Annotated in this window: 47 protein-coding genes, 5 tRNA genes and 1 pseudogene (1 of these 53 running past the window's edge); 26 read left to right on the plus strand and 27 right to left on the minus strand. The window is 26.7% G+C overall.

The features are described from left to right. The first annotated feature begins 388 nt into the window (after nucleotides 1-388). The 9 genes from mnmG (at nucleotide 389) to D9V66_RS00045 (ending at nucleotide 9,099) form a co-directional block, all read left to right on the plus strand. Entirely contained in the window at nucleotides 389-2,275 is a 1,887-nt protein-coding gene (gene mnmG / locus D9V66_RS00005) for a tRNA uridine-5-carboxymethylaminomethyl(34) synthesis enzyme MnmG (protein WP_158365377.1), read from the plus strand. 259 nt (nucleotides 2,276-2,534) lie between these two features. Beyond that, entirely contained in the window at nucleotides 2,535-3,359 is an 825-nt protein-coding gene (gene atpB / locus D9V66_RS00010; RefSeq protein WP_158365379.1) for a F0F1 ATP synthase subunit A, read from the plus strand. A gap of 45 nt (nucleotides 3,360-3,404) precedes the next feature. After that, entirely contained in the window at nucleotides 3,405-3,644 is a 240-nt protein-coding gene (gene atpE, locus D9V66_RS00015; RefSeq protein WP_158365381.1) for a F0F1 ATP synthase subunit C, read from the plus strand. A gap of 123 nt (nucleotides 3,645-3,767) precedes the next feature. Further along, nucleotides 3,768-4,253 carry a F0F1 ATP synthase subunit B gene (locus D9V66_RS00020; protein WP_158365383.1) on the plus strand — a complete coding sequence of 162 codons (486 nt, stop codon included), beginning with the start codon at nucleotides 3,768-3,770 and terminating at the stop codon, nucleotides 4,251-4,253. Further along, nucleotides 4,253-4,786, plus strand: coding sequence for a F0F1 ATP synthase subunit delta (locus D9V66_RS00025; protein ID WP_158365385.1), 534 nt, complete (start codon nucleotides 4,253-4,255; stop codon nucleotides 4,784-4,786). Before D9V66_RS00020 ends, D9V66_RS00025 begins: the two co-directional genes overlap by 1 nt. 14 nt (nucleotides 4,787-4,800) lie before the next feature. Beyond that, nucleotides 4,801-6,339, plus strand: coding sequence for a F0F1 ATP synthase subunit alpha (gene atpA, locus D9V66_RS00030; RefSeq protein WP_158365387.1), 1,539 nt, complete (start codon nucleotides 4,801-4,803; stop codon nucleotides 6,337-6,339). A 34-nt stretch (nucleotides 6,340-6,373) separates the two neighbouring features. Beyond that, complete coding sequence (atpG, locus tag D9V66_RS00035; RefSeq protein WP_158365389.1) at nucleotides 6,374-7,246, plus strand: F0F1 ATP synthase subunit gamma; 873 nt, start codon at nucleotides 6,374-6,376, stop codon at nucleotides 7,244-7,246. A gap of 25 nt (nucleotides 7,247-7,271) precedes the next feature. Continuing rightward, the gene (atpD, locus tag D9V66_RS00040; protein ID WP_158365391.1) at nucleotides 7,272-8,669 is read left to right on the plus strand and encodes a F0F1 ATP synthase subunit beta; all 1,398 of its coding nucleotides are present in this window, start codon (nucleotides 7,272-7,274) and stop codon (nucleotides 8,667-8,669) included. 16 nt (nucleotides 8,670-8,685) lie between these two features. Beyond that, the gene (locus D9V66_RS00045) at nucleotides 8,686-9,099 is read left to right on the plus strand and encodes a F0F1 ATP synthase subunit epsilon (protein WP_158365393.1); all 414 of its coding nucleotides are present in this window, start codon (nucleotides 8,686-8,688) and stop codon (nucleotides 9,097-9,099) included. A gap of 66 nt (nucleotides 9,100-9,165) precedes the next feature. On the opposite strand, the gene gyrB is transcribed toward D9V66_RS00045, so the two are convergent. The 3 genes from gyrB to dnaA all read right to left on the minus strand — a co-directional run bounded on the left by gyrB (nucleotide 9,166) and on the right by dnaA (nucleotide 14,133). Then, on the minus strand, nucleotides 9,166-11,571 hold the full coding sequence (gene gyrB, locus D9V66_RS00050) for a DNA topoisomerase (ATP-hydrolyzing) subunit B (RefSeq protein WP_158365395.1): 2,406 nt from the start codon (nucleotides 11,569-11,571) through the stop codon (nucleotides 9,166-9,168). A gap of 92 nt (nucleotides 11,572-11,663) precedes the next feature. Further along, complete coding sequence (gene dnaN / locus D9V66_RS00055) at nucleotides 11,664-12,764, minus strand: DNA polymerase III subunit beta (protein ID WP_158365397.1); 1,101 nt, start codon at nucleotides 12,762-12,764, stop codon at nucleotides 11,664-11,666. A 4-nt stretch (nucleotides 12,765-12,768) separates the two neighbouring features. Further along, entirely contained in the window at nucleotides 12,769-14,133 is a 1,365-nt protein-coding gene (gene dnaA / locus D9V66_RS00060) for a chromosomal replication initiator protein DnaA (RefSeq protein ID WP_158365399.1), read from the minus strand. 460 nt (nucleotides 14,134-14,593) lie between these two features. Here dnaA and rpmH point away from each other — a divergent pair, with 460 nt between their 5' ends. From rpmH to mnmE, 4 genes are all read left to right on the plus strand, one after another. Next, on the plus strand, nucleotides 14,594-14,737 hold the full coding sequence (gene rpmH / locus D9V66_RS00065) for a 50S ribosomal protein L34 (RefSeq protein ID WP_158337881.1): 144 nt from the start codon (nucleotides 14,594-14,596) through the stop codon (nucleotides 14,735-14,737). Between the two features lie 13 nt (nucleotides 14,738-14,750). After that, nucleotides 14,751-15,095, plus strand: a complete 345-nt coding sequence (rnpA, locus tag D9V66_RS00070) for a ribonuclease P protein component (protein ID WP_158365401.1) — start codon at nucleotides 14,751-14,753, stop codon at nucleotides 15,093-15,095. A 213-nt stretch (nucleotides 15,096-15,308) separates the two neighbouring features. Next, nucleotides 15,309-16,907, plus strand: a complete 1,599-nt coding sequence (yidC, locus tag D9V66_RS00075) for a membrane protein insertase YidC (RefSeq protein WP_158365403.1) — start codon at nucleotides 15,309-15,311, stop codon at nucleotides 16,905-16,907. Nucleotides 16,908-16,988: 81 nt separating this feature from the next. Further along, nucleotides 16,989-18,347, plus strand: a complete 1,359-nt coding sequence (gene mnmE / locus D9V66_RS00080) for a tRNA uridine-5-carboxymethylaminomethyl(34) synthesis GTPase MnmE (RefSeq protein ID WP_158365405.1) — start codon at nucleotides 16,989-16,991, stop codon at nucleotides 18,345-18,347. A 14-nt stretch (nucleotides 18,348-18,361) separates the two neighbouring features. On the opposite strand, the gene D9V66_RS00085 is transcribed toward mnmE, so the two are convergent. Then, a tRNA-Phe gene (locus tag D9V66_RS00085) sits at nucleotides 18,362-18,434 on the minus strand. Nucleotides 18,435-18,678: 244 nt separating this feature from the next. On the opposite strand from D9V66_RS00085, the gene D9V66_RS00090 reads away from it, so the two are divergent. Together D9V66_RS00090 and groL are read left to right on the plus strand one after the other, a co-directional pair. After that, nucleotides 18,679-18,969: a co-chaperone GroES gene (locus D9V66_RS00090; protein WP_158365407.1), complete on the plus strand. Its 291-nt coding sequence runs from the start codon at nucleotides 18,679-18,681 to the stop codon at nucleotides 18,967-18,969. Between the two features lie 71 nt (nucleotides 18,970-19,040). Then, nucleotides 19,041-20,687 (plus strand): chaperonin GroEL, encoded by a 1,647-nt coding sequence (gene groL, locus D9V66_RS00095; protein ID WP_158365409.1) that lies wholly within the window; start codon nucleotides 19,041-19,043, stop codon nucleotides 20,685-20,687. A gap of 89 nt (nucleotides 20,688-20,776) precedes the next feature. Here groL and epmB read toward each other — a convergent pair whose 3' ends face one another. Continuing rightward, nucleotides 20,777-21,784 (minus strand): EF-P beta-lysylation protein EpmB, encoded by a 1,008-nt coding sequence (epmB, locus tag D9V66_RS00100; protein ID WP_158365411.1) that lies wholly within the window; start codon nucleotides 21,782-21,784, stop codon nucleotides 20,777-20,779. Between the two features lie 31 nt (nucleotides 21,785-21,815). On the opposite strand from epmB, the gene efp reads away from it, so the two are divergent. Beyond that, entirely contained in the window at nucleotides 21,816-22,385 is a 570-nt protein-coding gene (gene efp, locus D9V66_RS00105) for an elongation factor P (RefSeq protein WP_158365413.1), read from the plus strand. Nucleotides 22,386-22,412: 27 nt separating this feature from the next. On the opposite strand, the gene dnaC is transcribed toward efp, so the two are convergent. From dnaC to rsmD, 3 genes are all read right to left on the minus strand, one after another. Next, nucleotides 22,413-23,153 (minus strand): DNA replication protein DnaC, encoded by a 741-nt coding sequence (gene dnaC, locus D9V66_RS00110; protein WP_158365415.1) that lies wholly within the window; start codon nucleotides 23,151-23,153, stop codon nucleotides 22,413-22,415. Next, nucleotides 23,153-23,647: a primosomal protein DnaT gene (dnaT, locus tag D9V66_RS00115; protein ID WP_158365417.1), complete on the minus strand. Its 495-nt coding sequence runs from the start codon at nucleotides 23,645-23,647 to the stop codon at nucleotides 23,153-23,155. Before dnaT ends, dnaC begins: the two co-directional genes overlap by 1 nt. Nucleotides 23,648-23,709: 62 nt before the next feature. Beyond that, nucleotides 23,710-24,291, minus strand: coding sequence for a 16S rRNA (guanine(966)-N(2))-methyltransferase RsmD (gene rsmD / locus D9V66_RS00120; protein ID WP_158365419.1), 582 nt, complete (start codon nucleotides 24,289-24,291; stop codon nucleotides 23,710-23,712). Between the two features lie 130 nt (nucleotides 24,292-24,421). On the opposite strand from rsmD, the gene ftsY reads away from it, so the two are divergent. Together ftsY and rpoH are read left to right on the plus strand one after the other, a co-directional pair. Then, the gene (gene ftsY, locus D9V66_RS00125; RefSeq protein WP_158365421.1) at nucleotides 24,422-25,600 is read left to right on the plus strand and encodes a signal recognition particle-docking protein FtsY; all 1,179 of its coding nucleotides are present in this window, start codon (nucleotides 24,422-24,424) and stop codon (nucleotides 25,598-25,600) included. A 118-nt stretch (nucleotides 25,601-25,718) separates the two neighbouring features. Continuing rightward, nucleotides 25,719-26,576, plus strand: coding sequence for an RNA polymerase sigma factor RpoH (gene rpoH, locus D9V66_RS00130; protein WP_158365423.1), 858 nt, complete (start codon nucleotides 25,719-25,721; stop codon nucleotides 26,574-26,576). Between the two features lie 152 nt (nucleotides 26,577-26,728). On the opposite strand, the gene glmS is transcribed toward rpoH, so the two are convergent. Both glmS and glmU read right to left on the minus strand, forming a co-directional pair. Beyond that, nucleotides 26,729-28,555 carry a glutamine--fructose-6-phosphate transaminase (isomerizing) gene (glmS, locus tag D9V66_RS00135; RefSeq protein ID WP_158365425.1) on the minus strand — a complete coding sequence of 609 codons (1,827 nt, stop codon included), beginning with the start codon at nucleotides 28,553-28,555 and terminating at the stop codon, nucleotides 26,729-26,731. A gap of 72 nt (nucleotides 28,556-28,627) precedes the next feature. Next, nucleotides 28,628-30,004 (minus strand): bifunctional UDP-N-acetylglucosamine diphosphorylase/glucosamine-1-phosphate N-acetyltransferase GlmU, encoded by a 1,377-nt coding sequence (gene glmU, locus D9V66_RS00140; RefSeq protein ID WP_158365427.1) that lies wholly within the window; start codon nucleotides 30,002-30,004, stop codon nucleotides 28,628-28,630. Between the two features lie 208 nt (nucleotides 30,005-30,212). On the opposite strand from glmU, the gene D9V66_RS00145 reads away from it, so the two are divergent. After that, nucleotides 30,213-31,028 carry a Cof-type HAD-IIB family hydrolase gene (locus tag D9V66_RS00145; RefSeq protein ID WP_158365429.1) on the plus strand — a complete coding sequence of 272 codons (816 nt, stop codon included), beginning with the start codon at nucleotides 30,213-30,215 and terminating at the stop codon, nucleotides 31,026-31,028. A gap of 47 nt (nucleotides 31,029-31,075) precedes the next feature. Here D9V66_RS00145 and metR read toward each other — a convergent pair whose 3' ends face one another. After that, nucleotides 31,076-32,005, minus strand: coding sequence for an HTH-type transcriptional regulator MetR (metR, locus tag D9V66_RS00150; RefSeq protein WP_158365431.1), 930 nt, complete (start codon nucleotides 32,003-32,005; stop codon nucleotides 31,076-31,078). A gap of 138 nt (nucleotides 32,006-32,143) precedes the next feature. Between metR and metE the strand changes: the two genes are divergently transcribed. Then, on the plus strand, nucleotides 32,144-34,420 hold the full coding sequence (metE, locus tag D9V66_RS00155; RefSeq protein ID WP_158365433.1) for a 5-methyltetrahydropteroyltriglutamate--homocysteine S-methyltransferase: 2,277 nt from the start codon (nucleotides 32,144-32,146) through the stop codon (nucleotides 34,418-34,420). A gap of 154 nt (nucleotides 34,421-34,574) precedes the next feature. Here the strand turns inward: metE and purH are convergent, their stop codons facing one another. The 15 genes from purH to murB form a co-directional block, all read right to left on the minus strand. After that, a complete protein-coding gene (gene purH, locus D9V66_RS00160; RefSeq protein ID WP_158365435.1) occupies nucleotides 34,575-36,155 on the minus strand; it encodes a bifunctional phosphoribosylaminoimidazolecarboxamide formyltransferase/IMP cyclohydrolase in 1,581 nt (526 codons plus the stop codon). Between the two features lie 165 nt (nucleotides 36,156-36,320). Then, nucleotides 36,321-36,593, minus strand: coding sequence for an HU family DNA-binding protein (locus tag D9V66_RS00165; RefSeq protein WP_158365436.1), 273 nt, complete (start codon nucleotides 36,591-36,593; stop codon nucleotides 36,321-36,323). Between the two features lie 531 nt (nucleotides 36,594-37,124). Beyond that, nucleotides 37,125-41,345, minus strand: a complete 4,221-nt coding sequence (gene rpoC / locus D9V66_RS00170; protein WP_158365438.1) for a DNA-directed RNA polymerase subunit beta' — start codon at nucleotides 41,343-41,345, stop codon at nucleotides 37,125-37,127. Nucleotides 41,346-41,423: 78 nt separating this feature from the next. Further along, entirely contained in the window at nucleotides 41,424-45,452 is a 4,029-nt protein-coding gene (rpoB, locus tag D9V66_RS00175) for a DNA-directed RNA polymerase subunit beta (RefSeq protein WP_158365440.1), read from the minus strand. 171 nt (nucleotides 45,453-45,623) lie between these two features. Then, the gene (rplL, locus tag D9V66_RS00180) at nucleotides 45,624-45,992 is read right to left on the minus strand and encodes a 50S ribosomal protein L7/L12 (protein WP_158365444.1); all 369 of its coding nucleotides are present in this window, start codon (nucleotides 45,990-45,992) and stop codon (nucleotides 45,624-45,626) included. 66 nt (nucleotides 45,993-46,058) lie between these two features. Then, on the minus strand, nucleotides 46,059-46,556 hold the full coding sequence (rplJ, locus tag D9V66_RS00185) for a 50S ribosomal protein L10 (protein WP_158365446.1): 498 nt from the start codon (nucleotides 46,554-46,556) through the stop codon (nucleotides 46,059-46,061). Between the two features lie 255 nt (nucleotides 46,557-46,811). Then, nucleotides 46,812-47,507, minus strand: a complete 696-nt coding sequence (gene rplA, locus D9V66_RS00190; RefSeq protein ID WP_158365448.1) for a 50S ribosomal protein L1 — start codon at nucleotides 47,505-47,507, stop codon at nucleotides 46,812-46,814. Further along, the gene (rplK, locus tag D9V66_RS00195) at nucleotides 47,504-47,938 is read right to left on the minus strand and encodes a 50S ribosomal protein L11 (RefSeq protein ID WP_158365450.1); all 435 of its coding nucleotides are present in this window, start codon (nucleotides 47,936-47,938) and stop codon (nucleotides 47,504-47,506) included. Before rplK ends, rplA begins: the two co-directional genes overlap by 4 nt. A gap of 42 nt (nucleotides 47,939-47,980) precedes the next feature. Next, a complete protein-coding gene (gene nusG, locus D9V66_RS00200) occupies nucleotides 47,981-48,529 on the minus strand; it encodes a transcription termination/antitermination protein NusG (protein ID WP_158365452.1) in 549 nt (182 codons plus the stop codon). Between the two features lie 2 nt (nucleotides 48,530-48,531). Further along, on the minus strand, nucleotides 48,532-48,915 hold the full coding sequence (gene secE / locus D9V66_RS00205; protein WP_158365454.1) for a preprotein translocase subunit SecE: 384 nt from the start codon (nucleotides 48,913-48,915) through the stop codon (nucleotides 48,532-48,534). 263 nt (nucleotides 48,916-49,178) lie between these two features. Then, a tRNA-Thr gene (locus tag D9V66_RS00210) sits at nucleotides 49,179-49,251 on the minus strand. A 17-nt stretch (nucleotides 49,252-49,268) separates the two neighbouring features. Further along, a tRNA-Gly gene (locus D9V66_RS00215) sits at nucleotides 49,269-49,340 on the minus strand. 21 nt (nucleotides 49,341-49,361) lie between these two features. Beyond that, nucleotides 49,362-49,443: transfer RNA gene (locus D9V66_RS00220), tRNA-Tyr, on the minus strand. A gap of 22 nt (nucleotides 49,444-49,465) precedes the next feature. Continuing rightward, nucleotides 49,466-49,538: transfer RNA gene (locus D9V66_RS00225), tRNA-Thr, on the minus strand. 82 nt (nucleotides 49,539-49,620) lie between these two features. Next, the gene (gene murB, locus D9V66_RS00230; RefSeq protein WP_158365456.1) at nucleotides 49,621-50,679 is read right to left on the minus strand and encodes a UDP-N-acetylmuramate dehydrogenase; all 1,059 of its coding nucleotides are present in this window, start codon (nucleotides 50,677-50,679) and stop codon (nucleotides 49,621-49,623) included. A gap of 132 nt (nucleotides 50,680-50,811) precedes the next feature. Here murB and metF point away from each other — a divergent pair, with 132 nt between their 5' ends. Further along, a complete protein-coding gene (gene metF / locus D9V66_RS00235) occupies nucleotides 50,812-51,690 on the plus strand; it encodes a methylenetetrahydrofolate reductase (protein ID WP_158365458.1) in 879 nt (292 codons plus the stop codon). A gap of 13 nt (nucleotides 51,691-51,703) precedes the next feature. On the opposite strand, the gene argE is transcribed toward metF, so the two are convergent. Beyond that, nucleotides 51,704-52,849: an acetylornithine deacetylase gene (gene argE, locus D9V66_RS00240; protein ID WP_158365460.1), complete on the minus strand. Its 1,146-nt coding sequence runs from the start codon at nucleotides 52,847-52,849 to the stop codon at nucleotides 51,704-51,706. A 146-nt stretch (nucleotides 52,850-52,995) separates the two neighbouring features. Here argE and argC point away from each other — a divergent pair. From argC to D9V66_RS00265, 5 genes and pseudogenes are all read left to right on the plus strand, one after another. Beyond that, a pseudogene (gene argC / locus D9V66_RS00245) lies at nucleotides 52,996-54,003 on the plus strand (N-acetyl-gamma-glutamyl-phosphate reductase). A gap of 21 nt (nucleotides 54,004-54,024) precedes the next feature. Next, a complete protein-coding gene (gene argB, locus D9V66_RS00250; protein WP_158365461.1) occupies nucleotides 54,025-54,798 on the plus strand; it encodes an acetylglutamate kinase in 774 nt (257 codons plus the stop codon). 48 nt (nucleotides 54,799-54,846) lie between these two features. Then, nucleotides 54,847-56,052: an argininosuccinate synthase gene (locus tag D9V66_RS00255; RefSeq protein ID WP_158365462.1), complete on the plus strand. Its 1,206-nt coding sequence runs from the start codon at nucleotides 54,847-54,849 to the stop codon at nucleotides 56,050-56,052. 65 nt (nucleotides 56,053-56,117) lie between these two features. Continuing rightward, the gene (gene argH / locus D9V66_RS00260; protein ID WP_158365463.1) at nucleotides 56,118-57,497 is read left to right on the plus strand and encodes an argininosuccinate lyase; all 1,380 of its coding nucleotides are present in this window, start codon (nucleotides 56,118-56,120) and stop codon (nucleotides 57,495-57,497) included. 105 nt (nucleotides 57,498-57,602) lie between these two features. After that, nucleotides 57,603-57,671, plus strand: the 5' portion of a protein-coding gene (locus tag D9V66_RS00265; RefSeq protein WP_158365464.1) for a rhodanese-like domain-containing protein. 366 nt of this gene lie beyond the right edge of the window; the window shows 69 of its 435 coding nt (coding positions 1-69); the start codon lies at nucleotides 57,603-57,605; its stop codon lies beyond the right edge, outside the window.

The raw sequence follows: 57,671 nt of genomic DNA on the forward strand, positions 1-57,671 counted from the left end.
TTTTTTTTAAACTTTTTTTGATATTTTTCTCATGAATGCAATAAGAACTGTTGTAATTAAGAAAATTCTTTTAATTTAGCTTAAAATTATAACATATAAAAAAAGTTATTCGTATGAAAATCACTAATTGTACACAGTTAATTAATTTAATAACTTCTTGTATTATCAATACTACAGACTACTTATCCACAGATTTTCTCTTTACTAATAATAATAATAATAATTATCATTATTTCTTTATATTAAAATAAAATTCTAATTAAATTCTAAAAGAATATAAAAACATCTTTTATCTTTACTGTCTTATGTTTAATATTAAAATGTGTTATCTTAAACAACATATTAATACTGTATGAAATAATTTAATTGTTTTAAAAGGTTTTTTTGCATGTTGAATTTAAAAAATTTTGATGTAATTGTTATTGGTGCAGGACATGCTGGTACTGAAGCGGCTATGGCATCCTCAAGAATGGGTTGTAAAACATTATTATTAACTCAAAAAATTACAGATTTAGGTGTTTTATCATGTAATCCAGCAATAGGTGGAATAGGCAAAAGTCATTTAGTAAAAGAGATAGATGCATTAGGCGGTATAATGGCTGAAGCTATTGATCACTCAGGTATTCAATTTAGAATTTTAAATTCTACAAAAGGTCCTGCTGTAAGATCTACTAGGGCTCAAGCCGATAGATTGCTTTACCATAAAACTATAAAACAGATGTTAAAAAAACAATCTAATTTATTGATTTTAGAAGAGGAAGTAAAAGATTTAATTTTTAAAAATTATACTGTAGTGGGTGTGTTAACAAAAAATGAAAATAAATTTTTTTCACGATCGGTTGTATTAGCAACAGGAACTTTTTTAGGTGGTAGGATACATGTAGGTTTGACTAGTTATTCTGCTGGTAGAATAGGAGACAAATCATCTATAGATTTATCTACTCGTTTAAGAGAATTATCTTTACGTGTTAATAGATTAAAAACTGGAACCCCACCTCGTATTGATATTAAAACTGTTAATTTTAAAGATTTATTTGTGCAACACAGTGATGATCCTATTCCCGTTTTTTCATTTATAGGAGATGTTTCAAATCATCCTCGTCAAATACCTTGTTATCTTACACACACGAATGAAAAAACACATACAATTATACGTAATAACTTAGATAAGAGTCCGATATATAAGGGGATTATAAAAGGTTTAGGACCTCGATATTGTCCTTCTATTGAAGATAAAGTTGTTCGATTTCCTGATAAGAAATCGCATCAAATTTTTTTAGAACCAGAAGGATTATCTAGTCTTAAAATATATCCTAATGGACTTTCAATGAGTTTTCCATTAGACGTTCAAAAACAAATATTAACTTCTATAAAAGGTTTAGAAAAATCTAAAATTATTACTCCGGGGTATGCAATTGAATATGATTTTTTTGATCCAAAAGATTTAAATCTTACTTTAGAAAGTAAGTTGATTAAAGGACTTTTTTTTGCTGGTCAAATTAATGGGACGACAGGTTATGAAGAAGCTGCTTCACAAGGATTGTTAGCTGGTTTAAATGCTGGATTACATTCAATAGATGCTGAAAGTTGGTTTCCTAGACGTGATCAAGCTTATTTAGGTGTGCTGATAGATGATCTTACTACAAAAGGTACAGAAGAACCATATCGAATGTTTACTTCGCGAGCTGAATATAGACTGATTTTAAGAGAAGATAATGCTGATTTACGTTTGACTGAGATTGGTCGAAAATTTGGTTTAGTAAATGATTTAAGATGGAATCGTTATAATGAAAAATTATCGAATATAGAAATGGAAACTGATCGTTTGGAAAATATCAAAATAAATCTTAAATCATCTGATATTGATTTTTTAAAGAAATTTTACAATATTAATTTAAACCAAAAGATTAGTATAATTGAACTATTAAAACGACCAGAAATTAGATATAAAGATTTATATTTTTTAGAGGAATTTAAAGAAGGAATTTCTGATTTACAAGCTATTGAGCAAATAGAAAATACAGTCAAATATGAAGGTTATATTAAACGACAACTCGAAGAAATTAATCGACATATAAAAAATGAAAAAACTTTTTTATCACCTAATTGTGATTATAATAAAATCAAAGGATTATCTTCTGAAGTAGTAAAAAAATTGAATGATTATAAACCTGTTTCTATCGGTCAAGCTTCAAGAATTTCTGGTATTACACCAGCCGCTATATCAATATTATTAATTTATTTAAAAAAAGAATCCTATAAAAATTTTTTGTAGTATATGATTATTCACTTTATAATTTAATTAATTTTTTATAATTTATAAAAATTAAAGTTTGATTTTAGTCAATTTAAAATACATAATATTTTTTTATGAAGAGATTTTATTATTTTTTTGATTTTTAATTTAAATTAATTAAATTTTTATAAATTATATTTTAATTTTTTTATTACTAAACGATAATGTTTGATAAAAATTTTCTAAATGGTTTTTTTGTACAGTTTTTTTTAAAATTATAAAAAAATGAGAATACGCTATGGTTTTAGAAAAAATATCTAATCCTCAAAAATATATTAGTCATCATTTAAATCATTTACAGATAGATTTATCTAGTTTTAAAATTGTTGAACCAGGAGAAATTTCGCCTCATTATTGGATTTTAAATATTGATTCAATATTTTTTTCTCTTGTTTTAGGAAGTTTTTTTTTAGGTCTTTTTTATTTAATAGGGAAAAAAATTACTATAGGTGTTCCAGGTAAGTTACAAGCTTTTATTGAATTGATTTTTGATTTTATTAGTTCTAATGTAAAGAGTATGTTTCAGGGTAATAATTCTCTTATTGCACCTTTGTCATTAACAATTTTTATTTGGGTGTTTTTAATGAATCTTATGGATTTAGTTCCAATTGATTTTTTGCCTTTTATTTCAAAAAAAGTATTTGATTTACCAGCCATGCGAATTGTACCCTCTGCTGATATAAATATTACATTATCAATGTCATTAGGTGTTTTTGTTTTAATTTTATTTTATTCTATAAAAATAAAAGGGTTTAGCGGTTTTTTGAAGGAACTAACTTTACAACCTTTTAATCATCCTGTATTTTTTATTTTTAATTTTATATTAGAATTTGTTTCTTTATTATCTAAACCGATTTCTTTGGGATTGCGGCTTTTTGGGAATATGTATGCAGGAGAAATGATTTTTATTTTGATTGCAGGTTTACTTCCATGGTGGTCACAATGTTTTTTAAACGTACCATGGGCTATTTTTCATATTTTAATAATTACATTACAGGCTTTTATTTTTATGGTATTGACTATTGTTTATTTGTCAATGGCCTCTCAATCTCATGAAAATTAAAATCTATATATTGTTTTGTTACTTTATTAAAAATTGGAGTTTATAATGGGACATGTAAATATTGAGATGCTTTATATTGCAGTAGCTATAATGGTTGGATTAGCTTCAATTGGAGCAGCCATTGGTATTGGAATTTTAGGTAGTAAATTTTTAGAAGGAGCAGCTAGACAACCTGATTTAGTACCTTTGCTAAGAACACAGTTTTTTGTTGTTATGGGTTTAGTTGATGCTATTCCAATGATTGCTGTAGGTTTGGGTCTTTATATGCTTTTTGCTATTTCATAATTTTTTTTCATTATTTAAAGAATAAACGTATTTTTGAATTATAAAATAAAATTATAAAAAATCTTTACGTTTTTTTGTTAACGTAAAGATTAATTTTGATTTTAATATATAAGGTGTATTATTGTGAATCTTAATGCGACAATTTTAGGACAGGCAATTTCATTTGTTTTTTTTGTTTGGTTTTGTATGAAATATATCTGGCCTCCTATTATTTTAGCTATTGAAACTAGACAAAAGCAAATAAAAGAATCATTAGCTCTTTCTAAAAAAGCTCAAGAAAAATTATTAATTATTGAAAATGAAATACAAAAAAAGATTGAAGATGCAAAAAATAAAGCATCGCTTATTGTAAATGACGCTAATAAACAAAAATTATTGATTTTAGAACAGGCTAGAAATGAAGCTTTAGTAGAAAGTAAAAAAGTTCTTTTAAATACTGAATCAGAAATCGAAGTTAAGATTACAAATGCACGTAAAAATTTACATAAAGAAATTGTAAATTTATCTATTTCTATGGCGGAAAAAATTATCAAAAAGAACATTCGAAAAGACAATAAAAAAAATTTATTAGATGAATTAATTATATCTTTATCAAAGGTAAAAAATTAATGTCAGTAGTAGATACTATTTCTAGACCGTATGCTAAAGCGATTTTTGAAATTGCAGTTTCCAGTAATTCAATTCAAAAATGGAAAGAAATGTTAATTTTAATTGATGGAATTGCTTCTTATCCAAAAATTAAAAAATTATTGTCTGGATCACTTTCTCCTAAATATTTATCATTAGTATTTATTGAAATTAGTGGTAATTTAATTGATGATGAGGCAAAGAATTTAATAAGATTATTATCTGAAAATCAACGCTTTAATATACTAAATAATATATTAGAACAATTTTTAGAATTAGAAGCTAATTACAAAAATATTTTAATTGTTGAATTAAAAAGTGCATATTCTTTAGAACAAAAACAAATTATTAAAATACAAAAAGCATTAGAAAATGTATGTTTGAAAAAAATTAAATTTATATATAAAGTCGATCATTTTCTATTAGATGGTATTGTTATTAAGATAAATGACACAATTTTTGATTTATCTGTTCAAAATCATCTTAAACAATTATTTAATGCTTTAAATTTTTAAGAGAACAATAATAAATGCAATTAAATTCTACAGAAATTAGTAAATTAATTAAAGAAAGAATAGCTCAATTTGAAATATTTAATCAATCATATAATGAAGGTACTATTATTTCTGTTAGTGATGGTATTATTAAGATTAATGGTCTTTCTAATATTATGTTAGGTGAAATGATTTTATTGCCGGATAATGAATATGCTATTGCATTAAATATAGAAAGAGATACGGTAGGTGCAGTAGTAATGGGACCCTATATTCATATTACTGAAGGTACTAAAGTTCGATGTACAGGAAAAATTCTAGAAGTACCAGTTGGTTTTAATTTATTAGGTCGAGTAGTTGATGCATTAGGATCTCCCATCGATGGTAAAAAATTTATAAAAAATGATGGTTTTTTACCAGTTGAAACAGATGCACCTGGAGTAATTGAACGTCAATCAATTGATCAACCTATACAAACAGGTTATAAAGTTATTGATTCAATAGTTCCTATAGGAAAAGGACAGCGTGAGTTAATTATTGGTGATAGACAAACAGGTAAAACTGCACTTGCAGTAGATACTATTATTAATCAAAAAAAATTAGGTGTAAAATGTATCTATGTTGCTATTGGTCAAAAACTTTCTACTATTATTAACGTAGTGAAAAAATTAGAAGAAAATAATGCCTTATTTAATACAATTATTGTAGTAGCATCAGCTTCAGAAGCACCTTCTTTACAATATTTAGCGCCTTATTCTGGTTGTGCAATGGCAGAATATTTTCGTAACAAAGGTAATGATGCACTAATTGTTTATGATGATCTTTCAAAACATGCAGTAGCTTATCGTCAAATCTCTCTATTATTACGTAGACCACCAGGTAGAGAAGCTTTTCCAGGAGATATATTTTATCTTCATTCTCGTCTCTTAGAAAGAGCGGCTCGTGTTTCTGTCGAATATATACAAAGAATCACGAATAATAAAATGATTGAAAAAACTGGTTCAATTACCGCTTTACCTATTATTGAAACACAATCTGGAGATGTTTCTGCGTTTGTTCCTACTAATGTTATTTCTATAACAGATGGTCAAATATTTTTAGAATCAAATTTATTTAATTCAGGGATTCGTCCTGCTGTAAATCCTGGTATATCTGTTTCTCGTGTAGGTAGTGCAGCACAAAGTAAAATTATTAAAAAATTATCTGCTGGTATTCGTACGGCATTAGCTCAATATCAAGAACTTGCAGCATTTGCACAATTCGCATCTGATTTAGACGATGTAACTCGAAAACAATTAAATTATGGTCAAAAAATTACAGAACTATTAAAACAAAAACAATATTCACCGATGTCTGTAGCTGAACAAAGTCTTATACTTTTTGTTGCAGAAAATAATTTTCTTGATGATGTTTCCGTAAATGACATTTCAAAGTTTGAAAAAGAAATATTACTTTATGCTAATAATTATTATTCTGATTTAATGGACATAATCAACAAAGAAAGTGATTTTAATTCTATTATTGAAAAAAAATTAATAAAATTAATTAGTAATTTTAAAAAAACTCGGTTTTAAATTAAAATCTTTAATGAGTTAAAAAGAGAAAATAGTGACAAGTATAAAAGAAATAAAAAATAAAATAATCAGTGTAGTTAATACAAAAAAAATAACCAAAGCTATGGAAATGGTAGCTGTATCAAAAATGAGAAAAACTGAAGAAAGAATGCATTTTGGTCGACCATATTCTGAGATTATCAGAAAAGTTATTGAACATGTAGTACAAGGAAATTTAGAGTATAAACATAGTTATTTAGAGAACAGAGAAACTAAACGTATTGGAATAATTATAGTATCTACTGATAGAGGATTATGTGGAAGTTTGAATAGTAATTTATTTAAACAAGTATTATTTAAAATTCAAAAATTTACTGAAATGAATATTCCATGTGATTTGATTTTATTCGGTTTAAAAAGTTTTTCTGTTTTTAAATTATGTGGAAGTAACATTTTATCAAAAATAGCTAATTTAGGAGAAAAACCTAATTTACTAACGTTAATTAATTCTGTAAATATTATTGTAGAAGAATATCAATTTAGACGAATTGACAAAATTTTTATTGCTTATAATGAATTTCGTAATAAAATGTCGCAATGTCCTAAATTTAACCAATTACTTCCACTTCCTAAAAAAACAGTTCAAATTATTAACACTAAAAAATGGGATTATTTATATGAACCAGAATCTAAGTTAATTTTAGACGTATTATTTAAAAGATATGTTGAATCTGAAGTGTATCAAAGTATATTAGAAAATATAGCAAGTGAACAAGCTGCTCGTATGATGGCCATGAAAACAGCAACTGATAATAGCAGTAATCGTATTAAAGAATTACAGTTATTGTATAATAAAGTCCGTCAAGCCAACATTACTCAAGAATTAAATGAAATTGTTGCAGGTGCATCAGCAGTTTCAACTAATTAAAATTAGTTAGAGGTCTAAATATATAATGGCTATAGGAAAAATTATCCAAATTATTGGTGCTGTAGTTGACGTAGAATTTAATCAAGATTCAGTACCTAAAATATATAATGCCTTAGAAGTAAAAAATAAACAGTCTAGATTGATTTTAGAAGTACAACAGCAATTAGGCTCAGGTGTTGTTAGAACTATTGCTATGGGTTCTTCTGATGGTTTAAAAAGAGGTTTAATTGTTAATGATTTGGGTCATTATATAAAAGTACCAGTAGGAGAAGTTACATTAGGTCGTATACTAAATGTATTAGGTGAAACAATAGATAATAAAGGTATATTGAAAAGTAAAGATAATAGTAATATTGAATATTGGGAAATTCATCGTTCTCCTCCAAATTATATAGACCAATCTAGTTCTCAAGAGATATTAGAAACTGGCATAAAAGTTATTGATTTGATTTGTCCTTTTTCTAAAGGCGGCAAAGTTGGTTTATTCGGAGGTGCAGGTGTAGGTAAAACTGTAAATATGATGGAACTAATTCGTAATATTGCAACAGAACATTCTGGATATTCAGTTTTTACTGGAGTAGGAGAACGAACTCGTGAAGGAAATGACTTTTATCATGAAATGAATGATTCTAAAGTTTTAGATAAAGTTTCTCTTGTTTATGGACAAATGAATGAACCACCAGGAAATAGATTACGAGTTGCATTTACAGGTCTTACTATTGCAGAAAAATTTCGTGATGAAGGGAAAGATGTTTTACTTTTCATTGATAATATATATCGTTATACATTAGCAGGTACTGAGGTTTCTGCGTTATTAGGACGTATGCCTTCTGCAGTGGGTTATCAACCAACTTTAGCTGAAGAAATGGGTTTATTGCAAGAAAGGATTACCTCAACAAAAAAAGGTTCAATTACTTCAGTTCAAGCTGTATATGTTCCTGCTGATGATTTAACAGACCCTTCACCTGCAACAACATTTGCTCATTTAGATTCTACAGTCACATTAAGTCGTCAAATAGCATCATTAGGAATTTATCCTGCAGTTGATCCTTTGAATTCAACTAGTCGTCAACTAGATCCTTATATAGTAGGTGAAGAACATTATCAAACTGCATTAGGTGTTCAATCAATATTACAAAGATATCAGGAATTAAAAGATATTATTGCCATTTTAGGTATGGATGAACTTTCAGAAAAAGATAAATTGTTAGTTTCAAGAGCTCGTAAAATTCAAAGATTTTTATCTCAACCTTTTTTTGTAGCTGAGGTTTTTACTGGAGTTCCTGGCAAATATGTTTCATTAAAAGACAATATTCGAGCTTTTAAAGGTATCATAGAAGGTGAATTTGATTCTTTTCCAGAGCAAGCATTTTATATGGTAGGTTCTATTGAAGAAGTCATAGAAAAAACGAAAATGTTATAATATTTAGGATGTATTTATGAGTTTTTATTTGGATGTAGTAAGTGTTAAAAAACGTATATTTTCTGGAGAAGTAAAAAAAATACGAGTATCCGGAAGTGAAGGAGAACTAGGTATTTATCCAGGACACGTTCAATTATTAAGTATTATTAAACCTGGTATGATATATATTTTTCATAAAGATAAACAAGAAGAATGTATTTATATATCTGGGGGCATATTAGAAGTTCAACCTCACACTGTATCTGTTTTAGCAGATATTGCAATTCGTGCTATTGATTTAAATCGAAAAAATATTTTAAAAGCAAAAAGAAAAGCTCAAGAAGATATTAAAAACGAAAATATAAAAACAAAAAAAAATGATATTTTATTAGAAATTTCTAAAGAAATTGCAAAATTACGTGTTCTTGAAATGATGGATAAATTTAAATGAAAAATAATTTAAGCGGCTGGTTTTTCCCCTGCCGCAAATATTGTTAAAGGTTTTTATTTATTTTTTTTAAACATCAATGTTTTCGGCTTTTAAAGCATTTTTTTGTATAAATTGTCTTCTAGGTTCTACTGCATCTCCCATAAGGGTATTAAATAAATTATTTGCAGAAATAGCATCTTTAATCGTTACTTGTAACATATTTCTAGTTTCAGGGTTCATTGTTGTATTCCATAATTGTTCTGGATTCATTTCTCCTAATCCTTTATATCTTTGTATAAATAAACCACGTTTAGATTGTTTAATTAGCCATTCTAGTGTGTTTTTAATATTATCTATTTCGTAAATACAACCTGATTTTTCTATAAATACTTTATTTGAAAAAAGTTTTTTAAATTGTTCACCTAAATCAGTAATTAAAAAATACTCTTTGCTTTTTAGGAATTCTTCTGTCAAGTCATATTTTATATGGTATGAATATTTAGATATTTTTATACTTGGTTCAAAAATGTTTTTTTTTGTGTTTTCTCTAATTTCTTTTGAATAATAATTATTATTATTTTTTTTATTTAGTTTTTCGACTAATGTTTTTGCCCATATTTCGACTGTTTTTATATTCTTTAAATCGTATAGACGTGGATGATAAATCAATTCATTAAATATTTTTTTAGGAAAATAATGTTTATTGTTTTTTATTTTTTTTTGAAGAAAATTATATTGAGAGATAATTTTTTTAAATTTTGTAATATTTTCATCTATATTGATATTATTTTTTTTTAAAATAATATCTTTTAGAGCAATTTTAATTTGATATTGATTCATTTCATCATCGTTTTTAATATATTTTTCTTTTTTTCCTTTTTTGACTTTATATAAAGGAGGTTGTGCAATGTAAACGTATCCTTTTTCAATTAATTCAGGTAGTTGACGATAAAAAAAAGTCAAAAGAAGTGTGCGAATATGTGCACCGTCTACGTCTGCATCAGTCATTATTATAATATAATTATATCTTAGTTTCTCTAAATTATATTCATTTATACCAATACCGCATCCTAATGCTGTAATAAGAGAAGAAATTTCTTGTGATAAAATCATTTTATCAAATTTTGATTTTTCTACATTTAATATTTTCCCCTTTAATGGAAGAATAGCTTGATATTTTCGATTTCTTCCTTGTTTAGCTGATCCTCCTGCTGAATCACCTTCTACTAGATAAATTTCTGAAAGTTTAGGATCATTTTCTTGGCAATCAGATAATTTTCCTGGTAAAGCTCCTAAATCTAACATTCCCTTTTTTTTATTTATTTCTCTAGCTCGTCTAGCAGCCTCTCTTATTTTTGTAGCATTAATTATTTTTTGAATGATAGATTTTGCGTCGTTAGGGTTTTCTAAAAGAAATTCAATAAGATTTTCATTAATTAAAGACTCTATCGTTGATCTGACCTCAGAAGATACTAATTTATCTTTTGTTTGAGATGAAAACTTTGGATCAGCTATTTTTACTGATATTATAGCTGTTAATCCTTCTCTTACGTCTTCTCCTGTAATAGAAATTTTATTTTTTTTATTGTATCCTTCTCTTTCTATATGTAAATTTAATGTTCGTGTCATACCAGAACGAAAACCAGATAAATGTGTTCCTCCATCTTTTTGTGGTATATTATTAGTAAAACATAATATATTTTCTTGATGTGAATCACTCCATTGCATAGCAATTTCTAATTCTATTTCCTCTTTTATAGACTGAAAATAAAATATATGTGAATGAATTGGTGTTTTTTTTGTGTTTAAAAATTTAATAAATGCTTTTATACCACCTTTATAATGATAGTGATTTTTTATATTAGTTCTATTATCATATAAATAAATTGCGATATTAGAATTTAGAAAAGATAGTTCACGTAACCGTTTAGATAGTATTTCGTATTGGAATGTTGTATTGTTTTTAAACGTTTTATAACTGGGCCAGAATCTTATATAAGTACCTGTCATATTACTCTTTCCAATAATAGAAAGAGGGTTTTGTGGTTTTCCATTTTTATATATTTGTTGATATTTTTTTTTATCTTTGTAAATTTTTAGTTCTAATTTTTCTGATAACGCATTAACAACAGAAATTCCTACTCCATGCAATCCTCCTGATATTTTATAAGAAGAATTATCAAATTTACCTCCTGCATGTAATACGGTCATAATCACTTCTGCGGCTGAGATATTTTCTTCTGGATGAATATCAGTAGGAATACCTCTTCCATTATCTTTTACAGAAACTGAATTATCTGAATGTATTGTTACTATGATTTCCTTACAATATCCTGATAGTGCTTCGTCAATAGAATTATCTACAATTTCAAAAACCATATGATGTAATCCACTGCCATCATCTGTGTCTCCAATATACATACCTGGTCTCTTGCGAACAGCATCTAATCCTCTTAAAATTTTAATATTAGAAGAATTGTATATATTTTTCATATTTTCCCTTTTTAATTTTATAATATTAAAAAAATAATTATTAATTTCAAGTGTCTATTTTTTAGTTAAAAAGAGATAATATTTTTCAAATTTTAACGTCGTAAAAGCATGATTACATATAAAGATGTATTTTCGTTTTCTGCTTCAATTTGTATGGCATTGTTAGATTCATTTAAAAACAAAAAAATATTTTCACTATTGATAGTATTTAGTACATCTAATATATAATATACATTAATTGAAATTTCTATTTCGTCACCACAATAATTAATTTTAAATGAATCTTCTGCTTTTTCTTCTTCTTGATTATCTGATAATACTTTAAATTCATTTTTCTTGATATGCATTTCTATTCCACAAAAATTTTTATCTGCTAAAATAGAAACACGTAATAGTGACTGTTTTAATAATTTGTGATTTAAAATAATAGGATAATTTTTCTTTTTTAATAAAATACTTTTATAATCAGGATATTGACCTTCAATTAATTGAGCAGTAAAAATTAACTCTTCTATATGTATTCTAATATTATTTTTTCCGATTAAAACATGTATTAATTGGGGTTTAATATTCAACAATTTGTATAATTCAATAATTCCCTTTCTTGGAATAATTACTGAAAATGGAATAATATTTCCTCGTAGAAAATCTTTTGCAATTCCTAAACGATAGCCATCTGTTGCAACAGTATAAAGCGATGTACTATTTTTTTCTAATAACATTCCATTAAGATAATATCGTACGTCTTGTTTTCCCATAGCAAATTGAGTTTTTTCTATCATTTTTTTAAGAATATTTGAAGATATAAAAAATTCTGACACATGTTGAAAATTATTATGATTTGGAAAATCATCAGAAGGTAAAATAGTTAATACATAATTGCTATTATTAGAAATAATATGCATCTTATTTGCATCTATTTTTATTTTAATTTCTGATGATTCTGATGTATTACGGCAAATATCTAATAGCTTTCGACCTGAAACTGTAACAGAACCCGGTTTATGTTCTGTTAATATTTTTATATTACAAATTAATTCTATTTCTATGTTAGTTGCTGTTAAAGATAATATTCCTTCTTTAATTACAATTAAAATATTTTCTAAGATAGGAAGAGAAGTATTTTTAACAATTAAGCGATTTATTTTTTGTAAATGTTTAGTTAAAATGTTATTTTTAATATTAAATTTCATATAGTCACACTGATAGAGTTCTGATTAAATTTAAAAAATCTTCTTTAATATCCCGACTTTCTTCTCGTAATTGTTTAATTTTACGACATGCATGTAATACTGTTGTATGATCTCTTCCACTAAAAGCATCTCCAATTTCAGGAAGACTATGATTAGTAAGTTTTTTAGCCATCGCCATCGCCATTTGTCTTGGACGAGCTACTGATCGTGAACGTCTTTTAGATAATAAGTCAGAAACTTTAATTTTATAATATTCTGCTACTGTTTTTTGAATATTATCAATCGTAATAATTTTTTCTTGTAAAGCAAGTACATCTCTAAGAGCCTCTCTAACAAAGTCTACTGTAATAGTACGATGAGTGAAATGAGCATTAACAATAACTCTATTAAGCGCACCTTCTAGTTCACGAACATTAGAACGTAAACGTTTAGCGATAAAAAAAGCCACTTCATCAGATAATATAATATTACTTTCATCAGCTTTTTTTATAAGAATAGCAACTCTAGTTTCTAATTCTGGTGGATCTATCGCAACAGTAAGACCCCAACCAAATCTTGATTTAAGACGATCTTCTACTCCATTTATTTCTTTAGGATATCGATCAGAAGTCAAAATAATTTGTTGATTTCCTTCTATTAAAGCATTAAATGTATGAAAAAATTCCTCTTGCGAACGTTCTTTATGTGCAAAAAATTGAATATCATCTATTAATAATGCATCGACGGAACGATAATATAGTTTGAATTTTTCAATAGCATTATTTTGTAAAGCTTTAACCATATCTTGAACAAAACGTTCAGAGTGCATATAAATTATTTTAATATCATATTTATATGCTAAAATTCCATTTCCTATAGCATGAAGTAAATGAGTTTTACCTAATCCTGTAGCTCCATATAAAAACAATGGATTATAAGAATTTCCAGGATTTTTTGCTGCCTGAGATGCTGCAGATCGAGCGAGTTGATTAGATTTTCCTTCTATAAAATTTTCAAAATTATATTTTTTGTTAATATTAGAACGATAAGATGTTTTTTTAAGTACCGGAATTTGATTCCAGATTTGTTTTTTATTTATATTATAATTATTATTTAAAATATTTTTTTTTGTATTTTTTTCTTTAGGTTTTTTATATATTTCAAATTTTATTAATGGAGAATCAGAACCGCAAAAATCTTGCAGTATTATTTTAAAATGAATTAAGTATTTATCTTTAACCCAATCCAAAACAAATTTATTTGGAGCATATATTTTTAAGATATTATTTTTTAGTTTCGCCTTCAGAGAGCGTATCCACATACTAAATTCTGTACTTGGTAGCTCATTCTGTAACCGGTCGAGGCACTGTTTCCAAAGACAAAGTGACACGGTAGACTCCAATCGAACAAAATTAATAAAAAATAAAATTTGAAAATTGTTGTTTTTTTATTACATTTATTTTGATATATATAATTTTATGTGAAAAATTTATATAAAATTATATTTTTTTATATTAAAAGTTATACAATCTAAGATTGGTGAGTATAACGAAAAGGATGTAATATATTGTTGAGATATTTTATTTATCTAAAGAAGTGATTTTTAGATGTACTATTATTTTCAACTTATAAATGAAAACATAGTTATCATACCAGAATAAAACATTAAAAATATTTTTTTTAGATAAGTTAATTTAGAAAGTTTTTTCGTTTGTAATTTTTTACAAATCACTTCTATAATTAACAATGTAAATAAAGTTAATTGACTATATTATTTAGAATAATTATTTTTAATCAAAAATAAATTTTATAAATTATATTTAATAATAAATTCTCAGGTAAATATTAAAATGAAACGAACTTTCCAACCGTCAATATTAAAACGTAATCGTTCACATGGATTTAGAATTCGTATGTCAACAAAAAATGGTCGTTATATTTTATCACGCAGACGTGCTAAATTAAGAACACGTTTAACTGTTTCTAGCAAATAGCAGGTTATATACTGTGCTTAATTATTTTTTTGAAAAACAATTACGATTGTCAAATTCTATAAGTTTTCAAAATGTTTTTAAAAAATCTTATAAAAAAACTACTGGAGAAATCATCATTTTAGGACGTTTTAATTTATTAGAATATCCTAGATTAGGTTTGAGTATCTCCCGTAAAAACATTAAATATTCTCATGATAGAAATTTAATTAAGCGACTAATTAGAGAAACTTTTCGTTTATTACAACATCAGTTAGTTTTAATGGATTACATAGTTATAACAAAAAAAAATGTTCTTTATTTAACTAACAAAAAAATAATAGATATGTTAAAGATTTTATGGTTGAGTTATCGTCGATAATTTTTCAAAATTGATTAAACTTATTTTAAAATAAGTAAAGTTAAAGTGTTTTTAAATTAGTCTAATTTACATATATCATTTTAATATTGTGTTATTTTAGCGTAATTAAAAATATTATTTTAACAACTGTATTTTAATTGCGGTAATATTCTTTAAAAAAATAGATATAATTATTTACCTTTAAATATTAAATATAAAAGTGAATACTATATTATGGAAGTACAACGTAATTTTTTTATTTTTGCTTTTTTATTTGTTTCTTTTTTACTTTGGCAGGCGTGGCAAAATCAATCATTTTTAAGTAATAAGACAAATGAAAAAACAGATTCACTATTGAATTTTATTAGACCACAGAAACATAAAAACCAAATTTTTATAAAAAATGACGTAATTAGTTTAGTGGTAAATATGTATGGAGGAGATATAGAAGAAGCTAATTTACTTGTATATAAAGATCGACTAAATTCATCTAAACCTTTAAAATTACTTGAAACTACATCTGATTTTATTTATCAAGCTCAAAGTGGATTAATCGGAAAAGATGGACCAGATAGTTCAAATAATATTAGGCCACTATATACTTCAAAAAAAAATTTTTTTGAATTAGAAGATAACAAAAAGGAATTACGTGTACCAATAAAATGGATTGATAAAAATGGCGTAATTTATACAAAAATTTTCATTCTTAAACCTAAAAGATATGATATTGAAATAGAATATGATATTTATAATACCACTAAAAACGCATTAGAAATGAATATGTTTGGACAGATAAAACAAACAATAAATTTACCTGAAAAACGTAATCTTTATAGTAAAAATTTTGCTCTTCAAACTTTTCGTGGTGCTGCTTATTCAAGTGTTGATAATAAATATGAAAAATATGAATTTAATTCTATTTCTCATAATAAAAATTTACATATTCTTACTAAGAATGGATGGATTGCAATGTTACAACAGTACTTTGCTGTTGCATGGATTCCTAGTGATACTACTATAGGCGATAATACAATATATACATCTAATTTAGATAATAACATTGCTGCAATTGGTTATAAATCTCCTCCAATTAATGTTTTACCTCATTCAAGATATGTCTTGAAATCAAAATTATGGATTGGTCCTGAAATACAAAAAGAAATGAAATTGGTAGCACCAAATTTAGATTTAACAGTAGATTACGGTTGGCTTTGGTTTTTATCACAACCATTGTTTCAATTGTTAACTATCTTGCATAAAATTATAGGAAATTGGGGATTTTCTGTTGTTGTAATTACTTTCATCATGAAAGCGATAACTTATCCTTTAACAAAAGCACAATATGTATCTATGATAAAAATGCGTGCTTTACAACCTAGAATTAAAGAAATAAAAGAAAAATTTAAAAATGATAAAAAACGTATTAGTCAAGAAATAATATTTTTATATAAAAAAGAAAAAATAAATCCATTAAGTGGTTTTTTACCTATTTTTATTCAGATGCCAATTTTTTTATCTCTTTATTATATGCTTATTAGTTCAGTAGAATTACGTCATGCTCCGTTTTTTTTATGGATTAATGATTTGTCTAGTCAAGATCCATATTATATATTGCCTATAATAATGGGTTTGACAATGTTTATTATGCAACAGATATCATCTAATAATAATATTACCGATCCTATTCAAAAGAAGATTATGAATTTTATGCCTGTTATTTTTACAGTCTTTTTTTTATGGTTTCCTGCAGGATTAGTTTTATATTACATTGTTAGTAATACAGTTACAATTATACAACAAAAATTTATTTTTTCTAAGTTAAATCAAATATGAAATGGTATGTGAAGACATTTTTAAACGTTATAAAAGATGTGAGTTTTTAGTTTTTTAATATTTACATTAAGAAAATACTGTATGATTCATAATGAAACTATTGTCGCACAAGTGACTTGTCCCGGAAAGAGTGCTGTTGGAATATTAAGAGTATCTGGTTTTCAAGCGAAAACAATTGCTATAGAAATTTTAGGTAAAATTCCTCGAGCAAGATTTGCTACTTATTCAAACTTTTTAGATGAAAATAATCAAATACTAGATAAAGGCATTTCTTTATGGTTTCCTGCTCCTTATTCACTAACAGGTGAAGATGTATTAGAATTACAAGGACATGGTAGCCCATTAATCATGGATTTATTAATTAAGAGAATCATTTCTGTTAAATACACTAGAATGGCTAAACCAGGAGAATTTTCTGAACGTGCGTTTCTAAATGGGAAAATAGATTTAATTCAAGCGGAGGCTATAGATGATTTAATTAATTCAGAAACGGAATTATCTGCTCGCGCATCATTAAATTCATTGGAAGGAGGTTTTTCTCTTTCTATTGAAAAATTAATAAAAGTACTTATTGAATTTCGTGTGAGTTTAGAATCTAGTATAGATTTTTCAGAAGATGAAATTAATATTAATCTTGAAATATTAATTAATAAGAAATTTAGAGAATTAAATAATAAATTTAAAAAAATTAAAAAAACTATCTCAGAAGGAAATTTATTAAGAGAAGGAAAAAAAATAGCAATTGTTGGTTTACCAAATGCAGGAAAATCTAGTTTATTGAATATTTTATCATGCCGTGATAGAGCTATAGTAACTAATATTCCTGGTACTACACGAGATCTTCTTTATGAATATGTAAATATTAATGGTGTTTCATGTAAATTAATTGATACTGCTGGTTTACGCGAAACAAATAACAAAATAGAACGCATTGGAATTACACGGGCGTGGGATGTGATTAAAAAATCTGATCATATTCTTTTTGTTATTGATAAAACCATGAGTAAATTAAAACAAAAAAAAATATGCAACGATTTTATTAAAAAAATTTCTGATAATATAATAGTGACTTTTGTTTTAAATAAAAACGATTTAGTGAAAGATAACTTTGGAATTGAAGAAATAGATGGTTTATCTTGTATTAGTGTTTCTGCATATACAGGTCAAGGTATCGATACATTACGTAATTATATTGTAAAAGTTGAAAAAAATAGCAGTAAGGAAGGTGTTTTTATTGCTCGTAGACGTCATATTAATCAGATTGATTTGGCATATAATGAATTTTTAGTTGCTAAAAAAAATTGGTTATTATTCAATAATATTGAGTTTTTGGCTGAATCGCTTAGTTTAATAAATAGATTTTTAGGGGAGATTACAGGTAAGTTCAGTTCTGATGATTTATTGAATCATATTTTTTCTAGTTTTTGTATCGGAAAATAATTTTGGTTATAATATGCCCGGAGGCGGAATTGAACCACCGACACGGGGATTTTCAGTCCCCTGCTCTACCGACTGAGCTATCCGGGCTTATCTGTAAAATTACATTAAATCATCAAATATGAAACATTGTCAATGTTTTTTTATTTGTCTAATAATTATTTATTGTTTTTAAAAATTAAAAAAATTTTTAATAAAAATATAAAAAAATAATGTTGACCCTTGAAAGTTTTAATAAAGATCCATATATTTAAAATAAGAAAACATTTTTAATTATTTCAAGATAATAAATTATAAAATAATTAAGCAAGATTATTCACAGGAGTGTTCTTATATGAAAATTCGTCCGTTGCATGATCGTGTGCTTGTTAAACGTAAAGAAGTTGAATCTAAATCTGCTGGTGGTATTGTTCTTACGGGTTCTGCTGCAGGAAAATCTACTAGAGGAACGGTGACAGCTGTTGGTAAAGGTCGTGTTTTAGATAATGGAGAAATCAAGCCATTAGATGTAAAAGTAGGTGATGTTGTTATTTTTAATGAAGGCTATGGTGCAAAAACAGAAAAAATTGATAACGAAGAATTATTAATTTTAACTGAAAGTGACATTTTAGCAATTGTTGAATAGTAAACTAAGTAAAGTAAACTAAGTAAACTATACGCTATATCCATTAAAAAATTATTTAAGGGAATGTAAAAATGGCTGCTAAAGATGTAAAATTTGGTAACGAAGCCCGAATTAAAATGCTTCGTGGAGTTAATGTTTTAGCTGATGCAGTTAAAGTGACTTTAGGACCAAAAGGTAGAAATGTTGTTCTAGATAAATCTTTTGGAGCACCTAGTATCACTAAAGATGGTGTATCAGTAGCCCGTGAAATCGAATTAGAAGATAAATTTGAGAACATGGGAGCTCAAATGGTAAAAGAAGTTGCATCAAAAGCGAACGATGCAGCAGGAGATGGAACAACAACAGCAACATTATTAGCACAATCTATAGTAAACGAAGGTCTAAAAGCAGTAGCAGCTGGAATGAATCCCATGGATCTTAAACGTGGAATTGATAAAGCTGTTATTAGTGCAGTAGAAGAATTAAAAAATTTATCTGTACCATGTTCTGATTCTAAAGCTATTACACAAGTTGGAACTATTTCTGCAAATGCAGACGAGAAAGTTGGAGCATTAATTGCAGAAGCAATGGAAAAAGTTGGTAATGATGGAGTGATTACAGTAGAAGAAGGTACAGGTCTACAAAACGAATTAGAAGTTGTTAAAGGTATGCAATTTGATCGAGGTTATTTATCTCCTTACTTTATCAATAAACCAGAAACAGGTGTTGTTGAATTAGAAAATCCTTATATTTTAATGGCAGATAAAAAAATTTCTAATGTTCGTGAGATGTTACCGATACTAGAATCTGTTGCAAAATCAGGAAAACCATTATTAATTATTTCAGAAGACTTAGAAGGTGAAGCCTTAGCTACATTAGTAGTTAATTCTATGAGAGGAATTGTAAAAGTAGCTGCAGTAAAAGCTCCTGGATTTGGAGATCGTCGTAAAGCAATGCTACAAGATATTTCTATTCTTACTGGTGGTTCTGTTATTTCCGAAGAATTAGCAATGGAACTAGAAAAATCTACTTTAGAAGATTTGGGTCAAGCAAAGCGTGTTGTTATTAGTAAAGATACGACAACTATAATTGGCGGCATTGGAGAAAAACACGCAATTCAAAGTCGTATTAGTCAAATTCGTCAAGAAATTCAAGAAGCTACTTCTGATTATGATAAAGAAAAATTAAATGAGCGTTTAGCCAAATTATCAGGAGGAGTTGCAGTACTTAAAGTAGGTGCAGCGACAGAAGTGGAAATGAAAGAGAAAAAAGCTCGTGTTGAAGACGCATTACATGCAACTCGTGCAGCAGTAGAAGAAGGTGTAGTTGCTGGTGGTGGTGTCGCATTAGTTCGAGTAGCAGGAAAAATATCTAATTTACGTGGTCAAAATGAAGATCAAAATGTAGGTATTCGAGTTGCTTTACGTGCAATGGAAGCTCCATTACGTCAAATTGTGTCAAATTCAGGTGAAGAACCTTCAGTAGTTACTAACAATGTAAAAGACGGGAAAGGTAATTACGGTTATAATGCAGCCACTGATGAATATGGTGATATGATAGATTTTGGTATATTAGATCCTACTAAAGTTACACGTTCTGCCTTACAATATGCAGCCTCAGTAGCTGGTTTAATGATAACAACCGAATGTATGGTTACTGATCTACCAAAAGAAGATAAATCTTCTGATTCTAGCCCTTCTCCTGCAGGTGGAATGGGTGGAATGGGTGGAATGATGTAAGTTTATTCGTTTTATCTTATTAAGATTATTTGAATTATTTCTTTCCTCAGATTTAATGATTCTGAGGAAAGTTTTTTTTATCATCGTATTTAAACAATAATTAATTTATTATGTTTTGAACCAGTATCACAAACTAATTTAGGTACTAGATAACCAGATATCATTTTCATTAGATTTTTCATAATAGATTTTGCTTGTCTAATTGAAACTGAAAAATGCATTGTACCATTAACTTTATCTAAAATATGTAAGTAATATGGAAGAATATTATTTTCAAATAAGAGAGCACTTAATTTTGCTAAAATAATAGGATTATCATTAATATTTTTTAATAAAACACTTTGGTTTAGTAAAGTTACACCCGAGTTTTTTAATTTTAAAAATCTTTCACTTAATTCTTTATTTATTTCTTGTGGATGATTGATATGAGTTACTAAAACAATTTTTTTTAGTGATTTGCAAAATATTTGACAAAGATTAGAAGTAATGCGATTAGGTATAACAATAGGCAATCTAGTATGTATTCTTAATCTTTTTATATGATTGATTTTAGATAATGATTTAATAAGCCATGATAATTCATGATCTTTAGCCATTAATGGATCTCCACCTGATAAAATAACTTCATTTAGTTTTTTATTATTTTTTATATATTCAAGTGCTTGAATCCAATTGTCTTTTTTTCCTTGATTTTTTTCGTACGGAAAATATTTTCTAAAACAATATCTACAATTAATAGCACAGTTTGTTTTTACAATCAATAAAACTCGATCATTGTATTTATGTAGTAATCCAGGTAAAATGATGTGATTTATTTCTTTTATAGGATCCTTGATATATCCTGAAAAATTTAAAAATTCTTGATTATTAGTCATTACTTGCAAAAAAAGTGGATCGTTTGGATCACCTTTTTTCATTCTTAAAACAAAAGAATATGGTACGCGAAATGGAAATATTTTATTTTTTTTTAATTCAGAATATTGAATATAACTTTCTAAATTAAGAATTTTTAATAATTCTCTCGGTTGGGTAATAGAATTAAATAGTTCATGTAACCAGTTGTCTTTTTTTCTGATTACATTTTTTGTTGTTTTCATTTTTATATATTTTACAACAATAGAGGTTTATATGAGAGTATATCATAGCAATAATTTTCGTTCAGGTTGTAAAATTATATTTGAAAACGAACCTTATTTAATAGAATCTAGTGAGTTTGTTAAACCTGGAAAAGGACAGGCTTTTGTTCGTGTCAAATTAAGAAAATTTTCAACAAAGCAACTTATAGAAAAAACTTTTAAGTCCACAGACTCTTTAGCAATAGCTGATATTGTAGAATATAAAATTCATTATTTATATAATGATAGTCGTTTTTGGTATTTTATAAATAAAAATACCTTTGAAGAATTATCAGTTGAAAAAAAAATTGTTGGTTCTAATAAAAAATGGTTATTAGAACAAGATCCATGTATTGTTATTTTATGGAATAATCAGCCAATTTCAATTACACCTAAAAATTTTGTAGAACTTAAAGTGACGAATACAGAATCCACTTTAAAAGGTGATACTATTAATACTAATGTTACTAAATTAGCTACTTTAAGTACAGGGGCTATTGTAAAAGTACCATTATTTATTCAAATTGGTTCATTAGTAAAAGTAGATACTCGATCTGGTCAATATGTTTGTAGAGTTAAATAGAAATTTTTTAGAATTATATTAAATTTATTAATATTCATTTCCTTTGACATATTGTCTATAACTATCCCATTCAAAAGTTAACCATAAACTATTACCTAAGCGCATCCTATCAATTACTCTTTCACCTAATAAATTTTTCATTCCATTATGATCTAAATTCGACAACATTCCAGTCGATCGTTTAGACGATGATCTTCTATCAACTATTTGATTAATAATTACCTTTTCATAACGAGATTCAGTTTGCATACCAATTTCGTCAATCATTAGTAAATCAACGCTACTAAGATTATTTAATAAACTTTCTTCAGTAACATTACTAGCACCACTAAATGTACCTTTCATATTTGACATTAAATCAGCTACAGTAACGAGTAAAATACTTTTTCCATGTAAAATTAAATAATTTCCTATAGCTGATGCCAAATGATTTTTTCCCGTTCCTGGTTTTCCTGAAAAAATAAAACTAGCTATGTTTTGATTAAATTCTTCTGCATATCTTTTTGATGCTTTTAATACCCTTTTTTGACCATCATGTTGAATTTTATAATTATCAAATGAACAATTCATATATAATTCTCGGATACCTGATCTTCCTAAGACACGTTGCATTCTCATGGCTTTATTTTCGCGTAATATAGATTCAGAAGATAATCTACCTTGTTCTTGATTCCAGGCTAATAAATCTTCATCATTATCAAATTTTGGTTTAATATTATTTGGCATGAGACGTTTAAGACGTTTAAAGAATTCAGTATGAAATGTCATTATTTACCTCTAAATCCATTTGGTATAGTTTGATCTGGTGTTGGTATATAGGTAACATCTCTTTTTTTTTGTTGAAAATTATTAATTGATCTACTTTTTTGTAAGCTTCTAGCTAATTTTTGTTGCCATTGTATATGATGAAAAAAACAACCTTCTACTTCCCAATATGAAATAAAAGCAGCCAGTTCAGATTTTGATACTTCTTTATTTAACATGATACCCCATAATGCAGCTTGATGAATAAAATCTTTATCAGGTATCCATTGAGAATGCATAGAAAATTTTTTATTTATATTTTGTTTTTTCACATTTTTATATACAGAGTCATATTCGAGATCAAATATTTTTTTTAAAAAAAAAGGAGTTACTGCATAAAAAATAGGAGTATTGTTTTTTAAAATTGTTACAGCACCGTTATTAGATGTTTCTAAAATTTGAATAGGATTTTTACAAAATAAATCAAGTGTTGTATTTTGACAAATTAAAATTTTCATAAATATTTTACCTTTTTAAATTGATTTAAATTAATATGTATTATTAAATATTTTGATATATATTATAAATTTGATATGTTAAAAAAATAAAGATAGCATTCAATATGGTTTGTAATTTTTTTTTTATGCAAAATCCAATTTTGGGGTATTATAAGAGGTTTTTGTTTTTCTTTTTCGATATAAATAAGAGAGTTGTTTTTAATCCATTTATTATTTTCTAATAAATTAAGAGTTGATTCAATCAATCCTTGATAATAAGGTGGATCAATAAATATTATATCATATGGTTTACCGTTTTTTTTAAGCCAACTTAAAGTATTTGTATGTATAATTTCTACATTATGTATATTTAATTTTTTAATATTTTTTTTAAGATCAATTATTGTTTTTTTTTTTATTTCTAGAAAAGTTGAAAATGCAGCATAACGAGATATAGCTTCAATTCCTAGCGCACCACTACCTGCAAAACAATCAAGACATCGAGAATTTTTTATGTATTTAGATAACCATTCAAATAGCGTCTCTCTTATTTGATTAGTAGTAGGACGTAAATTGACAGTACTATTAAAAGATATTTTTCTTCCTTTAAATTTTCCAGAAATAATGTAGATTTTTCCGTTTTTTTTTAAAAAATAATTATGCATTTTATTATATTATTTATCTTAGTGGTATAATTTATTTTAATATTAATAATAATGTAAATAAATATTTTTTTAAAAGATATTACATGTTTTATAAAAATAGTTTTTATTTGTAAAGTAAAAGAGGAACAATATGAAAGATGAAAAAAAAAATGGTTTTTTTTCTTGGTTTAGTTCCACAATAAGAAGAAAAAAAACCGTAGAAAATAAAGAAGAAACAGAAAACAAAAACAACGATTTATTAAATAAAACAATACTTGATAAAGAAAATAAAACACTAGAAATTAATCAAAGTTTATATAACTTAAAAACTTCATTAATTCAAAAAAATGATATTAAAGGCGAAAAAATAGAAATATTAAATAATAACAATTCAAAAATTATTAAAAATACGAAAATAAATTTTTTTGCGCGTTTAAAGAAAAGTTTAAATAAAACAAAAAAAATTCTTGGTGATGGTATTAATCATATTTTTTTATCAACAACTGTTGATAAAATTCTTTTTGAAGAATTAGAAGAAAAAATGTTACTTGCTGATATTGGAGTTAATACTACAGATCAAATTATTAATAATTTAATTAAGGAAATTAATTATAAAGATTCATGTATTCCTGAAAAAGTATATTTTTTATTAAAAAAAAATATGTACAATATTTTACAAAAAGTAGAAAAACCTTTAAAAATATCTAATCGTGTACCTTTTGTCATTTTAGTAGTAGGCGTTAACGGTACAGGAAAAACTACAACTGTCGTTAAATTAGCACAAAAATATAAATTAGAAGGTAAATCTGTAATTTTAGCAGCTGGAGACACATTTAGAGCTGCAGGTATAGAACAATTACAAATATTAGGAAAATTAAATAAAATACCGGTAATTGCTCAAAGTTTTAATTCAGATCCAGCAGCAGTAGTATTCGATGCAATAAAATCCGCAAAAGCAAAAAAAGTAGATGTTTTAATTATTGATACAGCAGGTAGATTACATAATAAATTACATTTAATAGAAGAGCTAAAAAAGATTGTTAGAGTAATAAAAAAAATAGATGCATCTGCACCACATGAAACAGTGCTAACTGTTGATGCTTGTAATGGACAAAATACAATATCACAAACAGAAATATTTCATAAAGCCTTAAATTTAACTGGTATTATAATTACTAAATTAGATGGAACAGCTAAAGGAGGAGTTGTTTTTTCATTAGCAAATCAATTTAAAATCCCTATTCGTTACGTTGGAATTGGTGAAAAAACACAAGATTTAGGTGTGTTTAATGGTAAAGAATTTATTAATGCTATCTTTAGTAAAGAATAAAAATATTTTTTTGTATTATCAAGATAAATCTTTGATTTATATTTTTAATTAAAGTATCATACTAATGTCCCACATATTCATATTTTAGTTTGTATAATTCGTTGATGCGGGAATAAAAATGATTAATAAATTACAGATTTTATCTGTGACACCACCAAGTAATTTAGATGCTTATATTAGAATCGCTAATTTATGGCCAATGCTATCACTTAAAGAAGAAAAATTACTCACTAAACGTTTGCGTTATAATGGTGATTTAGAAGCAGCAAAAACTTTAATTTTATCTCATCTTCGTTTTGTAATTCATATTTCACGTACTTATTCAGGATATGGTTTGCTTCAAGCTGATCTTATACAAGAAGGAAATATTGGCTTAATGAAAGCAGTACGTAGATTTAATCCTGAAATAGGAGTTCGTTTAGTTTCTTTTGCTGTTCACTGGATCAAATCAGAAATTCATGAGTATGTTTTACGAAATTGGCGTATCGTCAAAGTGGCTACTACTAAATCTCAAAGAAAATTATTTTTCAATTTGAGAAAAACAAAAAAAAGATTAGGTTGGTTTAATGAAGAAGAAATAAAGATAGTCGCAAAAGAATTAGGAGTTAGTAGTAAAGACGTAAGAGAAATGGAATCACGAATGTCAGTTCAGGATGTTACTTTTAATCCTTTCCCAGAAGATGACTATATAGATGGAAAAAATAGTAATACTATACAATATTTACAAGACAAAACGTCTAATTTTGCTAATGGTGTAGAAGCAGATAACTGGGAAGAACATGCTGCAAATAAACTTAATAATGCGTTATTAGGATTAGATGAACGTAGTCGTAATATTATTCAAGCACGTTGGTTAGATAAAGATAAAAAAAATACTTTACAAAAATTAGCAAGGAATTATGGTATTTCTGCAGAACGCGTTCGACAATTAGAAAAAAATGCAATGAAAAAATTAAAAATAGCTATAGAATCCTAATTTAGGAAATAAATCTTATAGTATAGATATGGACAATTTATAACAATTTTTTCATACAGAGTATGAGAACAACTTTATTTGAAATTAAAAACTCATACTCTTTTTTATTTCAAAAAATATTCTTTTATTTACAATAAAACTATTTTATATTGTTATTCTACTGTAACTGATTTAGCAAGATGTCTTGGTTGATCAATATTTTTCTTTTTACTTAAGGCAATATAATAAGCAAGTAACTGCAGAGGAATGGTATAAAAAATAGGTGCTATTAATTCTTCTATATATGGAAGCTTAATACAATTTACATTTTTTTCATAATCAAATTCTTGATCTGAAAAAACGTAAATCAACCCGCCTCTTAAAGATATTTCTTTAATATTTTTTTTAATTTTTTCTAATAATGAATTTTTTGGAGCGATAATAATTACTGGTATATTTTTATCAATTAGAGCAAGAGGTCCATGTTTTAGTTCTCCAGCAGGATAAGCTTCAGCATGAATATAAGAAATTTCTTTTAATTTTAAAGCTCCTTCCATTGCAATAGGATAGTACTCACCTCTTCCAATGAATAATATGTTTTTTTTGTTAGATAATTGATTTGCCATATTTTTAATTAATGGATTTTTTTTTAAAATTTCTTGAATTCTGGTAGGTAAAACATTTAAACTTTGTACGATTTTTTTTTCAATATTTCTTTTTTTTTGTAAATTTGCAAGTTTAGCAACTAACATAAGTAAAACAGTCAATTGTGTTGTAAAAGATTTTGTGGAAGCAACACCTATTTCTATTCCAGCTTTAGTTGATAAGTAATAATCTGATTCTTTAACTAAAGATGATCCTTCCATATTACATATAGTTAAATTACCTAAATATTTAAGTTTTTTAGAATATCTTAATGCTGATAATGTATCGGCAGTTTCACCTGATTGTGATAAAGTAATTAAAAAACTATTTTTTCTTACTGCTAGTTTTCTTGAAAAAAATTCAGAAGCTATTTCAACATCACAAGGTATGTTAGTAAGAGATTCAAACCAGTATCTAGAAACCATTGCTGCATTATATGAAGTTCCACATGCAACTATTTGAATGTGTTCAATTTTACAAAATAAAATATCTTCTTTTTTCCCTAATTCTAAAAAATTAATTGTATTGTTTTTTTTTAGACGATTTTGTAAAGTTTTTTCAATAGATCTAGGTTGTTCATATATTTCTTTTTCCATATAATGACGATATTTCCCTTTATTTACTGTTTCATATTTTATATTAGATACTATTTCTTGTCTATTAATGATACAGTTGTATTTATTAAAAATATCAATTTCTTTTTTTTTAATAATAGCAATATCACCTTCTTCTAAATATATAAAACGTTTTGTAATATGTAATAATGCTATCTGATCAGAAGCTATGAAATTTTCTTCAGAACCTAATCCTATAACTAACGGACTTCTAGATCGAACTGCTATCAATTCTAATGGATTATTTTTATCTATTATAACCATACTGTAATTACCATGTAATTTTTTCATGGTTTTTTGTATAACATTTTTAATAGAATTTTTTGTTTTATTTTGTTCCCAATGTAATAAATGTGCAATTACTTCTGTATCAGTATCAGAATAGAATATATATCCCCGTGTTTTTAAAAAATTACGTAATATAGAATTGTTTTCAATAATTCCGTTATGCACAACAATAATATTTGAAGAAATATGTGGATGAGTGTTTTCTTTAGACACTCTTCCGTGTGTAGCCCAGCGTGTATGAGCAATTCCAATATTTCCAAATATTTTTTTTTTATTTACCTTTGTTATCAATTTATTGACTTTTCCCACACAACGAATTCTAATAATATTATTCTCATGATTTACTATAGCTAATCCTGAAGAATCATATCCTCTGTATTCTAGTTTTTTAATACCTTTTATAAGGAAATTGATAATATTACGTTGTGTTACTGCACCAACAATACCACACATATTTATATCCTTTTTAGATTTAATTAAAATAATTTTTTTTACAATAAATTTTTCAATTAAAAATGATAGTTTTTATTTTTGATGGAGTTTATTAGGACGTATCCAATTTTCTTTGTATTTTTGTTCTTTTTTGTTATAAACTAAACAAGGTTTATTAACATCTTTTGTTAAAGTAGTACCTGCTGCAATAGTTGTATTTTTTATAATTTTAATAGGTGCAATTAATTCTGTATTAGAACCTACTAAAACATTATCACCAATAATAGTTTTTAATTTATTATTACCATCATAATTACATGTAATACTACCTGCTCCAATATTAACTTTGGTTCCAATTTCAGAATTTCCAATATAACTTAAGTGTTTAATCTTAGATTTTTGTTTTATAATACTATCTTTTATTTCAACAAAATTACCTATTTGAGTTTTTTTATCTAATATAGTATTTGTTCGTAAGTGTGCAAAAGGACCTATAATACAATTTTTACCTATTTTAGCATTTTCTATAATTGTATATGCTTGAATATTAGTTTTGCTCTCAATAATACTATTTTTAATAATACATCCAACTCCGATTTTTACATCATCGCCAAGAACAACATTATCTTCAAAAACAACACCTGTATCTATTTCAATATTTTTTCCATGTTTTAATTTTCCTCTTAAAATAAAATGAGATGGATCTTTTAGTATCAGACCGTCAATTAGTAATTTATTAATTTGTTCTTTTTGAAGAATTTTCTCTAAAATAGATAATTCTAATTTGTTATTTATCCCTAATATTTCTTGATACTTTAAAGGTTGTGTTGTTTGAATAAATTTCCCTTCAAAACAAGCTAAAGCAATAATATCAGTCGCATAAAATTCTTTTTTTTTATTTTTATTACTAATTTTTCCTAACCATCTTTTTAAATCTTGACTAGTAGCTATAAAAACACCAGAGTATATTTCTTTGATATTTTTTTGTTTTTGAGTTGCATCTAGTTCTTCTATTATTCCTATAACTTTTCCTCTTTTTCGTAAAATACGTCCATATCCATCAGGATTTTTTACTTTCATAGTTAAAAGATTGATTTTTGAGTTTTTTTTAGAGTTTTGTAATTTTTTTATTGATTCTGTAGAAATAAAAGGTACATCTCCATATAAGACCAATACATTCTCATCATCTGGTATATTTTTTACAGCTAATTTTATAGCGTGTCCTGTTCCTTTTGGTTTTTTTTGCATTACCCATTCGAGAGAATTATTGTAGATTTTAGATGATATAAGTTTCTTTTCATGACTATGTACTAATATAATTTTTTTTGGTTTTATAGATTGTGCAGTTTGAATAACATGTTCTAAAATTGTTTTTCCACCTAAAAAATGTAATACTTTAGGATAATTAGATTTCATCCTAGTTCCTTTTCCAGCTGCAAGTATTATTATGTTTGTTTTTTTTTGCATCATAAAAAACCTTTTTATAAATTTTATTAATGCATTTATATTAAATAAAAGATTTTTAATTGAATAGTTTTAATTAATTATATTTTTAATATATTAATTAAATAGTTTAATATTTTTTAATTAATTGATTTTTAACTACAAATTTACAATATAAAATATTTGTATAAAATATTATTTATTATAAAATATATTATATTTTTAAGGTTGTTTTATGTGTCGAATTATTACAGTAGATTTAGATGGTACTTTACTTTCTTCAAAAAATAAAATTACAGAATATACTAAAAAAATTATAAATTTATTAACAAAAAAAAATTTTTTTATTATTGCTTCAGGTCGTCATTATTTAGATGTTATAAAAATTAGAGATATTTTAAATATTCAATCTTTTATGATTACTTCCAATGGCGCTAGAATTTATGATTTAGATAATAAATTAATTTTTAGTGATGATTTAGATAAAGATATTGCTTTAAAACTTTGTAAAATAGTATATGAAGATAAAGATATTATTACGCAAATATATCGAAATAATAAATGGTATATAAATAATAATAAAATAGATAATAATTTTTGTCCTTCTCTTACATCATTAGAATATAAAAATTTTAATCTTGAAAATTTTCGATTTAATAAAATTAATAAAATTTTTTTCACTAGTAAAAATTTCCATAAATTATATAATCTTGAAAAAAAAATTATTCAATCATGGAATAATAAAGTTAATATTAGTTTTTCTGTTCCTGGTTGTTTAGAAGTAGTTTCAGGAAAATCTTCAAAGGGTTATGGATTAAAATTAATATCTCGTTTATTAAACATTCCTTTAAAAAATTGTTTTTCTTTTGGTGATGGAATGAATGATCATGATATGCTTGTTGTTTCTGGAAAATCTTATATTATGAAAAACGCTGATTTACGTTTAAAAAATGCATTACCAAATGTAAAAATCATTGAAAGTAATGATAATGATGGTGTTGCAAAATGTTTATATGAAATTTTTATAAAAAATAAAAAAAATATATTATAAAGTCAATATAAACTATTTTTAATATTAATTATTTTATTGATTTTAAATTAAAATATTTTAAAAATTTGCGGTTGTAATACACCGCGAATAAATTTTAAATGAGTACAAGCATGTAAGTGTATAGAATGAACAAAGTTTTTTATAACTAACTCTTTTTGTTCGCCATTACGTATAGCTACATATAATCGTCTCCATATGCCATTACCTATTTTTCTCGTTACAATTAAACCCTGACGTTCAAAGTTATCTACTACCCAATGTGGTAACGCTGTAATTCCCATTTGCGCAGATACCATTTGTATTAAAAGCAAGGTATTATTTACATTTTTTAAAATAGGTACAATACCTGCAGGTTTTAAAAAATTTTTCCATATATCTAGTTTATTTCTTTGAATAGGATAAGTCATTAATGTTTCAAATTGAAGGTCTTTTGCTGTAATTTTATTTTTTTTTAAAACAAGAGGATGATTAGGAGACAAAATTAAACGTACTTCAAAATCAAACATTGGTACATAAAACAAATTACTTCTTGGTAGTACTTCAGAAGTGAGTACAATATCTAATTTTCCTTTCTGTAGAAATGGTTGCGGGCCAAACGTCATATCAGAATAAAAATCTATTTTTACCTTTGGTAGTTTTTTTTGAAAGATTTTTAATGCTGGTGTTAACCATTGAATACAACTATGACATTCTATAGCTAATCGAATAACTGTATGATAAGAATCTGTGCATTTTTGTATTGTTTTTTCTATTTTAGGTAGTATTTCTTCAGATAATTGAAGTAAAATTTCACCTTGAATTGTAAATTTTATAGGATGACTTTTCCGAATAAACAATTTAAATCCTAATTTTTTTTCTAATTTTTTACATTGATGAGATATTGCTGATTGTGTTTGATGAAGTTGAATTGCCGCTGCACTTAATGATCCACTATTTTTTAGTGCTTGTAGTGTTCGAAGGTGTTTTATTTCAATCATGAGATTTCTTCATATTAAGAATTAACTATTTACGCTTGATAATTTTTCGTAATGCTAGAATTATAGATTATGTATTTTGAATAAAGCAATTATAAATTGATGAAAATAATAATTTAAACAAATAATAGGATATATAATATGGTAATTTTAAATCATACTCTTGGATTTCCAAGAATAGGTTGGAATCGTGAATTAAAAAGAGCTCAAGAAAAATATTGGTCTGGTGATATTTCACTTGAAAATTTATTATCTATTGGATATGAAATAAGAAAAAAAAACTGGCAAAGACAAAAAGAATTTGGAATTGATTATATACCAGTTGGAGATTTTGCTTGGTATGATCATGTCTTAACTACTAGTATGATGCTTGGAAATATACCAGAAAGACATAATTCTTTTAATAGTTCTATTGATTTAAATTGTTTATTTCGAATTGCGCGAGGTTGTTCTCCAGATATTTCTGCTTCAGAAATGACTAAATGGTTTAATACTAATTATCATTATATTGTACCTGAATTTTATAAAGACAAGATTTTAAAATTTTCTTGGAAACAAATTTTAGATGAAGTTGATGAAGCTTTATTATTAGGACATAAAGTTAAGCCTATACTTTTAGGTCCTATTACATATCTTTGGTTGGGAAAAGTAAAAGAAAAGCATTTTGATCGTTTAGATATGTTAGAAAATATAATTATAATATACAAACAAGTTTTACAAGAATTATCTGATCGTAATATTGATTTTGTTCAAGTTGATGAACCAGCTTTAGTTTTAGAATTGCCAAAAAAATGGCAAGATGCTTATTCTTATGCTTATAAAAAACTTTATGGAATAAGAAAAATATTACTTACTACATATTTTGATGATATTAACCATAATATAGAATTTATTCGCAATTTACCTATTCAAGGTATTCATATTGATTTAATTTCTGGAAAATATGATTTACTTGATTTTAATCTGAAAATACCGGCAGAATGGATTTTATCTTTAGGTGTAATTAATGGTCGAAATGTTTGGCGTTCTGATCTTGTAAAATGGTTTAAATTTATTTCTAAAATTTTAAATAATCGTAAAAAAATATTAATTGGTTCATCATGTTCTTTATTACATACACCAATTGATTTAAAAGAGGAAAAAAATTTAGATAAAGAAGTAAAAGAATGGTTTTCTTTTGCTGTACAAAAATGTAATGAAATATCATTATTATCAGATGCATTGAATAAAAATGATGTTTCTTCAATTAAAAAATGGTGTTTACCTATCTATAAACGCATTACTTCAAAAAGAGTGCATAAAATTGAAGTAGAAAAACGTTTGTCTAATATTACAATTAATCAATATCAACGTATTAGTTCTTATGAAATTCGTTCTAAAGAGCAAAATAAAAAATTTGATTTACCTATTTTACCTACAACTACTATCGGATCTTTTCCTCAAACTATTGATATTAGAAAATTACGTCGTGATTTTAAAAACGAATTAATTAATCAAAATGAATATTCACAAGGTATTAAAAAACATATTAAAAAAGTAATAAAAACACAAGAAGAATTAGATATAGACGTTTTAGTACATGGTGAAGCTGAAAGAAATGACATGGTGGAATATTTTGGTGAACATTTAGACGGATTTGTATTTACGGATAACGGATGGGTGCAGAGTTATGGATCTCGTTGTGTAAAACCTCCTATTATTATTGGTGATATTAGTCGTCCAAAACCAATCACTATAGCATGGTCTAAATATGCTCAATCTTTAACGAAAAAACCAATTAAAGGAATGTTAACAGGACCAGTTACTATTTTACTTTGGTCTTTTCCTAGAGAAGATGTTTCATTAAAAAAAATTGCTACACAAATTGCTTTGGCATTACGTGATGAAGTCTTGGATTTAGAACAAGAAAAAATAGAAATTATTCAAATTGATGAACCTGCTTTACGAGAAGGATTACCACTAAGAAAAAGTTCTTGGTCTAAATATTTATCTTGGTCTGTTGATGCATTTCTTTTAAGCTCTTCTGGTGTAAAAAATACTACACAAATTCATACACATATGTGCTATTGTGAATTTAATGACATAATGAATTCCATTGCTTTATTAGATGCTGATGTAATTACAATAGAAACAGCACGTTCAGATATGGAATTGTTAGAATCATTTAAAGAGTTTCAATATCCAAACGAAGTTGGTCCTGGAGTCTATGACATACATTCATCAAATATACCAAGTATAGACTCAATTATTATGTTATTACAAAAAGCTATGAAATACGTTTCCTTTAAACGTATTTGGGTGAATCCAGATTGTGGTTTAAAAACACGAAACTGGACTGAAACAGTATTAGCTTTAAAAAACATGGTTCAAGCAACAAAAATATTGAGAGAAAAAATTAAAAATAGTAAATTAGTTTAAAATTAGTTTTTTTAAAATTCTTTATGTTGTTTTAATGTTAAATCATCTTTTAGATTATTTTATAGACACCTAAATGATGATTTAGCACATCATGAACTTTTTTAATGAAAAATGTATGTTATATACGAGATAAAAAAATATAATTTAAACTGTATTAATGTTTAAAATGACGTTTATTTGTAAAAATCATTGTCATATTGTTTTCATTTGCCGCCTGTATAATTTCTTTATCACGTATAGACCCACCTGGTTGAATAATACAGTTAATACCAATTGAAGCTGCGCTATCAATTCCATCCCTGAAAGGGAAAAAAGCATCAGAAGCCATAGTTGCGCCAATAATTTTTTGTTTTTGATCTTTTACTTTAATATTAGCTAATTTAGTAGAATAAATTCTACTCATTTGACCTGCACCTATACTGATAGTTGTTTGATTACGACCGTATACAATTGCGTTTGATTTAACAAATTTAGCTACTTTCCAACAAAATATAGAATCTTCTAATTCTTTTTTCGTTGGGATACGTTTCGTAACGAAATTCCATGTTTTTATATCTATATTTTGAGAGTCATATTCTTGTACAAGTAATCCATTAGTAATTCTTTTAAAATCTATTCTTATTTTATTTTTCTTGATTTTTCCAGTCACGAGTATTCTTATATTTAATTTTTGCTTGAGTATTTTTAATGCTAAAATATCTATTTCCGGTGCAATAATAACTTCAATAAATTGTTTGGTATTAATAATGTTTTCAGCAGTTTTTTTGTCTAATTTAACATTAAAAGCGACTATACCTCCAAAAGCTGAAACAGGATCAGCATAATATGCTGATAAATATGATTCTGAAAGAGTATTACTTACTGCAACACCACAAGGATTTTCATGTTTTACAATAACACAAGCTGGTTTATTAAATTCTTTTACGCATTCTAATGCTGTATTAGCATCAGATACATTATTGTATGATAAAGTTTTTCCTTGAATTTGCTGCGCAGAACTTATTGTACCTGATTCTATAATATTTTTGTCTATATAAAAAGATGCTTTTTGATGTTGATTTTCTCCATATCTCAAATCTTGTTTCTTGATAAAAGAAAAATTTATTTCTTGAGGAAATAAATTTTCGCAATAAATTTTGTTTAACATGTTTTTTTTTATAAAATATTGTGAAATAATTTTTTCATAATATGCTGTGTATTCAAATGCTTTAGTTGCTAAATAAAATCTTTTTTCTATATTCATAGTATTATTATTAATAGAATCTATAGTACTTTGAAAATCGTAAAAATCCACTATAACTATAACGTTTTTATAGTTTTTTGCCGAAGCACGTACAAGAGTTGGTCCACCTATATCAATATTATTTATAATGTTATCAATATTGTTGTTTTTGATGTTTTGTACTTTTTCAAAGGGATAGAAATTCACAATAACTATATCTATACAAGAGATTTGATATAGTTTCATAATTTCATTGTCTTCGTCTTCTCTTCTTAAAATACCAGCCATAATTTTTGGATGTAATGTTTTAACACGACCATCCATTATTTCTGGAAATTTTGTATATTCTGATATTTCCATAACAGGTATATTGTTTTCTTTTAAAATTTTTGCTGTTCCTCCTGTTGAAAACAAATTAATTTTATTTTTTATTAATATTTTTGATATGTTTAAAACATGTGTTTTATCTGAGACACTAATTAAAGCATTTTTTATAACATTAATTGATGGCATGATATATTTTCTTTTTTTAATAAAATTTTGAATATTTTTTCTACATTAATGTTATCTTTTAATGTAAAATTAGTTTTAAAAAAGATAATTTTTTTTAATATAAAAAGTTTTTATTAGGGGCTTTATAAGCCCCTTTAAATATTTTTAAAATATAATATATTTGCATTATTTGATTGCATTTTTCAATGTTTTTCCAGATATAAAGCTAGGAACTTTAGTCGCCGGAATTTGTATTTCTTTTCCTGTTTGAGGATTTCGTCCTGTACGAGAGGATCTTAAATTAACTTTAAAAGTACCAAATCCAACTATTTGTACCGACTCTCCTTTTTTTAAGGATTGAATGATAGTTGATAAAGTGTTTTCTAAAATAGATTTTGCTTGTATTTTTGATAAATTAGACTTTTTAGAAACAATGTCGATTAGTTGAGTTTTATTCATTACTTTTCCTTTGTATTTAAATTTAAAAATTAATAATTTATTTAGCTGTTATTTTTATAAAACTATATTTAATATATTATATTAAAAACATTTTTATTTATGACATCATATAATTTTTTTATTAATTCAAATTAAATAACTTTATATTTATAAAAAATAAATATAAAAAAAGAAGAATCTATTTGAAAAATTTTTAATTTAAGACAAATTATAATATATATAAAAATAATCAAAAAGATACTATATAAATTATATTTTTATTTTTAATAACAATTCTAAAATGTTTAATTTTATTGAAAATTATATTTGGGATATCTGTAAAAAATAGTAGTTGTAATTTTATTTTATAAAAATTATTTTTTTATTTTATAATAGTATGAGATGTATCATTAATTTATAATTTAATATTTTTTATCATACTGATTCATATACTCTTTAATTAATATAAATTATTAACTTTTTAGTGTGGCTGCTTTTAAGAGCAGCCATAATTTAGATATATTTAACAAATATTAAAGATAATCATTTTTATTATGTAAGAGTGGAATTTAATAATTCTGAAAGACTAGCAGAAGCTTCTTCAACACTAATTGAAGAGCTATTAACTGTTGTAGAATTATTATGTTTTTTTTGACGACGATTCAAACGTTCTTTATGATATGCATATCCTGTACCTGCAGGAATTAAACGTCCAACAATTACGTTTTCTTTTAATCCTCGTAATTCGTCTTTTTTTCCTGCAACTGCAGATTCAGTTAATACTCTTGTTGTCTCTTGAAAAGATGCTGCTGATATGAAAGATTCTGTTGCAAGTGATGCTTTAGTAATACCTAATAAATCTCTTGAAAAAGAAGCTAATTTTTTATTTTTTTGGTTTAAAATACGATTTGAAATCTTTATACGAGAAAATTCAACTTGTTCACCATCTAAAAAATTAGAATCTCCTGATTTAATTATAGTGGCTTTACGAAGCATTTGTCTTATAATTACTTCAATATGTTTATCATTAATTTTTACACCTTGTAAACGATATACTTCTTGTACTTCATTTACAATATATCTAGTTACAGCTTGAACCCCTCTTAATCTAAGAATATCATGTGGAGATTCTGGTCCGTCAGACACAACGTCACCTCTTTCTACTCTTTCTCCTTCAAATACATTTAATTGTCTCCATTTTGGAATCATTTCTTCATAAGTATCATTACCGTCTACTGGTGTAATTACTAATCTTCTTTTCCCTTTTGTTTCTTTTCCAAAAGATATAATACCACTAATTTCAGCTAAAATTGCTAATTCTTTTGGACGTCTAGCTTCAAATAAATCCGCCACTCTTGGAAGTCCACCAGTTATATCTTTAGTTCCACCTGATTCTTGGGGTACTCGTGCTAATGTATCGCCTGAACTAATTTCTACTCCATCATCAAGTTGAACAATAGCTTTTCCAGGTAAAAAGTATTGTGCAGGCATATCTGTACCTGAAATAAGAACATCTTTTCCATTACGATCGATTATCTTTAATGCTGGTCTTAAATCTTTACCGATTGACATTCTTTCTGCAGTATCTAATACTACTATAGAAGATAATCCTGTTAATTCATCTGCTTGTCGTGTAATACTTTGACCATCAATCATATCTATAAATCGAACTAAACCATTAACTTCTGTAATAACTGGCATAGTATGTGGATCCCATTTTGCTACAGTCTCTCCAGATTTAACTTTTTCACCATCACCTTTAGCCATAATTGCACCATAAGGTACCTTATAGCTTTCTTTTGTTCTGCCAAAATTATCAATTATATTAAGTTCTACATTTCTTGAAGTAATAACTATTTTACCTGAAGAATTAGTAACAAATTTTGCATTATTAAGACTAATAATTCCTTTATTTTTGATTTGTATACTGGATTCTGCTGCTGCTCTTGATGCTGCACCACCAATATGAAAGGTTCTCATAGTAAGTTGTGTACCAGGTTCTCCTATAGATTGAGCTGCAATAACACCGATGGCTTCACCTTTATTAACTAGATTACCCCTAGCTAAATCTCGACCATAACAATAAGCACAAACACCAAAATCAGTATCACAATTTACTACTGATCTTACTTTTACGTTATCTATAGAACTATTTTCTAAAAGATCACACCATTGTTCATTAAGCAATGTATTTCTTTTAATTAATACTTTGTTAGTGTATGGAATAATAATGTCTTCTGCAGTAACACGACCTAAAACACGTTCTCTTAACGGTTCTTTTACATCTCCACCTTCAATTAGAGGAGTCATTAAAATACCTTCATGTGTTTGACAATCATCTTGTGTTACAACTAAATCTTGAGCGACGTCTACTAAACGACGTGTTAAGTATCCAGAATTAGCAGTTTTTAATGCTGTATCAGCTAATCCTTTACGTGCTCCATGAGTAGAAATGAAATATTGTAATACATTTAAACCTTCTCTAAAATTAGCTGTAATTGGAGTTTCAATGATAGAACCATCAGGTTTTGCCATTAAACCACGCATTCCTGCTAATTGACGAATTTGTGCTGCAGAGCCACGAGCTCCTGAATCAGCCATCATAAATATACTATTAAAAGAAATTTGTTTCTTTTTTTCACCTTTTTTATTTTTAACAGATTCTGTAGATAAATTTTCCATCATAGCTTTAGCTACTCTTTCATTAGCTGCAGCCCAAATATCAATAACTTTATTATATCTTTCACCAGCTGTAACTAGTCCTGATTGAAATTGTTCTTGTATTTCAGCAACTTCGATTTCTGCTTCATTGATAATATTTGCTTTTTTTTCTGGTATAACCATATCATCAATACCAACTGAAGCTCCTGATCTTGCTGCATAAGCAAAACCAGTATACATAATTTGATCAGCAAAAAAAACAGTAGGTTTAAGTCCTAAAATACGGTAACAAGTATTAAGCATTTTAGAAATATCTTTTTTACCTAATGTTTGATTAACTATGCTAAAAGGAAGTCCTTTAGGTACGATCATCCATAAAATCGCTCTTCCTATAGTAGTGTTGATAATTTTTTTGATTGGTGTAAAGCTTTTATCTTCATTTTTTTTATATTCTATTATACGAACTTTAACTAAAGAATGTAATTCGGCAATACCTAAGTGATATACTTTTTCTGCTTCGTTAGCGCCATTTAGCAACATTCCCTCGCCTTTTCCATTAATTTTTTCACGAGTCATATAATACAATCCTAAAACAACATCTTGAGAAGGTACAATAATCGGCTCTCCGTTAGCTGGAGATAGAATGTTATTAGTTGACATCATTAAGGCTCTGGCTTCTAATTGAGATTCTAGAGTTAATGGAACATGTACAGCCATTTGATCTCCATCAAAATCAGCATTATAAGCTGCACATACTAATGGATGAAGTTGAATTGCCTTTCCTTCTATAAGAACTGGTTCAAATGCTTGTATGCCTAATCTATGTAAAGTAGGTGCTCGATTCAATAGAACTGGATGCTCACGAATGACTTCATCTAAGATATCCCATACTACAGCTTCTTCTCTTTCCACCATTTTTTTTGCTGCTTTTATAGTAGTTGCTAAACCACGAACTTCTAATTTACCATATATAAAAGGTTTAAAAAGTTCTAATGCCATTTTTTTAGGCAATCCACATTGATGTAAATGAAGATAAGGGCCTACAGTAATTACTGAACGACCAGAGTAATCAACGCGTTTTCCGAGAAGATTTTGTCGAAAGCGTCCTTGTTTTCCTTTAATCATATCAGCTAAGGATTTAAGAGGTCTTTTATTTGATCCTGTAATAGCTCTTCCTCTTCGACCATTATCTAATAGAGCATCTACTGCTTCTTGTAACATCCTTTTTTCATTTCTTACAATAATATCTGGAGCTGCTAAATCTAATAAACGTTTAAGACGATTATTTCTATTAATTACTCGACGATATAAATCATTTAAATCAGATGTGGCAAATCTTCCTCCATCTAATGGTACTAATGGTCTAAGATCAGGTGGTAATACTGGTAATACAGTTAAAATCATCCATTCGGGTTTATTATGAGATTGAATAAACGCTTCTAGTAGTTTAATTCTTTTTGTTAATTTTTTTCTTTTTGTTTCAGAATTAGTATCGTTTAACTCGATTCTTAATGTGTTACATTCTTGTGTTAAATTAATGTCTTTTAATAAAAATTGAATTGCTTCTGCTCCCATTGTTGCATTAAATTCATCACCAAATTCTTCTAATGCATCTAAGTATTGTTCTTCAGTTAAAATTTGACGTTTTTCAAGATTAGTCATTCCTGATTCTATAACGACATAGGATTCAAAATATAATACTCTTTCAATATCTCTTAAAGGCATATCCAATAATAAACCTATTCGTGATGGTAGAGATTTTAAAAACCAAATATGTGCTGTTGGTGAAGATAATTCTATATGACCCATTCTTTCTCTTCTAACTTTGCTTTGTGTAACTTCAACACCGCATTTTTCACAAATTACACCTCGGTGTTTTAATCTTTTATATTTACCACATAAGCATTCATAATCTTTTACTGGACCAAAAATACGAGCACAAAATAATCCATCTCGTTCAGGTTTAAATGTACGATAATTAATAGTTTCTGGTTTTTTAACTTCACCAAATGACCAAGATCTAATCATGTCTGGTGAAGCTAATGAAATTTTAATAGCATCAAAATCTTCATTTTTTGTTTGGGATTTTAAAAATTTTAGTAAATCTTTCACGCATCAGCTCCTGTCGGAGTAAATCTTTTTAAGTTGATAAATCTATGAATATTATTTATTATTTTAAGAGTAGCTTAATTACTCGCTTTCTAATTCAATATTAATACCTAATGATCGAATTTCTTTAAGAAGTACGTTAAAAGATTCTGGCATACCAGGTTCCATTTGATGATTTCCATCTACAATATTTTTATACATTTTAGTTCTTCCATTAACGTCATCAGATTTTACAGTTAACATTTCTTGCAATGTATAAGATGCCCCATATGCTTCTAGTGCCCAAACTTCCATTTCACCGAAACGTTGTCCACCAAATTGAGCTTTTCCACCTAGTGGTTGTTGTGTGACTAAACTATAAGAACCAGTAGAACGAGCATGCATTTTATCATCTACTAAATGATTTAATTTCAACATATACATATAACCAACTGTAACTGGTCTTTCAAATTTTTCTCCTGTTCTTCCATCAAAAAGTGTAATTTGTCCTGAAGTAGGTAAATCAGCAAATTCTAGAAGTTTTTTTATTTCGTTTTCTTGCGCTCCATCAAAAACAGGAGTAGCAATAGGGATTCCATTTTTTAAATTTTTTGCCAAACATAATATTTCTTCGTTTGAAAATGTATCTAAATTTATTTTTTGACGTAAATTATCTCCAAGATCAAATGCTTTTTGTATAAATTTTCTTAATTTAGAAATTTTTTCTTGATTTTTAAGCATATGATTAATTTTGTCACCAATGCCTTTAGCCGCCATGCCTAAATGTGTTTCTAATATTTGTCCTATATTCATTCGAGAAGGAACACCTAATGGATTTAAAACAATATCCACTGGTATACCATTTTCGTCATAAGGCATATCTTCAATAGGATTAATTTTTGAAATAACTCCTTTATTTCCATGTCTTCCTGCCATTTTATCACCAGGTTGGATTTGACGTTTTACTGCTAAATACACTTTTACAATTTTTAGAACACCTGGAGCAAGATCATCACCTTGTGTTATTTTACGTCTTTTCATTTCAATTTTTTTATTAAATTCCTCTTTTAACTCATTATGTTGTTTTGCAAGTTTTTCTATTTCTTTTCTTTTATCTTTTTGTTTTATTTCGATTGAAAACCATTTTTCATAATTTAATTTATTAAGTTTTTCTACTTTAATATCAAAAGATATAAGAGTTTTTTTAATGTGAGTTAACAAACTTGATTCAAATATTTTAAATTCTTCAGTAAGGTCTTTTTTTGCTTTTTTTAATTGCATTTCTTCAATTTCTATAGCTCTTTTATCTTTTTTTACACCATCTCTAGTAAATATTTGTACATCTATAACTGTTCCTGATACTCCATTAGGTACTCTTAATGAAGAATCTTTTACATCTGATGCTTTTTCTCCAAAAATAGCACGTAATAATTTTTCTTCTGGTGTGAGTTGTGTTTCTCCCTTTGGTGTTACTTTACCTACTAATATATCGCCTCCAGTAACTTCGGCTCCAATATAAACAATTCCTGATTCATCTAATTTAGATAATGCAGCTTCTCCTACGTTAGGTATATCTGAGCTAATTTCTTCTGGTCCTAATTTTGTATCTCTTGATATACACGATAGTTCTTGTATATGAATGGTAGTAAAACGATCTTCTTGTACAACTCTTTCTGATACTAAAATAGAATCTTCAAAATTATATCCATTCCAAGGCATAAAAGCCACTCGCATATTTTGTCCTAATGCCAGTTCTCCTAAATCGGTAGAAGGACCATCAGCTAATACATCTCCTTTTTTTATTATTTCACTTAAATTTACACAAGGTTGTTGGTTGATACATGTATTTTGATTTGATCGAGTATATTTTGTTAAATTATAAATATCTATTCCTGCTTCTTCTGAATGTGTTTCTTTTTCGTTTACTTTAACTACAATGCGAGAAGCATCGACATATTGAATAAAACCACTCCTTTTGGCTACCACTGTAACGCCTGAATCTACTGCTACTGCTCGTTCCATTCCAGTTCCAATAAGAGGTTTATCTGCTTTTAAAGTAGGTACTGCTTGACGTTGCATATTTGCACCCATTAAAGCTCTATTTGCATCATCATGTTCAAGAAAAGGAATTAAAGATGCACCAACAGATACAATTTGTTGAGTTGAAACATCCATATAATTAACTTGATTACGATTAAATAAACTAGATTCACCTTTGTGTCGACAAGTTACTAAGTCATCAGTAAAAAAATTATTTTTATCAATATTTGTATTTGCTTGTGCAATAATGTAATTACCTTCCTCTATGGCAGACAAATAATTAATTTCTTTAGTAACTAAACCATTTCGTACCTTTCGGTAAGGTGTTTCTAAAAAACCATAGGTATTTGTTCGAGCATATACAGATAAAGAATTTATTAATCCAATATTTGGACCTTCTGGAGTTTCTATAGGACAAACACGTCCATAATGAGTAGGATGTACATCTCGAACTTCAAATCCAGCTCTTTCTCTAGTTAAACCACCTAGTCCTAATGCTGAAATTCGTCTTTTATGTGTAATTTCTGATAGAGGATTGTTTTGATCCATAAATTGAGATAATTGACTGGAACCAAAAAATTCTTTGACAGCTGCAGATATTGGTTTAGCATTAATCATATCTTGTGGCATAATGGTATCTAAATCGCCAATAGATAATCTCTCTTTAACTGTTCTTTCTACTCTTACTAAACCAATTCTAAATTGATTTTCCGCCATTTCACCAACTGATCTAATACGTCTGTTGCCTAAGTGATCAATATCATCTACTTCTCCCTTTCCATTACGAATATCAATTATTTTTTTTATAACGTCAATTATATCTTTTTTATCTAAAGTACCTGATCCTTCAATTTCCTGACGAAGAAGAGATCTATTAAATTTCATTCTACCAACTGAAGAAAGATCATATCTATCTTCAGAAAAAAATAAATTTTCAAAGAGATTTTCTGTTGCTTCTTTAGTAGGAGGTTCACCAGGTCTCATAACTCGATAAATTTCTATTAGTGCACTTGTACGATCATTAGTAGAGTCTATTCTGAGTGTTTCTGATATATATGGACCGTGGTCTAAATCATTGGTAAAAAGTGTTTCAATAATATCAAAACCAGATTTTTTTAATTTTTCTAATATTTCTAAGGATAGTTCTGTATTAGCAAAAATAATAGTTTCACCGGTTTTTTTATCTAAATAGTTTTTAGATACAATTCTTCCTAAAATGTATTCAATAGGAACTTTAATAGATTTTATTTGATCATTTTTTAATTCTTGAATATGTCGTGCAGTAATACGACGACCTTTTTCTACATATATTTTACCTCTTTTTTCAATATTAAATGATGCAGTTTCACCTCTTAGTCTTTCTGGGACTAGTGTTAATTCAATATTGTTTTTGTCTATTTTAAAAATATTTTTTTCAAAAAATAGATTCAATATTTCTTCCGTATTATAATTTAGAGCTCGTAAAATGACTGTTACTGGAAGTTTGCGACGTCGATCAATTCTAACAAATAAATTATCTTTTGGATCAAATTCAAAATCTAACCAAGATCCTCGGTAGGGAATAATACGTGCATTATAAAGTACCTTTCCTGAAGAATGGGTTTTTCCTTTGTCACTGTCAAAAAAAACCCCAGGACTACGATGTAATTGAGAAACAACAACTCTTTCTGTTCCATTAATTATAAATGTTCCATTATTAGTCATTAACGGAATTTCACCCATATAAACTTCTTGTTCTTTAATATCTTTTACAGTAGCTTCTAATATATCACGTTCATAAATAACAAGACGTAGTCTCACTCTTAGTGCTGCTGAATAAGTAGCACCTCTTATTTGACATTCTTTTACATCAAAAATTGCTTCACCTAGACGATAACTGACGTATTGAAGTTCAGCATTTCCATTATAACTACGAATTGGAAATACAGAACGAAATGCTGCTTCTAAACCTTGTTGAGCTTCTATGTCTAGTTGAATAAATTTTTTAAAAGAATCTAGTTGAATAGAAAGAAGATATGGTATATCCAAAACTTGTGGACGTTTGCCAAAATCTTTACGAATACGTTTTTTTTCGGTATAAGAGTAAACCATAGAGTTCCTAAATTTTCTGACAGATAAGTTAAAAATATAATTTAACTTTTGTCTTAAGGGAGAGACATTTTTAATTTTTTAGAAAAAATTTGAATGTTTTAATCAAAAAGGCTGGTGAGTTAAAATCACCAGCCATTCTTGAAAGTTAATTAAATTATACAATTTAATTTTTTATTTAATTTCGATTTCGGCGCCAACATCTTCCAATGTTTTTTTAAGTGATTCTGCATCTTCTTTGCTAATGTTTTCTTTTAAAACAGTTGGTGCTGATTCTACTAAATCTTTTGCTTCTTTTAGTCCCAATCCTGTTGCACTACGTACAGTTTTAATAACTGATACTTTATTAGGTCCAATAACTTTTAAAAAAATATCAAATTCTGTTTTTTCTTCATGTATATCTTTTTCAAGATTATTGTTAGAACTTATAGACATATTAGCTGATACTCCAAATTTTTCTTCCATCGCAGCTATAAGTTCTACAACATTCATCACTGACATTTCTGATACAGCTTGTAAGATTTGTTCTTTAGTAATAGACATAACAATAATTCCTAATAAGAATTAGAATTATTTTAGATGTTATCAAAGCATCTAAAATAATAACCTTTAAGAGGTTTCTTTTTTCTTTTTTATGGCAGATAATGTATAAATAAGTTTTCCAGCAACTGATATTTTTAATACAAATAAAAGTTTTATGATTGCTTCTTTGTAAGTAGGCATATCTGCTAGTTGAGTGATTTCTGGAATAGACAGTAATTTTCCTTCAAATGCTGCTCCTGTAATTTTAAATTGTGCATTTTTTTTTGAAAATTCTTTAAATAGTCTAGCCCCACTACCTGGATGTTCCATAGAATAGGCAATAAAAGTAGAACCTTTTATTTTTTTTTTTAAACATTCAAAAAGAGTATTTTTAATTCCTAAAGATAATAGAGTATTTTGAACAATACTCATTTTTACTCCTATATTACGTCCGGACTTTCTTAGTTCATTTATTTCGTTTACAGAAATACCTTGAGAATCTGCAATAACAGCCGATAGTGCTATATTAGATATTTTATTAATTTTAGAAACGATTATTTTCTTTTTATCAAGAGTTAAGGGCATTTTTATTCAATTCTCCTTATTTCAACAGAGAGAAATAATTTTTAATTAATTTTATGATAAAAAAAATAAAAAGAGACAATCTTTTCTGAAAAAAATTTGCAATTGCATATTTATTGGTTTTTCATAATTATTTTTATCAGTATTAGAAATGGATTATTTTTAAGATGCATGTAATAAATAATAACTTTTAATTTGATTAAAAATGGGGTTATTATAGATAATTTTTTTTCTAGCGTAAAGATGAAAATTATTTTACTAAATATATAAATTAGATGGATCTAGTGTTAATCCTACACCCATAGTTGTTGATAAAACTATCTTTTTGATATATGTACCCTTTGATTGTGGAGGTTTGGCTTTTTTTATAGATTCTAAAAATAGGTTAAAATTTTCTTTTATACAATGTTTTTCAAAATTAATTCGACCAATTGTAGCATGAATTATACCATTTTTGTCATTACGGTACCGCACTTGTCCTGTTTTAGCATTTTTAACTGCCTGAGAAATATTTGTTGTCACTGTTCCTAATTTTAGGTTAGGCATAAGACCACGTGGTCCTAATGTTTGTCCTAACTGTGTTACTATTTTCATTGCATCTGGTGAAGCAATAGCACAATCAAAATTGATACCTTCTTTTTTTATTTTTTCAACTAAATCTTCCATTCCTATTAGTTCTGCACCTGCTTTTTTAGCTATTTGAACATTTTCACCTTGAGTAAATACTGCTACTCTAATAAAACGTCCAATGCCATTTGGTAATATTACTGAACCACGAATATTCTGGTCAGATTTTTTTGAATTTATTCCTAAATTAATTGCAATATCAATACTTTCATTAAATTTTACTTTCGATAATTTTTTTAATAAAGTTATTGATTCGTCAAAAGGATATAATTTTTCTAAATCAATGTTTTTTTTGATGTTTTTTATTCGTTTAGAAACTTTTTTCATTTTGATTCCTCGATAATTAAACCCATAGATTTAGCAGTTCCTTCAATTGAACGCATCATATTTTCAATGTTAGAACCTGTCATATCGTTGTTTTTAATTGTCGCTATTTCTTTTATTTGTGCATAACTAATTTTTCCAACATTTTCCAATTTTGGTTTACTTGATCCTGATTTAATTCCAGATAATTTTTTTAATAAAACAGATGCTGGAGGTGTTTTTGTAATAAATGTAAATGAGCGATCAGAATAAACTGTAATAATTACTGGTATAGGCAGACCTTTTTCTATGTTTTCTGTTTGTTTATTAAATATTTTACAAAACTCCATAATATTAACACCTTTTTGACCTAAAGCAGGTCCTATTGGTGGACTGGGATTAGCCATTCCTGCTGATATTTGAAGTTTAATATAAGATTGTATTTTTTTAGCCATTTTTTTATCTCTAAATATAAAAATATTTTTATTTAAATAAATTTAGTTTTTTTCGACTTGTCTAAAATCTAATTCTACAGGAGTTGATCTTCCAAAAATTGATACAGAAACTTTAAGTCTGCTTTTTTCATAGTCAACTTCTTCTACAACACCATTAAAATCTGCAAAAGGACCATCGTTTACACGAATCATTTCACCTGGTTCAAATAAAGTTTTAGGTCTTGGTTTATTACCAATTTGTCGTAGTCTGTTAATAATTATTTCTACTTCTTTATCGCTGATTGGTGAAGGTTTATCTGATTTTCCTCCAATAAAACCTAAAACTCTAGGTATGTTTCTTATCAAATGCCATGTTGAATCAGTCATTATCATTTGAATTAAAACATATCCAGGAAAAAATTTATATTCACTTTTTCTACGTTGTCCAGATCGCATTTCAATAACTTCTTGAGCTGGAACCATTACTTCTCCAAATAAATTCTCCATGGCATTTAATTTGACATGTTCTTTTATTGATTGTGCTACACGACTCTCGAATCCAGAAAACGCTTGTAATACATACCATCTTTTTTTTCTTTGAATTTCATGCATCTTTAAAACCTTAAACTAATAATAAATGCTATTAAACGAAATATAATATTATCTAAAATCCATAAAATAAAAGATATAAAAATTGTTATAGTAATTACGATTAACGTAGTATATAAAGTCTCTTTGTATTCAGGCCATATTATTTTTTTTATTTCTTTTTTTAAAACTCTTATATACGATATAATATGTTTTCCTTTTACTGTCCATAATAAAGTTCTAATTGCACATATAATCAGAAAAAACATGATAACTAGACGGATATATAATTCCATTTTATAAAAATAGTAATAAGTCAAAAATGACAAAATAAATAATATAGATATAGATAACCATTTTATTTTCTCTAAAACTTGAGATTCTTTTTGGTTTTGATTATTTTTATTCATAGTTTCTCCTAAAATTATTGAATAATATAGAAAAAATATGTTATCAATACTAAATATTTATTTTTTTATTTTTTAAAACACTCTTGAGATGTCTTTAAAAAAATCAAAAATAAAATTTTTTGAATAGATTCAGTTTTTTTTGAAGAAATTTAGATAAATTAAAAATTTATAATAATTTAAGATAAAATATAAAAATATTAGGGTGAGAGTGATGATAGATTTTTTTGATAATTTTTTTAAAAAAACGGGCGTTTTTTAAAATATGCTGATACCCAGAATTGAACTGGGGACCTCACCCTTACCAAGGGTGTGCTCTACCTACTGAGCCATATCAGCAAATTTATTAAAATTTTAGCGGGCAGCGGGAATTGAACCCGCATCTTCAGCTTGGAAGGCTAAAGTAATAGCCATTATACGATGCCCGCATTTCATAATTTTTATACGTTTGGTGGGAGAAGGATTCGAACCTTCGAAGTCTACGACGGCAGATTTACAGTCTGCTCCCTTTGGCCGCTCGGGAATCCCACCTAGAAATAGGCATTTTTATATTTGCCGGCTACCGGAATTGAACTGGTGACCTACTGATTACAAGTCAGTTGCTCTGCCTGCTGAGCTAAGCCGGCTTTTTTAAAAAAATTTTTAATAAGTAATATTATATAATTTTTCATCTTTATTGCAAGTATTTTATAAAAATAATTCATTATATTATGTTTCTATTTTATTAAGAACATTTAATGGATTAATTTTTCCTATGGGTCCAATAAAGTCTATTTCTGGCTCTAAAAATACATTGAATTTTTTTAAAATGCATGTTTGTATTATTTTTGCTAATTTTATAACTTCTTTAGAAGTTGCATTCTTTTTATTTATTAATATTAGTTTTTGTGTTTTATGAATAGCTGCATCTCCAATTTGTATGTTTTTAAATTTACAATTTTGAATTAACGCACCACCCGATATTTTTATTAAGCCATTTTTTTGAGGGTAGTAGGGAATATTATACAAAGATATAAGTTTATCTGCTTGTTTTTTTATTATGATAGGATTTTTAAAAAAACTACCTGCATTACCAATTTTTTTAGGGTTTGGTAATTTTTTAATTCGTATTTTACATATGATATTAAAAATTTTATGTGCTGTTGTGTCTTTTAGATTTATGTAATTTTTTAATACAGAGAATATAGTTGGATTCCATATTTTTGACAACTTTATACCAACTGCAATAATAGCATAATCATAATTGTATCGATTTTTAAAAATACTACTTCGATAAGAAAATTTGCAAGAATTTTTATTAATTCTTTGAATCTTATGATCTTTTAAAGATAATACATCAACATATGAACATACATCTTTAAATTCTAATCCATACGCCCCAATATTTTGAATTGCGGCCGATCCTATACGGCCAGGAATTAATGCTAGATTTTCTAATCCAAAAATATTTAGATTTAAAGTATATTTGACTAGATTATGCCATTTTTCTCCTGAAAAAACGTGTAAAATCCAAAATTTATTTTTTTCTGTTATTTTTATTCCTTTAATTCTATTAATAAGAACTACTCCCTTATAGTTTTCCAAAAAGAGTACATTACTTCCTTCTCCTAAAATTAAATAAGGAATTTGAAATAATTTACAATTTTTCACTGTTTTTATTAATGCGTGAATCGTTTTTATAAAAATAATTTTTTTTGCTGTTACATCTATTGCAAATGTGTTTAAATCTTTTAAGGATGAATTGAATAAATATTTTTTGTTATACATAGAATTCTTGAATGATCTTATTTAAGTTTTTTTATATTGATGATAATTATATTCTTTATAAGAATACTTATTATAGTAACCTTTATAAGTTTCAAAAATTTTATATTAAATTATTTTAATGGAGTTTTAAATATGCATATTTTTTCTGAATATTATCAAGATATAGTAAAACAAAAAAGAGAAAACATTCGTAATTTTGCAAAATGTTCTTTTGAATTTTTTCCTCCAAAAAACTCTATTTTAGAGAAAAATCTTTTTTCTTCAGTTGAAAAACTTAGTACATTAAAACCAAGATTTTTTTCTGTAACTTATGGAGCAAATAGTGGTGAACGTGAAAAAACATATAAATATGTAAAAAAAATATACAGAAAAACAGGTATTACTACTGCTGCTCATCTAACTTGTGTCGATTCTACTCCTGATGAATTAAAAAAGATAGCAGAAAACTATTGGGAAAATGGTATTAAAAGCATTGTTGCATTAAGAGGAGATACACTAACACAAAACTTGAAACATAAAATGTACGCTTCTGACTTAGTCATTTTATTAAAAAAAATAGCAAATTTTGATATTTCTGTAGCAGCTTATCCTGAATTACATCCAGAATCAAAAAATTCTGAATTTGATATTGTTAGTTTAAAGAGAAAAGTTGATGCGGGCGCAAGTAGAGCAATTACACAATTTTTTTTCAATGTTGAAAAATATTTATATTTTAGAGATAATTGTTTAAAACATAATATTAATATTGAAATTATACCTGGTATATTACCTATTTATAATTTTAAGCAACTACAACGTTTTTCTAGTATGACTAATGTTAAAATTCCTAATTGGATGTTTGAAATATTTAATGGATTAGATGATGATTTGATTACACAAAAAAATATAGGTTCTAGTATCGCAATTGATATGGTAAAAACATTATCTCGCGAAGGAGTGAAAAATTTCCATTTTTATACTTTAAATCAATCTGATACGGTTTATACCGTATGTCATGTGTTAGGTTTATAAAAATTTATTATATCTAATAACAAAATTTATATATTAATTTATTAATAATTTTTTTAGTAGGTTTAATAAAAGATAAATCTAGATATTCATCTGGTTGATGTGCTTGTTTAATAGATCCAGGGCCTAATATTAACGTTGGTGCTATCTTTTCTAAAAAAGGAGCTTCTGTACAGTAATTCACTGTTTTACTATTTAAATTGCATAGTTCTTCTATTATTTTTATATTATTTTTTTTATGTGAACATTGATAAGGGGGAACACTAGAAAAAAGTTTTTTGATAATGATACGATTAGACCATTTTTTTATGATTGATTTTAACTTTTCTTGAATTAAAATTTCTATTTGTGTTAGAGTAAGTCCTGGTATTGGTCGTATTTCAAATTTTAATGTACATAAAGAACAAATACGGTTAATTGTATCACCTCCATGTATAGAAGATAAGTTCATAGTTGAATATGGAATAGAAAAATTTTTATGATTGTATTTTTTTAAGTCATTTTTCAAAAAAATTAAGTGTTTAATAATATTATTCATAATTTCAATACTATTAATGCCGCTATCTGGATTGCTAGAGTGTCCGGTTTTACCAGTTACTTGAATTAAGTAAGAGATATGTCCTTTATGAGAGCTTATTAGTTGTAAAGAGGTGGGTTCTCCAACTATTATGCAATCTGGTTTAATAATTGCAGATTTTATAAAATATTTAGCTCCAGACATGTCCGTTTCTTCATTGGCAGTGGCAAGAACATAAATTGGTTTATTTATTTTTTTTATATTTATAGAAGATATTACCTCTAATACAAAAGCAAAAAAACCTTTCATATCTACTGTTCCTAATCCGTAAAATCTATTATCGACTTCAGTCAACATAAAAGGGTCTTTTGTCCATGTTTTTTCATCAAAATTAACAGTGTCTGAATGTCCAGATAAAAGCAATCCTCCATGTCCTGAACCAATAGAAGCTAACATGTTAAATTTATTGTTAGTACATGGTACTTGATTAATTTGTATTGAAAACTTCAAATCAGAAAAATAATTCGATAACAGATCAATAAAGCCTTTATTGCTTTGATCTATGTGTTTATTATCACTGCTAATTGTAGGAATTTGGATTAATGAGCGATATATTTCTGTAAAAGAAGGTATTTTTTTTATCATAGTGTAAACTTTTATAAATATTTATTTTTAATATGTAAAATATTTTATTCATAACAAGATAATTTATCAATACATTAATAATTTCAAAATTTAATATATCATTTTATTTTCAAATAATAATTTTTTATTTAAGGTTTATTAATTTTATGTTAAATGTGTTAATTGTTGGTGCTAGTGGATATGCTGGTGCAGAATTAGTTAATTATCTGAATTGTCATAGGTTTGTTAATATAAAAAAAATACTTGTTTCAGAAAATAGTTTAGATGTAGGTAAATTATTTTCTGATATACATAAACAATTTATAAATGTTGTAGATTTAAGATTTGAAGCTATAAGTAATTTAAAGTTGATTAATAAAGATTTTGACGCAGTTTTTTTGGCAACAGATCATGAAATTAGTCACTCTCTTGTTCCTTTTTTTATATCTTGTAATTGTGTAGTGTTTGATCTTTCTGCTGCTTATAGATTAAAAAAAAGTAGTTTTTATTTAGAATATTATAATTTTTTTCATCAGTATCAACAATTATTAAAAAAATCTGTATATGGATTAGCAGAATGGAATGAACGTGATATTATCACATCACAATTAATTGCGGTACCAGGATGTTATGCAACTTGTGTTCAATTAGCATTAAAACCTCTTATAGAAGAAGATATTCTTTGTTAAACTTATACACCTGTTGTTAATGCTGTTAGTGGAGTTAGTGGTGCAGGTAGAAAAGCTAATTTTAATAATAGTTTTTGTGAGGTAAGTTTACAACCATATAATATTTTTACTCATCGCCACACTCCTGAAATTATAGAAAATTTAGGAATTCCAATAATTTTTATTCCAATTTTAGGTTCTTTTTCTCGGGGTATTATTGCTACTATTACATGTAAATTAAAGTCTAATATTAGATCAATTGATGTTCGTAGCATATTTTACAAGTTTTATAAAAATAAACCATTAATTCGTTTATATGATACATCTTTACCTAGTATTAAAACAGTTGAAAAATTACCATTTTGTGATATTGGTTTTATGGTTAAAAATAATTTCATAGTTATTGTAACCGCTGAAGATAATTTATTAAAAGGAGCAGCTTCTCAAGCAATACAATGTTTTAATATTCGTTTTGGTTTTTCTGAAATTGAATCAATAATCACTTAATTGATGATGAGGTATTTTATAATGAATCCATTAGTTATTAAATTAGGGGGAGTTCTTTTAGAAAGTGATAATGCTATGACGCGTTTATTTGAAGCGTTAGTTGATTATCGAAAATCCTATAAACGTTATGTGTTGATAATTCATGGAGGAGGTCGTTTAATTGATGATCTAATGAAAAAACTTAATTTACCAGTTAAGAAGAAAAATGGTTTACGTGTTACTTTATCTGAACATATTAATGTTATTACAGGTGCATTATCTGGAACTGCTAATAAAACTCTTCTTGCACGAGCATTAAAACACAATATAAACGCTGTGGGATTATGTTTAGCTGATGGAAAAAGTGTTGATGTAGAAAAATTAGATAAAGATTTAGGACATGTAGGAAAAGCCATACCAGGATCACCTTTATTTTTAAACAAACTGTGTAAAGAAGGTATTTTACCTATTATTAGTTCTATAGGAATTACTAATGATGGTTTGTTGATGAATGTTAATGCCGATTTAGCAGCAGCTGCTTTAGCAACTACTTTACATGCTAATTTGATTTTATTATCTGATATTAGTTCAATTTTAGATGGAAAAGGTCAAAGAATAGAAGAAATTAATAGTATTCAAGCTAAAAAATTAATTACACAAGGAATTATTACTAATGGTATGATTGTTAAAGTAAATGCAGCATTAGAAGCTGCAAATATTTTAAATCGTGCTGTAGATATAGCAAGTTGGCAAAACGCTGAAGAATTAGAATTGTTATTTAACGGTGTAAACATTGGTACTAGAGTCTCAGTTTAATTTTGTTTATATGTTATAAAATTTTTAAAAATAGGTTGAAAAAGAATTATGAAAAAAATGAATAAAGTTGTTTTAGCATATTCTGGTGGTTTAGATACTTCAGCAATTATTCCATGGCTTAAAGAAAATTATAATGTTGAAGTTATTGCGTTTGTAGCTGATATAGGACAATCTAAAAAAGATTTAAATGGAATTGAAAAAAAAGCATTAGAATCAGGAGCGTCTAGTTGTCACGTATTTGATTTGAAAGAAGAGTTTATAAAAAATTATGTTTATCCAGTTTTAAAAACTGGTGCTTTATATGAAGGTAACTACTTATTAGGAACAGCGTTAGCTAGACCTCTCATAGCAAAAAAACAAGTAGAACTAGCATTAAATATTGGTGCAGATTCATTATGCCATGGTGCCACTGGAAAAGGAAATGATCAAGTTCGCTTTGAAATGGCTTATGCATCATTAGCTCCAAATTTGCATGTAATAGCACCATGGCGTGAATGGAATCTTCATTCAAGAGAATCTTTATTGAGATATTTACATGAAAGAAATATTCCAATAACAGCAACATTAGAAAAAATCTATAGTAAGGATGAAAATTCTTGGCATATTTCTACAGAAGGAGGATTACTTGAAGATCCTTGGAATGAATCTAATGAAGACTGTTGGAATTGGACAGTAAAACCTGAAGATGCTCTAGAAAAACCTGAATATATTTTATTAGAATTGACAGAAGGTTGTGTAGTATCTGTTAATAAACTGAAATTAAATCCATTAAAATGTGTAGAAACATTAAATAAAATTGGTTCTAAACATGCTATTGGTAGAATGGATATGATTGAAAATAGATTAATTGGAATTAAGTCTCGAGGTTGCTATGAAACACCTGGAGGTACTATTATTACAACAGCTATAAAAGCTATTGAACAATTGGTTTTAGATCGAGAAAGTTTTCAATGGAGAGCAAAAATTGGTTTAGAAATGTCTTCAGTTGTTTATGATGGTCGTTGGTTTTCTCCAATACGAAAATCTTTGCAGGCTGCTGCTAATGAATTAGCATCTGAAATTAATGGAGAAGTAATATTAAAATTATATAAAGGTAGCGTTATAGCCGTGCAAAAAAGATCTCCTAATTCATTATATTCTGTAGAATATGCCACTTTTGGTGAAGATGAAGTATATAATCAATGTGATGCAAATGGTTTTATTCGTCTTTTTTCACTTTCTTCAAGAATACGTGCAAAAAATAAATGTAAATAGCTTTAAAAAACAAAAAACATAGTTATTAACTATAAATTATTCTTATTTTTTTATAGAGAAAATATATGACACTTTGGGGTGGAAGATTCGTTAATGAATCAGATGAATTGTTTAAAAAATTTAATAGATCTTTGTCTTTTGATTATATTTTAGTAAAAGAAGACATAACTGCTTCAATTGCTTGGTCTAAAGCTCTTATGAAGAGCAATATTATTAGTGGAGAAGAACAAAAAAAAATAGAATTAGCACTGCTTGTTTTATTAAAAGAAATAAAAAATAACACTCAAAATATTCTTAAAAGTGATTATGAAGATATTCATAGTTGGGTAGAAGCTAATCTTATTAAAAAAATAGGAAAATTAGGAAAAAAACTACATACAGGTCGTAGTAGAAATGATCAAATTACAACTGATTTAAAATTATGGTGTAGAAAAAAAATCTATGTTTTATTAGATAATATTATTGAATTACAAAAAAATTTTATTTTAAATGCTGAATCTAATCATAATGTTATTATGCCAGGTTATACTCATTTACAACGTGCTCAACCTATTACTTTTTCTTATTGGTGTTTAGCTTATGTTGAAATGTTGAAACGAGATTTTAGTCGTTTAAAAGATGTTTTAAAACGATTAAATCAAAGTCCTTTAGGTTCTGGCGCTTTATCTGGAACGGGATGGAAAATAAATCGTCAAGAACTTGCTTTATCTATGGGATTTGATTCAGCAACTAATAATGCGCTTGATAGTGTTTCTGATCGAGATTATGTTGTGGAGCTTTTGTCATCGGCTTCAATTAGTATGATGCATCTATCACGATTTTCTGAAGATCTAATATTTTTTAATTCGGGTGAAGCTGATTTTATTGAATTATCTGATTCGATTACATCAGGTTCATCTTTAATGCCTCAAAAGAAGAATCCAGATGCATTGGAATTGATTCGTTCTAAGTGTGGTCGTGTTTACGGTTCTTTAACTGCCATCTTAACAGTGTTAAAATCGCTTCCATTATCTTACAATAAAGATATGCAAGAAGATAAAGAATATTTATTTGATTCTATAGAAACATGGAACGATTGCTTATGTATAGCAATTTTAATTTTAAAAAACGTAAAAATAAAATACAAGTCATGTCGTAAAGCGGCAGAAGAGGGATATTCTAATGCAACAGAAATTGCAGATTATTTAGTTAAAAAAGGTGTTACTTTTCGTGAAGCACATAATATATCTGGTCAATTAGTACTTCAAGCAATTAGAGAAAAAAAATCTTTAAATAACTTAAAATTATCTACATTTAAAATGTATAGTAGTCTTATTGAAGATGATATATATAAAAATATTACTTTAGAAGCGTGTCTTAAAAAAAGATTGTCTCAAGGTGGTGTATCACCATGTCAAGTTTATCGAGAAATTGAAAAAGCAAAAAAAAGATTACATATGTCTTAAAAATTTTTTCAACTATTAACTTGCATTTAAAACTATTTAAATGTCAAGTTAATAATTGTATTTAAATGAAAGTTTTTAACTTAAAAAATATAGGATGTATAATTCATGCAAGATGTAGTATTTTTTTTTAGTGAACACCTTATACTGAGTGCTTTTTGGTTTTTTTTTCTTATT

Origin of the sequence: Buchnera aphidicola (Brevicoryne brassicae), assembly GCF_005082825.1 — a bacterium.
Taxonomy (GTDB): domain Bacteria; phylum Pseudomonadota; class Gammaproteobacteria; order Enterobacterales; family Enterobacteriaceae; genus Buchnera; species Buchnera aphidicola_AK.

Excerpts from the sequence above, each read along its gene's own strand:
- mnmG (WP_158365377.1), top strand. The coding sequence starts at position 389 with ATGTTGAATTTAAAAAATTTTGATGTAATTGTTATTGGTGCAGGACAT.
- atpB (WP_158365379.1), top strand. The coding sequence starts at position 2,535 with ATGGTTTTAGAAAAAATATCTAATCCTCAAAAATATATTAGTCATCAT.
- atpE (WP_158365381.1), top strand. The coding sequence starts at position 3,405 with ATGGGACATGTAAATATTGAGATGCTTTATATTGCAGTAGCTATAATG.
- D9V66_RS00025 (WP_158365385.1), top strand. The coding sequence starts at position 4,253 with ATGTCAGTAGTAGATACTATTTCTAGACCGTATGCTAAAGCGATTTTT.
- atpA (WP_158365387.1), top strand. The coding sequence starts at position 4,801 with ATGCAATTAAATTCTACAGAAATTAGTAAATTAATTAAAGAAAGAATA.
- atpD (WP_158365391.1), top strand. The coding sequence starts at position 7,272 with ATGGCTATAGGAAAAATTATCCAAATTATTGGTGCTGTAGTTGACGTA.
- D9V66_RS00045 (WP_158365393.1), top strand. The coding sequence starts at position 8,686 with ATGAGTTTTTATTTGGATGTAGTAAGTGTTAAAAAACGTATATTTTCT.
- gyrB (WP_158365395.1), bottom strand. The coding sequence starts at position 11,571 with ATGAAAAATATATACAATTCTTCTAATATTAAAATTTTAAGAGGATTA.
- dnaN (WP_158365397.1), bottom strand. The coding sequence starts at position 12,764 with ATGAAATTTAATATTAAAAATAACATTTTAACTAAACATTTACAAAAA.
- rpmH (WP_158337881.1), top strand. The coding sequence starts at position 14,594 with ATGAAACGAACTTTCCAACCGTCAATATTAAAACGTAATCGTTCACAT.
- yidC (WP_158365403.1), top strand. The coding sequence starts at position 15,309 with ATGGAAGTACAACGTAATTTTTTTATTTTTGCTTTTTTATTTGTTTCT.
- mnmE (WP_158365405.1), top strand. The coding sequence starts at position 16,989 with ATGATTCATAATGAAACTATTGTCGCACAAGTGACTTGTCCCGGAAAG.
- D9V66_RS00090 (WP_158365407.1), top strand. The coding sequence starts at position 18,679 with ATGAAAATTCGTCCGTTGCATGATCGTGTGCTTGTTAAACGTAAAGAA.
- groL (WP_158365409.1), top strand. The coding sequence starts at position 19,041 with ATGGCTGCTAAAGATGTAAAATTTGGTAACGAAGCCCGAATTAAAATG.
- epmB (WP_158365411.1), bottom strand. The coding sequence starts at position 21,784 with ATGAAAACAACAAAAAATGTAATCAGAAAAAAAGACAACTGGTTACAT.
- efp (WP_158365413.1), top strand. The coding sequence starts at position 21,816 with ATGAGAGTATATCATAGCAATAATTTTCGTTCAGGTTGTAAAATTATA.
- dnaC (WP_158365415.1), bottom strand. The coding sequence starts at position 23,153 with ATGACATTTCATACTGAATTCTTTAAACGTCTTAAACGTCTCATGCCA.
- dnaT (WP_158365417.1), bottom strand. The coding sequence starts at position 23,647 with ATGAAAATTTTAATTTGTCAAAATACAACACTTGATTTATTTTGTAAA.
- rsmD (WP_158365419.1), bottom strand. The coding sequence starts at position 24,291 with ATGCATAATTATTTTTTAAAAAAAAACGGAAAAATCTACATTATTTCT.
- ftsY (WP_158365421.1), top strand. The coding sequence starts at position 24,422 with ATGAAAGATGAAAAAAAAAATGGTTTTTTTTCTTGGTTTAGTTCCACA.
- rpoH (WP_158365423.1), top strand. The coding sequence starts at position 25,719 with ATGATTAATAAATTACAGATTTTATCTGTGACACCACCAAGTAATTTA.
- glmS (WP_158365425.1), bottom strand. The coding sequence starts at position 28,555 with ATGTGTGGTATTGTTGGTGCAGTAACACAACGTAATATTATCAATTTC.
- glmU (WP_158365427.1), bottom strand. The coding sequence starts at position 30,004 with ATGATGCAAAAAAAAACAAACATAATAATACTTGCAGCTGGAAAAGGA.
- D9V66_RS00145 (WP_158365429.1), top strand. The coding sequence starts at position 30,213 with ATGTGTCGAATTATTACAGTAGATTTAGATGGTACTTTACTTTCTTCA.
- metR (WP_158365431.1), bottom strand. The coding sequence starts at position 32,005 with ATGATTGAAATAAAACACCTTCGAACACTACAAGCACTAAAAAATAGT.
- metE (WP_158365433.1), top strand. The coding sequence starts at position 32,144 with ATGGTAATTTTAAATCATACTCTTGGATTTCCAAGAATAGGTTGGAAT.
- purH (WP_158365435.1), bottom strand. The coding sequence starts at position 36,155 with ATGCCATCAATTAATGTTATAAAAAATGCTTTAATTAGTGTCTCAGAT.
- D9V66_RS00165 (WP_158365436.1), bottom strand. The coding sequence starts at position 36,593 with ATGAATAAAACTCAACTAATCGACATTGTTTCTAAAAAGTCTAATTTA.
- rpoB (WP_158365440.1), bottom strand. The coding sequence starts at position 45,452 with ATGGTTTACTCTTATACCGAAAAAAAACGTATTCGTAAAGATTTTGGC.
- rplL (WP_158365444.1), bottom strand. The coding sequence starts at position 45,992 with ATGTCTATTACTAAAGAACAAATCTTACAAGCTGTATCAGAAATGTCA.
- rplJ (WP_158365446.1), bottom strand. The coding sequence starts at position 46,556 with ATGCCCTTAACTCTTGATAAAAAGAAAATAATCGTTTCTAAAATTAAT.
- rplA (WP_158365448.1), bottom strand. The coding sequence starts at position 47,507 with ATGAAAAAAGTTTCTAAACGAATAAAAAACATCAAAAAAAACATTGAT.
- rplK (WP_158365450.1), bottom strand. The coding sequence starts at position 47,938 with ATGGCTAAAAAAATACAATCTTATATTAAACTTCAAATATCAGCAGGA.
- nusG (WP_158365452.1), bottom strand. The coding sequence starts at position 48,529 with ATGCATGAAATTCAAAGAAAAAAAAGATGGTATGTATTACAAGCGTTT.
- secE (WP_158365454.1), bottom strand. The coding sequence starts at position 48,915 with ATGAATAAAAATAATCAAAACCAAAAAGAATCTCAAGTTTTAGAGAAA.
- murB (WP_158365456.1), bottom strand. The coding sequence starts at position 50,679 with ATGTATAACAAAAAATATTTATTCAATTCATCCTTAAAAGATTTAAAC.
- metF (WP_158365458.1), top strand. The coding sequence starts at position 50,812 with ATGCATATTTTTTCTGAATATTATCAAGATATAGTAAAACAAAAAAGA.
- argE (WP_158365460.1), bottom strand. The coding sequence starts at position 52,849 with ATGATAAAAAAAATACCTTCTTTTACAGAAATATATCGCTCATTAATC.
- argB (WP_158365461.1), top strand. The coding sequence starts at position 54,025 with ATGAATCCATTAGTTATTAAATTAGGGGGAGTTCTTTTAGAAAGTGAT.
- D9V66_RS00255 (WP_158365462.1), top strand. The coding sequence starts at position 54,847 with ATGAAAAAAATGAATAAAGTTGTTTTAGCATATTCTGGTGGTTTAGAT.
- argH (WP_158365463.1), top strand. The coding sequence starts at position 56,118 with ATGACACTTTGGGGTGGAAGATTCGTTAATGAATCAGATGAATTGTTT.